Raw genomic sequence first — 57671 nt, forward strand, 5'->3', positions numbered from 1 at the left:
AGGCCGCTCGGATTTCTGCTATTTTTTTGTCTTTTTCTCATTTCATTCCAAAAAAAAGCGGTACCGGACATATCCGGCACCGCTTTTTGTTTCAAGAAGAGCTTTTTAGACAGCCCCTTTTTCGCGATTATTGGAGACACAGATACAGCTTTTTCACGAGCGTTCTTGGATAGCTGAATGGACTCCGCCTGCGTGTTTCAGTTGTTCAACACGTTGAGCAGCAGGAAATTCGTTGCGATTTACTGCACCTTGGCAGCGGGAAACCCCTGCTTTTCCAGCTCACTCCATAAAAAGTGTTCAAGGGAACCGGGCCCTTTTTTCTGCAGTGTTTCGGACTGCTCCCGGGAGAGCGTGATGCGATATTCTGTTCCGCGAATCGAGGAAGCGTATACGTAAAAGCGGTCGTGGAAAAAGGAGGTGCCGGCATCAAAGATAAACTGACAGCCGGCAGCTTTTTGTTTCATTCTGGCGGCCGTTGACTGAAAATAGGTTCCCGGATCGGCGTGGTGACAAAATAGAGCGGAAGCGTAACTCATCATACATCATTCCTCTGCTGATAGATTCAGCATACATTCCCTGTCCGTGCAAATGCACAAAAAACCCCTTCTGTCACGATGAGAGAAGGGGTTCATCCGTTCATTCATCGCTCAGAGCATTACTCTGCTGGCGTTGGCACCTTGCGAGGCAGGTTGCCGTGGAGTCGTAGAGCCAGATCTCTCGTCCACTCAGGATAAATGTATACTGTTAACGGAAGTATAAACGGTTTGCTTGAAAATGTCCAGAAATGCTAAAGCTGCAGCTCTTTTCGTTCTTCCTCACTGAAGACGCGGGAGCGGGTGAAGAAACGCTTTCCTTCCGGACCTTCCAGCGAAAACATGCCCCCGCGTCCATCGACGACGTCGATAATCAGCTGCGTGTGCTTCCAATATTCATACTGATCTCGTGACATATAGAACGGAGAGCCGCCAATCTCGCCGAGGTACACGTCGCTTTCACCAATTCGCAGGTCACCGTCGGGGTAGCACATCGGGGAGCTGCCGTCGCAGCATCCGCCTGACTGGTGAAACATGAGCGGACCGTGGCGCTTTTTCAGCTTCTCAATCAGTTCCAGCGTCTCCTCGGTTGCGGTTACTCGTTCTGTCATCACAGAACACCCTTTCTTTTTTTGGCTTAGAAAAAGCCTTTTGGTTCTTCACTGTAGCTGACCAGCATGTTTTTCGTCTGCTGGTAATGGCTCAGCATCATCAGGTGGTTTTCGCGTCCGATACCCGACTTCTTATATCCGCCGAATGCTGCGTGAGCCGGATAGTCGTGGTAGCAGTTGGTCCACACGCGTCCGGACTGAATCGCGCGTCCGAAGCGGTAGGCCGTGTTAATATTGCGGGACCATACGCCGGCGCCGAGGCCGTAAAGCGTATCGTTTGCGATCGACAGCGCATCCGCCTGATCTTTAAACGAGGTGACGGAAAGCACCGGGCCGAAAATTTCCTCCTGGAAAATACGCATTTTGTTGTGCCCTTCAAAAATAGTCGGCTGCACGTAGTATCCGCCGGAAAGGTCGCCGTCCAGGTGCGCCTGTTCGCCGCCGGCAAGTACCTTGGCACCTTCCTGTTTGCCGATATCGAGGTAAGACAGGATTTTATCGAGCTGCTCCTTCGATGCCTGAGCACCCATCATCGTATCCGTATCAAGCGGGTTGCCGGTCTTGATGCGCTTGACCCGGTCTACAGCTTTTTCCATAAAGCTGTCGTAGATGGACTCTTCGATCAGGGCGCGGGACGGACAGGTACATACTTCGCCCTGATTCAGCGCGAACATTGCAAAGCCTTCAAGTGCTTTTTCAAGGTATCCGTCCTCCTGCTGCATCACATCAGCGAAGAAAAGGTTCGGCGACTTGCCGCCGAGCTCCAGCGTAACGGGAATAATATTTTCTGATGCATACTGCATAATCAGGCGGCCGGTCGTCGTTTCCCCGGTAAAGGCTACTTTATCAATTCGGGAGCTGGACGCGAGCGGCTTTCCGGCTTCCACACCGAAACCGCTGACGATGTTCAACACCCCTGGAGGAAGCAGATCTTCAATCAGCTCGAGCAGCACAAAGATGCTGGACGGCGTCTGCTCAGCAGGTTTCAGGACAACACAGTTACCTGCAGCAAGAGCTGGAGCAAGCTTCCATGTTGCCATTAAAATCGGGAAGTTCCACGGAATAATCTGACCGACGACGCCGACAGGCTCGTGAAAATGATAGGCAATGGTATCATCATCGAGCTGACTGATGCCGCCTTCCTGAGCGCGGATAGCAGACGCAAAATAACGGAAATGGTCAATAGCAAGCGGGATATCGGCAGCAAGCGTCTCGCGGACGGCTTTTCCGTTTTCCCACGTTTCAGCAACAGCCAGCATTTCCAGGTTCGCTTCCATGCGATCTGCAATTTTCAGCAGAATATTTGCTCGTTCGGTCGGCGATGTTGCGCCCCAGGAGGCTTTTGCTTCGTGGCCCGCTTCAATGGCGGCCTCTACATCTTCCTTCGAAGAGCGGGCAAGCTCGGTAAAGACTTCACCGGTTACCGACGTCGTGTTCTCAAAGTACTCACCGTTTTTCGGCGGCACGTACTGTCCTCCAATATAGTTATCGTACCGCTTTTTAAACTGAACCAGACTGCCTTCCGTATTCGGCTTTGCGTAGATCATGTGCACACTCTCCCATTCTTCTCTGTATTTGATGAAGCGAAAAAATGTAAGCGATTACAATATATCATAAATCGTCGAATTTTCAAATAATTTCGTTTCATAAATAATGGCAGTGGGAATATCGAAAGCAAAGCGACTTTTTAAGGGGGGGATCCGGATGAACAAGCTGCCCGAACAGCCCGTATCACTATGGCGGGAGCGGCCTACACAGACATTTCCGGCACTGGAGGAGGATCTCGATACCGAGGTCTGCGTCATTGGCGGAGGTATTGCAGGCGTTTCGACTGCCTTTATGCTTGCGAGACGGGGCTTTCAGGTTGTGCTCGTAGAGGCCGACCGGATGGGTGCTGGCACGACCGGCTGGACGACAGCAAAGATAACGTCCCAGCACGGACTGAAATATGCAGATTTGATTGATCAAGTTGGTGTCGATAATGCCCGCCTATACTACGATGCCAACGAGGATGCGATCAGCTGGATCGAGCGGATGACCCGCAAGCTGAATATTGACTGCAATTTTGAGCGGCAGAACGCATATTTATATGCCGATACGGAAGCGGGAATGACGCAGCTGGAACGGGAGGCGGAAGCGTATTTAAAGCTGGAGCTTGATGGTGGCATGGTGGAAAAAGAAGCCTTTGACGGCACGAAGCGTCGCATGCTGGCCATGTATGACCAGGCCCAGTTTCATCCAGTTTGCTTTCTCGCCAAGCTGCTTCGCTATCTGGAGGTCGAAAACATGCCTGTATTCGAGCAGTCGCGGGCAGTCGATATTAAGCGCGGGAAGCGGCCGCAGGTGCTCATGGAAAACGGCTCCGTCGTGATGGCGGACCATGTGGTGATGGCGACTCACTATCCATTCAAAGACCTGCAGGCATTGTTCGTCGCGAGGCTGCACGTCGAACGGTCCTATTCCGTTGCTTTCCGTCTGAACACAAAAGCGCCGGAAGGGATGTATTTGAATGTGGAAAGCCCGAAGCGCTCCATCCGCCGGGCGTTTGATACAGACGGCAGGGAGCTTCTTCTCATTGGCGGAGAAGGGCATACGAGCGGTCAAAAGGTAAACACGCTGGAGAATTACAAAAAACTCCATCAGTTCGGCCTCGATCACTTTGATACTGCCGCGGTTCCTTATCGCTGGGCCTCTCAGGATGTATTTACACTGGACGGGCTCCCGTATGCGGGACCTGTTAATCCGGGAAAAGATGATGTATTCGTCGCCACCGGCTTTGCAAAGTGGGGCATGACGAACGGCGTTGCTGCCGCGCAGATCATCGCGGACCGGATTACGGAAAAGCGAAACGAATACGCGCCGCTGTATACACCATCCCGCTTCAGGCCGGGAAAAGAAATGAAACATGCGGTTAAGGAAAACATGGATGTTGCCATGGAGTTTGTCCGTGGAAAGCTCGACCGCGGAAAGAGCAAAAAGGTAGAAGACCTCGATTTCAATGAAGGCGCAGTCGTCAATGTAAACGGAAAGCGTGCAGGTGCCTATAAGGATGAGCACGGCCACGTCACAATCGTGGATACAACGTGCACCCACCTCGGCTGTGAGCTCTATTGGAATAACGGGGACCGGTCGTGGGACTGTCCATGCCACGGGTCCAGGTTTAACACAGACGGCGATGTACTCGAAGGCCCGGCGGTGAAGCCGCTTGATCAGATAAAAGAAGAATAGAACAGGAAAGCCGCTTCCGGACAGGTCCGGGAGCGGTATTTTTATTTTTTTTGAGAAAAAGTGATCCAATCCTTTTTTCCTTCCGTTTACTCTTGTGAAAGCAAAACAAAAACGGAGGGATTATTGATGAAAATGATGAAGAAAGCAGCACTGACGTCCTGCGCACTGCTCGTATTTGCACCAACCGTTGCAATGGCTGATGATCACGGAGACCACGATCACGATGACTACAGTCCGACAGTTTCCACGCCGGCGGCTGATCTGCGGGCTGACCTCGATCAGCTTTTCTCCGAGCATTTTGCACTGACAGTTGCATTTATGCAGAAAGCATTTGATGGAGCAGAGGATGCGGCGCAAGCCGGAGCGGCTCTGGATGAAAATACAGCAGAAATCACCGCGACGATCGAATCTGTTTACGGGTCTGAGGGAGCGGATGAATTTAACCGCATCTGGCAGAGCCACATCGACTTTTTCGGTGACATGGTAGCAGCCGAAGCCGAAGGAGACGAAGAAGCACGCGCCCAGGCAGAAGCAGATCTGGATAACTATGTAGACGAATTCTCTGCTTTCCTTGATGCCGCAACAGAAGGCGGTCTGCCGCAGGAAGCTGGTCAAGAAGCGATTTCTGCACACGTTGAAGATGTATCGAGCACGTTTGATTCCTATGTGGACGGCGAATTCATGGAGGCATACGAGAATTTCCGTCACGGCTTCCACCACATGTTTGATATCGGCGTGAACCTTGGCGGCGCTATTTCCGGACAGTTCCCGGAAGACTTTGATAACACAGAGGTGTCCACACCGGCCGCAGACCTTCGTGCACACTTGAACCACCTTCTGTCCGAGCATTTCTTCCTGGCATCCTTCACGATGCAGAAAGGCTTTGATGGTGCAGAAGACTTTGATTTTGTGTCCTGGGCACTGGATGAAAATACAGCGGATCTGACAGAAACAATCGGATCTGTCTATGGAGATGATGGCGTAGAATCCTTCGAACCGATCTGGCAGAGTCACATTGATTTCTTCGGTGACATGACTGTAGCGGCAATTGAAGATGATGCCGATGCACGAACGCAGGCAGAAGCGGATCTGGAAAGCTACGTCGTTGAATTTTCCGCCTTCCTCGATGAAGCAACAGGCATTCCGCAAGAAGCCGGGGAAGAGGAAATCCGTTCCCACGTAGCGGACGTGACGAATACGTTCGATGCGTATACCGCAGGTGAATTTGAGCGCACGTGGAGCGATGAGTTCCGTCACGGTTTCCACCATATGTTTATGCTCGGTGAAGTGCTGGGCGGAGCGATCGTCGACCAGAACCCGGACATGTTCGCTGCAGACAGCATGCCTGAAGAGATGCCGGCAACTGGTCTTGGCGGTACCGCATCCAACACGACCTTTATGTGGGCCATGCTGACAGCCTTCATTGCTGCGGCAGGTGCACTGGTGCTTGGTCGAAAGAAGTGGAGCAGCCAGCAGTAACGGCTGATTATATACGGATCTTCCGGGAGCAAAGCTCCCGGACTGGTCCGATTGACAGCGGAAGGAGAGGCTGACATGAAGCGACTCATGTACTTATTTCTGCTGCCGGCTGCAGCTGCCGCAGCTGCTTTTATGATCGTGGTGCTCATCCAGCCTGTTTTCTCCAGTCCGACTGAGACGCAGGTGCTGTCCGAGCGCAATGAAGCACCGGCTGAGCCAGAGGAAGCAGAAGCCGGAGAATTTGAGGATATGGACGCATTCACGGTCCATCCAAATCAGGAGGAAGCACCGGAGGCTTCAGAAGAAGATACGGGACCTGGGCTCCCTGAAACGCTCTCTATTCCGGCGATTGACGTGGAAGCCGATTTGGAGGAGGTCGGCATACTGGATAACGGGCAGATGGGCGTTCCTGATTCAGCTGAGGGGGTCGGCTGGTTTGAACCGGGTGTGCGTCCCGGAGAACAGGGGAACGCAGTGCTGGCTGGTCACGTAGACAGCCGCGAAGGCCCGGCTGTTTTTTACGGCCTGCATGAGCTGGAAGCAGGAGATACAGTTTATGTAACGGATGAAGAAGGAAGCGATCTGGAGTTTGAAGTGACGAAAACGATCGTTTACGATCGACGTGAGGCTCCGCTTGAGGAAATTTTCGGGCGCAGCGACGGACGGCATCTGAATCTGATTACCTGCACCGGAACCTTTAATCAGGAGTATGGCACACACGATGACCGCCTCGTCGTCTATACGGAACTCATGGAAGACGAAGCTGAGCAGCCGGATCCCCCGGAAAATATTTCGGTCAGCGGCCAGTCTTTCCGCTGGCATGCGGTCGACGATGAGAACGTCGTCGGCTACCGGGTATACAGGGAGCTGGAGGACGGCACTGTGGAGCTTGCTGCCAGCAAAGCAGCCTATGGGCGTAAGAGTTACTCGTCAGAAGACGTAGGCGAGCTGACGCATTACGTCACTGCTGTGACGAAAGATGGTGCAGAATCAGAACCATCAGAGAAAAAATAAACGCGGGCCGGATCCTTTTCATAAAAGGGTCCGGCTTTTTCTGATGCGTTTCGAATCTAAGCTGTATGGTGCCTGAACGAGCCTTGGATTCCTCTCGGTCAGAGACGAATGTTTAAACAGGATGAGAAATGGCAATAGTCTTTTTAACAAGACGTTAAAAGGAGGAAGTTGACTATGGCACTTTTAGAAATCAGCGTAGTACCAGTAGGAACAAGTTCAGAAAGCTTTCAAGACGATGTCGATCGAGCTGTCGCAGTTATTGAGCAGAACGGTCTCAAGTATCAGGTCACACCAACGTCAACGATCGTGGAAGGAGACATCGATAAACTGTTCGATGTTGCCCAGGTGATTCACCTGAACGAAGTGAAAAATAACGCAAAGCGGGTTGTCACGACGATGAAAATCGACGACCGCACGGATAAAGACATGACGCTTGAAGGCCAGGTCAACAAAGTAGACAAATAAACGAAACAAAACAGCTCCAGCCGGGCAGCAAGCCTGGCTGGAGTATTTTATGAAGGAGGTGCAGGCAGTGGAACGAGAGCTGATGGACGAGGCGGCTCAGCTTCAGGACCGTCTTACAGAGATATACCCGGAGCTTCTACTGCCGCAGGCTGTGCCGCTCCTCTGGCTCGGGCCCGTGCGCCCGGTTCTGACAGTTGGCGTGAACCCGTCTCCACGGGATTTTGACAAAGCGAACCGCTTCCCGCAGAAACATACCAACCAGAAGGCTGTCGATTGGGCAAAAACGGAGGCAGAGCAGGCTGTTCGGAAGCTGAACGAGTATTTTCTCTCCGGAAACGTGTACACAAACTGGTTTGGAAAGAAGAACGGCGCAAAGATGGAAGGGTTCATGAATGGAGCAGGATACAGCTACTACGGGGATTCGGCATCGGTCTATCACTTGGACTATGTTCCATTTGCGACAAAGAAGCGGATGGGGGCAACCGGCCTTAAAGAAGCGTTGTTTCAGCTGGAGGAAATACGTGCGTTGTTTCAGAAGCGAATTGACTGGTTGAAGCCCAGTCAGATATGGGTGTTCGGAGCGGATGTGATTCAGGCACTGCCCGGGGTAAATCAGGAAAGGGTGCAGCAAGTATCCGATTATCCAGCTGTATCATTTGGAACTGGGAGCTTGTGCGGTATTTCGGCTGTGTTTGTTTATGCGAAGCCTGGGGAACAATTTCTTGGGCTAGGAAGCGCTGCAGACAGCAATGGCCGTCATCACGGTTCGTATGGATCTCGTTCATCGCTCCGGGAAATTGGCGCTCTTATTTCCCGGGAAATAGAACGTCTAGACTAATCATAGAATGACGGCCTAAATAGTGTGACTGATTCATCAGACTGACAGCGAGCGCTTCATCATACTGCTTGAATGAAGAGAACTAACCTGGCTGCATAGGGTATCCGTCTGACACTGATGCTGGTAAAAGCCTTCATGATTAAGTGTGAGAAATAACGGGAAAGAAAGCATCACGTCACAATCACTGAGGTGAAAGGATGGAAAATCTGTTAGTAGGCTATCATACACCGGATATTGTTCTTCCCGCTGTAACAGGCGACACGTATCAGCTTGAGAAGGATAAAGAAGAGCGACCGGGCTGGAGGCTGATTTATTACTTCCGCGGCTCCTGGTGCCCCGCATGCGAGAAATCACTGAAGGAGCTGAAGGAAAGCCAAAAACAGCTGTCTGATCAGAACGTGTGGATTACGGCTGTATCGAGCGACAGGCTTGAAAAGCTGGAAGGCTTTCAGCATAAGCACAACTATCCGTTCCCGGTCCTCGCAGATGAGAACATGCAAATGCTCCAGGACTATGGTGTTTATAAGCACGACGATGAGAACAGCATGTACAGCGATCACGGAATTCATGGAGAGCCGGCAGTCTTCTTGTTAGATGAAGAAAACAGGCTGCTTTTCGTGCAGCGGCAGAGCGGCCCGTTCGGCCGTATTGACATGGAAGGTCTACAGCAGAATATTGACTATATTTCGGAGCATAAGCAGTAAAAGGAAAGTGAACGGTCTGAGTCAATCCGCTCAGACCGTTATTTATGAATAGTTGTTCGTTATAACGTTCTTTGTGAATAGCTCATAAAACGAACGGCTGTTCAATTTTAAGAGAATTTTCAACAATCTTTTTTCTGAATATTTAGTTGACAGCAGTTACATATGGTGCTAAATTGAACATAAGTTGTTCGTTATTAAGAATTTAGTTGCAAATCGATTTTGTAAAGCGAACGTGTTGGCGCGCGTTTGCATTTATTTTACTTTATTTGTTCTTTAAAACGCACAATAAGGGGCGGTTGGCATGAGTGCACTGGCAGGCGTAATCGGACCAGCTCAGCAGGAATCTGAAAAACAATATATGCTGCACCAGCTGAACCGGTTCGTCTCTGATGCCGTTCACTTTATGCAGGATGAAACAATCTTCATGGCCTGTGCCCATCAGTGGATCACGGAAGAGCAGCCGGGGGAACGTTTGCCGCTCTGGTTCAGAGGACGCTATCTCGTCCTTACAGATGCGCTGATCGACAATCGACGGGAGCTGTTTCACAAATTATCAATTGATGCAGCCGAACAGCGGCAGATAACAGAAGCAGAGCTGTTTGCGCACGCATTTGCAAAGTGGGGTGTAGAGCTGCCGCGGCATCTGCATGGGAGTTTTGCCGGAGCGGTGTGGGATAACCAAGAGAGAAAGCTCACACTGTTCCGGGATTTTTCAGGGACCCGCTCCCTCTATTACGTTCATCAAGGGGACACACTGGCATTCGGAACCACCAAATCGCTTCTACAAGGTAGAGATGGAGTGAGCCGCGATATTAACGACAGCTGGATGGCCCAATTTATCGCGATTCCTTCGATGATTGATGCAGTGGATATGAATATGACCGTCTACAAGGATATTCAGCAGGTTCCACCGTCTTCTGTCCTCACTTTTCAGGGCAGCCGGGTCAACATTTCCCCGTATCAGCTGATCGATCCGGATTATAAGATCAGGCTCTCGTCTGATGCGGCTTATGAAGAGGCATTCCGGGAAATCATGACAGAGGCAGTCACCTCTAAAATGCGTACGAGGAAAAAAGTGGCCTCGCATCTAAGTGGGGGACTGGATTCCGGAACGGTGGCTAGCATCGCCGCCGCCCATACGAACGAACCGCTGCAGACGTACAGCATGGTTCCAGCTGAAGGGTTTGACAACTGGACAGACGTTTATTATCAGCCTGACGAATCGAGGGGAATTAATTTAACCGCTGACTTCAGTGGCAATATCGATTCTAAAAAGCTGTCATTTAACGGCGTTGATCCGTTTGAAAAAATAGCAGAGCATATCGAACTGCTGGAATCGCCATATAAATTTATCGAAAATTTTTTCTGGCTGGAAGGCGTGCAGCGGCAGGCAGCAAAAGAAGGAGCTGCTGTAATGCTCACCGGGGCTCGCGGTAACCATTCGGTCTCATGGGGATCGCATCGTCTGACCTACTATTATTATGAAACGCTGCTGAAGCAGATGAAACTGCTGCAGCTGGATCGTGAAATGCAGGCCTATTGCAGACAGGAGCGTACCGGCAGACGTGTGGTCTATCCGTTTATTTTTAAGAGGCTGTTTAAAACCGAAAAACATCCGGACTTGTTTCCGGACTGGATTCATCCGGATCTCGCCTTCCGTACACATATACATGACAAACTAAGCGACTACGGCGTTCCGCTTGGGGGCTTGCCGAAGCATGAGCTGCGCGACTTTCGGAGGCATTACTACACAGCTGATTATTTTTGGAATAACACAGGAAATGCCAATACCCACCTCTCTCTGTATACCGGAATCAGGGAGATGGATCCGACGAACGATGTTCGCCTGATCCAGTTTTGTCTGTCGATTCCGGAAGAGCAGTACGTTACCGGCGGGCTGGAGCGCTCCTTGATTCGCAGGTCGACAAAAGGGATTCTTCCTGATGCAATCCGTTTCCAGAAAGGACGGGGGATTCAGGGAATCGACACGGTTTGGCGCATGCAGAACAACTGGCAGAAGTGGCGGGAGGAAGTGCAAGCTCTTAAACAGAATAACCGGCTTTTCCGCTATGTTGATCCGGCTGTGTTCATAGAAACAGCAGACAGGATGCCTGAGAAAGCCGAGCCGGCTTACGCCGGAACGGCTGACTTTAAAATAATCAGCAGAAGCATGATCCTGAATCAGTTTCTGCAGCAGGCTGAAAGGAGGTGAGAGTGATGAAAGCATGGAAAACACCAGCAATGGACGTTCTGGATATCCGCATGACAATGAACGGACCAGGTAACGCGAACCCGGACTGTTTTGAAGCATCGGAAGGCCGGCACGAAACACATGACGGACAGTCAAATGCCTCTTGTAACAATCCGCCAGGAGTAGGAAGCTGATCAAACATAATCTTGCTGCGCTGCTCAGGCAGCAGACAGAAGGGGGGAGACGGAAATGGAGCCGGCACTATTTGATTATCATGCCTTCGGGATGAATATACAGAGCGATATTTCGCTGAAGGGGCTGCTTCCAAATCCGTCAGCCTCAGCTGTAGACGTTCACGTCCGTAAAGAGAAGCTGTCCGATAAATGGGGGAGCAGGGCCGGGCAGGATATGTTTATCTATGAGAGAAATGAGATTTTGTTTCAAATCGAGGGAGTGGGTGTTTTTTCGATCCGTTCAGGCCGTGAAATCGGATATGAACGGGCGGAAGGAGCAACAGATGCCTACATCCGGCTGTACGTGATGGGGAGCTGTCTTGGACTGATTCTGATGCAGCGGGAAATACTGCCGATGCACGGAAGCGCATTATATTTGCAGAATATGGGCATTATCATCACCGGCGATTCAGGAGCGGGGAAATCTACCACCGCAGCCGCTTTTATCAAGCAAGGAGCCAGGCTGCTGAGCGATGACGTAATACCGGTGCACTGGAACGAAACAGATCCGCTCATATTTCCTGCTTATCCGCAGCAGAAAATGTGGCTGAATTCACTGGAGCAGTTCGGACAGACGATTGAGGGACTGGAACATGTAGTCGAACGGGAAGAAAAATTCAACATTCCTGTTCAGGAGCATTTTCACAGCAGTCCGGTGCCGATGCAGACGATTGTTGAGCTTGTTCCTGCTGATACGGAAGAGATTACCCTTGTAGAAGTAACAGGTCTGGCAAAGCTGGAACTGCTGTACCGAAATACGTACCGTCAATTTGTCATTGAGCCTGCTGGTTTTTCGTTTTGGCACTTTCGCGCACTATCTGCAGTTGCAGGCCGCATTCCCGTCTATACGCTAAGAAGGCCGGTCAACAGATTTTCTGCAGACGAAGTCGTTGAAGCGGTATTAGACCGGCTGAAAGGGGAGGAAGAATATGATCGAAAAGCAAGTGACCGAGCCGTATATGACACAGGCGGCTGGTAATATCGTCAGCGATATGGGTGATGAAAAAGTCATGTTCAGTGCCGCAAATGGTAAATACTACAACTTTGGGGAAGTCGGCGGACGAATCTGGGAGCTTCTCGCGGAGCCGAATACGGCGAAGTCGATCACGGCACAGCTGATGCGTGAATATGACGTATCAGAAGCAGACTGCCAACAGGAAACAGAAGCATTTTTGCAAAGCCTGCGAAAAGAGGGTCTGATCGTTGTTCAGGACTAGTGGTTTAATCAAGCGCCGATGGCAAAGCTGGCGCAGGATGGATCCGTACGTAAAAAAACTGATGCTCGAAGCGTATCTGGAGCTGGCGCGTGCAAGGTGGCTGAAGTACCGGCAGCATGGCCGCATTCAGGCAAGTCTCGGTACGATTCAGCAGGAGACACCGGTAGAAGACGAGGTAGCCAAAAGAGAGGCAGGAAGCATCGCAGTGGCAATAGAGGTGATGAGCAGGTATGCCTTCTGGGAAAGTGAATGCCTGGTCAAGGCAGGCGCTGCCGTTCAGATGCTGAAGCGGAGAGGAATGCCGGTCACCGTTTATCTCGGCACCGCTCGTAACGACGCAGGAGAATTTGTCGCCCATGCCTGGACGAGAAGCGGTCCCTGGTATATTACAGGTGCAGATGATGTAGCACAGTATACCGTGTTAACGACGTTTGCCGTACCGAAAGCAGAGGAAGGAGCCCGTTCTCATGCAGGAAAAACGAATCCAAGTTGAAACAGAATGGATCACAGCGGCTCTGCGCGGCGAAAAGCCTGCAATGACAGAAGCAGATACGGAAGCCCTGCTGGAAGCCGCGGTCCATCACCGGCTTGTCCCGCAGCTTGCAGCAGTGCTTTCCGGACATGAGGAAGAACGACTGACTGCTGCACTTCAGCCGCTGCGTTTGCAGCATATGTTTTTCGCGCTGCGTCTGGCAGGGGAAACATCCCGGCTGGCGCAGCTTTTTAACCAGCGGGGGGTGGAGCTTTTGATGCTGAAAGGTCCGGCGCTGGCCAGTTTTTTGTATGGAGACACCGGGCAGCGAATGACGAGCGACATCGACATGCTCGTTCCGCCTGAGGCACTTGATATGGCGGCATGCCTGCTCCGGAGCGAAGGTTACGAGGAGAACTGCTACTTTTCGACGGTTCTCCCGGATTGGAAGTGGCGTCATCATCATCGCACGTTTTACCATTCCCATACCGACGTTAAGGTGGAGCTTCACTGGCGGCTTCATCCAGGACCTGGGAAAGAGCCCGCCTTCCGAGAACTTGCAGATAGAAGCCAGACGGAAAAGCTTGGGGGCGTACCAGTGCCGGTGCTCGGAAACGAGGATTTGTTCAGCTTTTTAAGCGTGCACGGCGCAAGACATGGATGGTCGCGGCTGCGCTGGCTGTATGATATTCACCAGCTGATGAAGCGAAAGCTTGATTTCCGCCTCGTGAAACAGGTGATGGGAGATCTGCATCCAATCGGTGCCTCCGCGCTGATTCTTAGCGGTGCCTGCTTTGGCACGGCGCTGCCGGTTCATGAGAAGCGATGGCTGATGGGGAGAAAGGCAACGGTGCTTGCTGAGCAGGCTTTTTATTACATGTACCGGGATATTGAACTGCACGCTGAGCATGTTTCACGTGAAACCGCTTCCTATCATCAAGCATATCAACGAAGTCTGCTGTCATGGCGCAGGAAAATGCTGCTTGCAGCGAGCTTCTTTTATCCATATCCGGAAGATGTCAAACTGCTGCCGCTGCCGGAGCGAATTCACTTTCTTTACGTGCCGATCAGGCCGTTTCTATGGGCGTGGCGGCGATCGAGACGAGCCTCGCCGGCAGAAGGGAGCTGATGGAGCGTGCAGGATTTATTATATTTTTATAAACAGATGCACGACTATGCTGGATGGAAGCTGTACGGCACGATGTTTGTCATGGGGATCATGAGTCTGCTCGACGGGGCGGCCGTGCTGCTGCTAATACCGCTCATCAGCCTGACCGGCGTTATGAGCTTTGAGGGTGGAAGCACGGTAGTGGCGTCGCTTCTCACCTATTTGGAAAGACTGCCGGAGCTGGTAGGGGGTCTGCCAGGGATCCTGATCCTGTATGTGCTGCTCGTCACCACCCAGCAGCTGCTCGCACGGTTTGTGGAAATTCAGCATGCGGGTCTTCAGCACGGGTATTTCCGCTATGTACGAGTTCGAATTTACGAAGCACTTCTGCACGCAGACTGGCGATTTTTTATGAAGCATCGGAATTCCGATCTGCTTCATACGCTGACAGCAGAAACGGCGAAAGCGAGTACAGGAGCACACTCCTTCCTGCAGCTTATGTCCGGACTCGTCTTTACAGGCATTCAAATTGCAGTTGCCTTTTGGCTGGCTCCGTCCATAACGCTTTTCGTCATCGTGTCCGGCGTCATGCTGCTGCTGTTTTCAAGACATTTTGTCAGACGGTCCATGGAGCTTGGCGGACGCAATCTGACGCTTGGTGAAGAATATATGGCTGGCATTACGGATCATATGAACGGGATGAAGGACGTTAAAAGCAATGCGCTGGAACAGTCGCGGTTAACCTGGTTTGAGCGGGTAACGGAGAACATGAAGCAGGAGCAGGTGGAGTTTACAAAAGTAAAAACAAAATCACGCATGTACTATAAACTGGCTTCAACGACTCTGACGGCACTGGTCATTTTTGCGGCGGTCAGTCTCTTTCAGGCACAGACTGCACAGCTGCTTCTCGTTATTGTCATTTTCGCTCGGCTCTGGCCGCGTGTAACGGGTCTGCAGGATGGACTGGAGCAGCTCGGCACGAGGATGCCGTCTTTCCGGGAAGTCAGAAAAGTGACAGAGGAGGCAGAACAGGCACGCGAATGGCCGAAGGGAACAGTGGCTCAGCCGCTTGCTATCGATGAAAGTATTGCGCTCAAGCATGTGTCCTTTTCCTATGAGAGCGGAAAAGCTGCCCTAAAGGATGTGTCTGTCAGAATACCGGCCAGGAGGACAACAGCGGTCGTCGGTAAATCGGGTGCAGGAAAAAGCACGCTGATTGATGTGCTGCTTGGGCTGCACCGCCCGCAGCAGGGAGAGATGTCGATAGACGGACAGCGTGTAACGAATGAAATGATTCCAGGGCTTCGCCAGTCGGTCGGCTATGTACCCCAGGATCCGTTTGTTTTTCACGGTACAGTAGGCGACAACCTTCGGCTCGTAAAGCCGGATGCGACAGTGGAAGAGATGTGGGAAGCGCTCCGCTTTGCCGCGGCCGATGAATTCGTGCAGAAGCTGCCGGACGGACTTGATACGGAGCTTGGCGACCGCGGCGTGCGGCTTTCTGGCGGGGAGAGACAGCGGCTCGTGCTGGCACGGGCGATTCTGCGGCAGACCCCGGTATTGATTCTGGATGAGGCCACGAGCGCACTCGACTCCGACAACGAGCAGAAAATCCAGCAGGCGCTGGAAAACATGCGCGGCCGCATGACGGTGATTGTCATTGCACACCGGCTGTCGACGATCCGGCACGCGGATCAAGTGCTCGTTTTGGAAGGCGGGCGGGTCATTCAGCAGGGAGGCTACCAGACGCTCGCGAGAGAACAGAACGGAGCCTTTCATGAACTGCTGCAAAAGCAGCAGGTATAGCCAAAATCATACGTAACGCCGTTCGCTTTGAAAAAGCGGGTGGTGTTTTTGCTGGTAAGCTGCAAGGTGCTAAAAACCAGTCTGATTCTCATCACGATCGGATAGTGCACCCCCTTTTTATCATGTAAAGTGAAAAAAATCACAAGTCGAAGCCATTACGTTTTTCATGAAAAAACTGAATGAGATAGTGTATAAATTGAGGTTGTTCTTTTAGTGTATAAGCTACTAATAGTCATGCAATTTACAAAGATTTTATCCGTTCAATCGATTTGCATGTTCATGCGTTTTATGCACTTTAAAACGCGCTGAAATGACGTTTGTGTCACAAGTCAGTCACGACTCTGCTGACAATTTTCCGGATTTTGCTTGCACTTTTTGTAAGTCGGGAGTAAGATAATCGATGACTAGTCATTGAGAATGAATCTCATTATCAAAAGTGTGTTTTCCGCGGAAATGCATCAGGGCTGTTCAGGCAGCCTGTCAGGAGGAGCACCATGAAATTGCGTTATGTGATTCTGCTTCTGTGTGCCCTCTCCTTTGCAAGTTTGTTTATCGGCGTCAGTTCCCTGTCGCTTTTCGATCTTGGACAGATGACAGAGGAGCAGAAGCAGATTTTCTGGTCGAGCCGGTTCCCGAGGCTCGTAGCTATTGTAATGGCAGGAGCGGGCATGGCGATTGCCGGGCTCGTTATGCAGCAGCTGACCCAGAACAAGTTCGTATCCCCAACGACGGCGGGCACGATGGACGCGGCCCGTCTAGGTATTCTTGTGTCGATGATCGGCTTTGCAGGGGCCTCGTCGCTCGTCCGTATTTCTGTTGCCGTATCGTTTGCAGTCGCAGGCACCTTTATTTTCATGTTTATTTTGGAGCGGGTCAAAGTAAAGGATAAAATTTTCATTCCGCTCGTCGGTCTTATGTTCGGAAATATTCTCGGCTCGATTACGACATTTTTTGCTTATCGCTATGACCTCATTCAAAACATGTCCGCGTGGCTGCAGGGAAATTTCGCCACAGTGATCAGCGGGCAGTATGAGCTGCTCTGGCTTGTGATTCCAATTGTCGCGTTTACATATCTGTACGCAGACCGCATCACCGTTGCCGGCATGGGAGAATCCTTTGCTAAAAATGTCGGTCTCTCGTACCGGACCGTCGTCAATCTCGGCCTCGTGCTGACGGCAGTGATGACTTCCCTGATTGTTTTGACAGTCGGTATGATTCCCTTTCTTGGCCTGATCGTACCGAACATCGTCTCGATTTTCCGGGGAGACCATATGCGCAAAAACCTGCCGTATACGGCACTGTTTGGAGCTGTTTTTGTTCTCATCTGTGATTTGTTCGGAAGAACGATTATTTATCCGTATGAGATTCCGATCGGACTGACCGTCGGCGTGATCGGCAGCGGGCTCTTCCTTTATCTTCTTTTAAGGAGGCACCGCTATGGACTCTAAGTGGAAATTAATGCTGATAGCGAGCCTGGTAGCGGTTCTCTCTCTCCTCTTCCTGACGATCGGCGCGGACGGAAACTGGGAATATGTGCTGCCGAGAAGGGGACGAATGCTCGCTGCATTCGCATTGACCGGTGCCGCAATCGCCTATTCAACGATCGTGTTTCAGACGATCACGGGCAACCGGATTTTGACTCCGAACATTATCGGACTGGATTCGCTGTACCTGCTGATTCAAACGTTTATTATTTTCGTGTTCGGCTCGCTCAGCTACATTATGGTGCAGGGGAACATCAACTTTCTGCTCTCAACTGCGGCGATGATCGGTTTTTCGTTTCTGTTTTACAAGCTGCTCTTTCAAGGAGAGAAGCGTCAACTCTACTTCCTGCTGCTCGTCGGCTTTGTGCTCGGTACGTTTTTCTCCAGTCTCTCGACGTTTATGCAGGTGCTGATGGATCCAAACGAATTTCAAAACGTTCAAAACCGTATGTTTGCTAGTTTTCAGCGAGTGCAGACGGATCTGCTTCTGCTTACCGGAGCTGCATTTGCTGGTCTGGCGTTCATTGGCTGGCGCTGGCGTGATTATCTCGACGTACTCGCGCTCGGCAAGGATCACGCGGTTAATTTAGGCGTAGCCTATGATCGGATCGTACGGAAGCTTCTCATTCTCGTCGCCGCACTCATTTCCATCGCAACAGCGCTTGTCGGGCCAATTATGTTTCTCGGGCTGCTTGTCGCAAACGTCACCTATGAAATGATGCGTACGCATGAACACCGGTGGCTGCTGCCGGCCGGTATGCTCACGGGAATGGGAGCGCTGATTCTCGGACAAATCGTCGTAGAGCACGTCTTTACGTTCTCCACGACGCTCAGCGTCATTATCAACTTTATCGGCGGAGTTTACTTTCTCTGGCTGATCCTAAAGGAGAGGAAAACATGATCGCAGCGGAGTCACTCATAAAACAGTACGGAGATACACCGGTTGTCGACAACGTGACGGCATCGATTCAGACAGGAACGATGACAACCTTTATCGGGCCGAACGGCGCGGGGAAAAGTACGCTTCTCTCGATGGTCAGCAGACTGCTGAAACGAGACGGCGGCTCTGTCTCGATTGACGGCATGCCGATGGAGGCTTTTGCAGAAAACGAGCTGGCACAAAAGATGTCGATTTTAAAGCAGACGAACGAGATGAATGTGCGCTTGTCTGTCCAGGATCTTGTCTCCTTTGGCCGCTTTCCCTATTCGAAGGGGAGGCTGAATGAGAAGGACCGAAAAGTTGTCTCAGATTCGATCGCGTTTACCGAGCTGGAGGACATGAAGGATAAATACTTGGACCAGCTGAGCGGCGGACAGCGGCAGCGGGCTTTTATCGCCATGATTCTCGCGCAGGATACGGATTATATTTTACTGGACGAGCCGTTAAACAATTTGGATATGCGGCATTCTGTGCAGGTGATGAAAGTACTGCGCTCGCTCGTGGATGAGCTGGGTAAGACAGTGGTGCTTGTCGTGCACGATATTAACTTCGCTTCCTGCTATTCTGACTACATTGTGGCAATGAAGGAAGGCCGCGTGGTAAAGGAAGGCCGCACGTGGGAAGTGATTCACCCGGAGCACTTGAAACGCATTTACGACATGGATTTTCAAGTGCAGGAAATAAACAATCAGAAAATATGCGTCTACTTTTCATAATATAATTGGAGGAATAGATCATGAAAAAACGAACAACCGCCTCTCTTTTTGCCGGAGCACTGCTGCTCGCAGCCTGCACAGGAGAAGGAGACGCAAATCAGACGGACAATGCAGAAGCGGCGGGAGACAACGGCCAGGACGAAGTGAACGCCGATGATGAAGCAAAAAGCATCACCGTAACCCATGAGCTCGGCGAAACAGAAGTACCGGTCAATCCGGAAAGCGTCGTCGTGTTTGATTTCGGCGTGCTGGATACGATGGACGTACTCGGCGAGGAGCCGATTGCTCTGCCCCAAGGAAACGTTCCGTCTTACCTGTCGGACTATGAAAGCGATGCATACGAAAATGCCGGAACGCTGTTTGAGCCGGACTTCGAAGCGATTTATGCGATGGAGCCGGACCTGATTTTAATCGGCGGACGCACGGCAGAAGCGTACGATGAACTCAGTGAGATTGCACCGACCGTGATGATGGGCGTCGATCAGGAAAACTACATCGAATCGTTTGAAGACCAAGTAACGCTTCTCGGCGACATTTTTGCGAAGGAGGACGAAGCAGCTTCAGCGCTTGCGGATGTGCAGGAGCAGCTTGAGGAGCTGCAGCAGACTGACTTTGATGGGAACGGCCTGATGGTGATGACGAGCGAGGGATCACTCAGCGCCTACGGTCCGGGATCCCGTTTCGGTCTTCTGCATAACGAGTTTGAGATTGCACCAGCGGATGAAGGAATTGATGATGCCAGCCACGGGCAGAACGTCTCGTTTGAATATGTGCTGGAAACAAACCCAGATGTCCTGTTTGTACTCGACCGCGGCTCCGTCGTTGGCGGTGAAGAGGAAGACAGCGCAGATGAAGTGCTGAATAACGATATCATTAACCAGACGCAGGCATCTGAAAATGACAGCATTGTCTACTTGAATACGGAGTACTGGTACATTTCCGCAGGCGGACTGACGTCAGTGAGCGGAATGATCGAAGAAGTGCAAAACGCAGTGGAATAATCGCAGCGGGGAGTCTCCAGTCTTGGAGGCTCCTTTTTTTGCATTGTCACGGGGACGAGTCAATCGTTATTGAGAATATATCCGGAAAGCTTCCGGCAGCTCTCTAAATGAATTGGAGGAGGAAAGTTTTCACGGTGGCGGCTGATGTTATTAACCAGCGACTCAAACATTTCATTCTCCACTCTCAACTTATTGACCTGAGGCTGAAACTTATTACGGTTATCAACTTTCGTTCTTGATAGCGAATAGTTTATCAAGCTCGCATGCGAAGTTTTCAATCTCGGCCGTAAAGTTATCATTTCAACGCATCTCTCCGCGTGCAGCGGATTCGAATGCAATACGAAAACAGCCTCTGCCTGATCAAGAAAAAATATCCAAATATAGTTTGTGCTATAATAACCGAGGGAAAATATAGATAACCTACTAGATGAGGAGGAAACATCATGGAACAATGGTTTTCCGCTGACACGTGGCTCGGGGATATTCTTGGCTTTTTCGAGGGTATTATTTGGGGCTATGTGTTAATTTATGTGCTTCTCGGCCTCGGGCTGTACTTAACGATCCGCACGAACTTTGTGCAGTTCCGCATGCTTCCGACAATGGTGCGCGAGCTGTTTAAAGGCACAGATCGGACGGCATTTAAAGAAAAAAAGGGGACGACGCCGTTTCAGGCCTTCGCTATCAGCACAGCGGCCCGGGTAGGAACAGGCAACCTTGCCGGTGTGGCGATCGCGATTTCACTCGGCGGCCCAGGTGCAATTTTTTGGATGTGGATCGTAGCACTCATCGGTGCAGCAACGGGCTTCATCGAAAGCACGCTGGCTCAAATTTATAAAGTAAAGGACAAGGACGGCTTCCGCGGCGGACCTGCCTACTACATGCAGCGAGGTCTCGGCTCCCGCATGATGGGGATTATTTTTGCCGTTCTGATGATTCTCTGCTTTGGACTAATTTTCAATGGCGTGCAGACAAACACGATTTCAGACGCCTTCGCTGGATCCTTCAACGTCGACCCGCTTATCGTTGGAATTGTGATCTCGGCTGCAATGGCCTTTATTATCTTTGGCGGAGTGCGCCGAATCGCCGTCCTTGCTGAGGTCATCGTACCGGTTTTCGCGGTTACATACGTGCTCGCGGCGCTTGTCATCATGATCATTAATTTTGACCAGGTGCCTGGAGTATTTGCCCTGATTTTCCAGAACGCCTTCGGTATCCAGGAGGTTGTCGGCGGGGGACTTGGCGCTGTGATTATGAATGGTATTCAGCGTGGCCTCTTCTCCAACGAGGCTGGTATGGGTAGTGCACCGAACGCCGCTGCTACCGTTTACGTGAATCACCCAGTCAAGCAGGGGCTGGTCCAGTCTCTCGGAGTTCTGGTTGATACGATCATTATCTGCAGCGCGACCGCCTTTATTATCCTCCTTACAGATGTATATACTGTCGGGGATATTGAAGGGATTCAGCTTACGCAGATGGCGCTTGCGGAACATGTCGGTGAAGGGGCCGGTATCTTTGTGGCCATTGCGGTGTTCTTCTTTGCCTTCAGCTCCCTGCTCGGCAACTATTATTACGGCCAGGTGAACGTGGAATTTATCTCAGAAAAGCCGTGGGCGCTGCTTGCCTTCCGCCTTGCTTTTCTGGCGATGATTATTGTCGGAGCGACAGCCGATCTCGAGCTGATCTGGCTCATGGCTGACGTCTTTATGGGCTCTATGGCGCTCGTCAACCTGATCGCAGTGGCGCTGCTTTCCGGCATTGCTGTCAAAGCACTCCGTCACTTCAACAATCAGTCACGGCGCGGACTTGATCCTACCTTCTATGCGGACAGCATTAAAGGATTGAAAAACGTAGAAAGCTGGGATAAGAAGTCGGATAGCCGCAAGTAACAATATAATGAAGGCCGGTTCCTGCGGGAGCCGGTCTTTTTTCAGGCGCCGGTTTTAAAAGCCTGTACGCGGGAATACGTTCAGCGAGGAGGGTGACAATCATGACAAAAAGCACGTCGTTTCTAAAAAAATATTTCCTTTCCCACCGGGAAGTAACGAAAGAACTCACAGAAAAAATCAGTTCAGAGGATTACGCGTATAAGCCGACGGACACATCCATGACGGCACAGGAGCTCGTCACACACATGCTGACGTCATTTCATCAGTTTGCATGCATTGCTGCAGGTGACGAGCCGGAGAAGCTGCACGAGGATACCGAAAAGGCGACACTGCAAGAGCTTGCAGAGCGCTATACCAATGCCTCTGTGAAAAAAATCGAATCGATCAGCGAGGAGCGGCTGGAAGAAACAATTGATCTTTCCGATACGTTCGGCATGAAAGTGCCGGCGTGGCGCCTGATTGAAATCGGCATCGATCACGAAATCAACCATAAGGGTAATTTGTTCGTATACGTCCGAAGTCTCGGCTTTAATGAGCTGCCGATGTTCGTGAAAGCGTAAGCCTTTTATAACAAAGGAAGCACGGAACAGAAGGGAGGCTTCCCTTTGCTCCGTGCTTTTATGTGCTGAAGCAGCTGCTCTGCTACTGCAGAATCGCAAGCAGCACGGTAATCGTGATCACGCTCAGCAGCGTCGTAACCATTGTGACGCTTGATACATAGCGCGGCTGGTTATCAAACTGCACGCAGAACATAACGATGGTCGCAGCAGACGGCATAGCAGCAGAAACGATCAGTACCTTTGCCAGAAGAGGATCCATCGGCATCAGCATCGTCAATCCCCAGGCGATCAGCGGAGAAATCAACAGCCGGACTGTTGTACTGTAGGAGATAGACGGCCAGTCAAACTGACCGATTTGCATATTGGCAAGCTGCATGCCCAGAATAATCATCACAATCGGGATCGCTGCCGCCGCCACAATATCCACTGCCCCCATCAGATTATCCGGCATCGCAAGCGGAGTTGCCTGCATGACCACCGCAAGCAGCAGCGCATACGTGACCGGCATCGTCAAGATACTGCGGACAGCGTAACGTGAGCCGGCATAGCCTTTCGCGGCGTAATAAACGCCGAACACGTTCATAATAATCGACTGCAGCACCATAAAGGAGACTGCGTAAGCAAAGCCTTCCTGGCCGTAGGCAAATAAAATAATCGGCGCACCGTAATTACCGGCGTTCATAAACGCCGTCGATAAAATCCATCCGCTCTCTTTTTTCTCCGAACGCTTGGTTATCTTCGCTACAAGCTTGTTTAAAAGAATCAGCGAGAACAGCAGCGCGAAGGAAAACACAACCATATACACATACTGCCGGTCCAGCTCGGCTTCATAAAATGTTTGAAAAACTAGCGCCGGCGTTGCTACATACAGTGCGACGACCGAAACTGGCTTAATATCGACCTTTTTCCATTTTTGTATGGCAAAGCCCGCTGCAAAAATAAGCAGCACAGGCAGAACCACCTGAATAAAAATTGTCATGAACAGCCCTTCTTTCCACCATTTCCACTCTTTAGTTTACGCCTCCATGCCTGTCATTTCATCCGAATGAATACAATTTTGTGAATTTCCCGTAATATACGGTACACTGAAAAACAAACAATTGGAGCGGAGGGCCTGTTTATGAAAGAGATCGTATCACTATCAAATGTGACCGTACAGCGCGGTGGCAATATACTCGTAAAGGATGTCTCCTGGCAGATTCAGCGCGGCGAGCACTGGGGGCTCCTCGGTCGGAATGGCTGCGGCAAGACGACGCTGTTAAAAGTGCTGTCCGGTTCAATGTGGCCGAAAGCAGGAAGCGGGCCGGTTGATATTCTCGGAAACCGCTACGGAAGGGCCTACATGCCGGACGTGAAAAAATCGATCGGCTGGGTCAGTCAGGCGCTTGAGCGGCAGTATCAAAACTACCCGCATGCAGACGGTCTGGAAATCGTGCTCAGCGGCCTGCACGCCTCGATCGGTCTGTATGAGCCGGTCACGCAGCAGGAAATGGACCGCGCCTATCAGCTGCTGGAGCAATTTGGAGCTGGTCATCTGGCAGAAACACCGCAGCAGCACTTTTCGCAGGGCGAGCTGAAAAAAGTGCTGCTGGCGCGGGCCTGGATGGCGGAGCCGGCGCTGTTAATTCTGGATGAACCTTGCTCCGGGCTGGATCTTGCGGCACGGGAAGAGCTCCTCAGCCGGCTTGAGCAAAGCTTGCAGCAGGGAGGACCAACGCTCATTTATGTCACGCACCATATGGAAGAGCTGATTGCACCGATCACGCATGCGGCGCTGATGAAAGATGGATCGTTTATCAGTCAGGGAGAGAAAGAAACGGTGCTGAATGAGAAGGAGGCGTCCGCTGCGTTTGACGTCCCGGTTTCGGTTTCATGGGAGCACGGCAGGCCGTGGGTGAAAGTGAAGCCATTACTATAGTAGAAACAGGACTGTTCCCATGCTGGAAACAGTCCTGTTTCTCTAAACATATCCTATTCAATGTTGCGAGCGACATATTTCGTTTCAAGGTATTCCTCGATGCCTTCCACACCGCCTTCGCGTCCGTAGCCGGATTCCTTTAACCCGCCGAACGGTGCCTGAGCTGCGGAAGGAACACCGTCGTTCCAGCCGACAACGCCAAATTCCAGTGCTTCCGTGACGCGCGTGCCGGTAGCCGCGTCCTCTGTGAAGACATAAGAAGCCAGTCCGTAAGGGGTATTGTTGGCGAGCTCAATTGCCTCAGCTTCCGTTTTAAACGACTGAATTGGCGCTACCGGCCCGAATGTTTCCTCCTGCATGATGAGCATATCAGAGGTGACGCCGGTAAGGACGGTCGGCTGATAGAAATAGGCGCCGTTTTCCGCCGTGCCGGTTCCGCCAGCCGCGGCTTCTGCTCCGTGCTCGATCGCATTTTGCACGTGCTTGTCTATTTTTTCGTAGCCGTCTTCGTCGATGACGGCGCCGATGTCGTTTTCTTCCTTCATGCCGTCGCCGGCCTTCATGCTTTTTACTTTTTCAACGAAGCGTTCCGTAAAGGCATCCAGTATTCCTTCCTGGACGTAAAACCGGTTGGCAGCGATACAGGACTGTCCTCCGTTCCGGAATTTGGCTATAGCGGCTTCCTTTACTGCTTTATCCAGGTCTGCGTCATCAAACACTAGGAGCGGAGCATGTCCTCCAAGCTCAAGCGAAAGCTTCTTCACTTGAGCAGCGCTCTGTTCAATCAGCATTTTTCCGACCTCTGTTGAACCAGTAAAGGAGACCTTGCGCACCCGGCTGTCTTCCATAAAGACGGAGGTAATATCAGAGGCGCTGCCGGTAAGCAGGTTTACGACACCTTCAGGAATGCCTGCTTCTTCGCAAAGCTCGATGATCTTCATCGCAGTCAGCGGTGTTGCTGTAGCGGGCTTAATAATAAACGTACAGCCGGCAGCAAGCGCTGGGGCGAGCTTTCTCGTAATCATGGCAGCCGGGAAATTCCACGGCGTAATGGCAGCTGTGACGCCGATCGGCTGCTTGAGCACGTCAATCCGGTGTCCGGCATGCTTGCCGGGAACTTTCCTGCCGTACACACGCTTTGCTTCGTCCGCGAACCAGTCGAGAAAAGAAGCGGCGTAAACGACTTCTGCCTTAGAGTCGGCGAGCGTTTTGCCGTTCTCGAGCGTCATGAGTTCGGCGATTTCATCCTTCTGCTCCATCATAAGCCGGTATACTTCGCGCAAATATACGGCTCGCTCCTGTGCCGACGTCTGTTTCCAGTCACTGAGGGCGTCAGACGCAGCGTCGACCGCTGACTCCGCCTCCTTTTTACCCGCTTTTGGAACCGTACTGATCAGGGCGCCTGTTCCGGGATTGGTGACGTTAATCTGCTCCAGCGAGCTTCCGGTCCAGGATCCGTTTACATATAGTTCATTTTTCATCGCTATCCCTCCTAAGTAAAAATGTTCCTTTTCCATGATGGACTGAAACATATTTCTGCTAAATACGGAGCAGCATCCAAAAAGAAGGTTTCGAATGAAATCAAAAGAGGTATAAAGCAACACCTGTATGTTATTTTAAGGTGACGGATTGTTTTCCGGAAATTTACTGCCAACCTGCGTTTAGCACCTATTTTTATGACCAGATAGTGAGTAAATTCCGAACATTCAAATGAAAGCGTATTCAAAATGACAGACAGCTGTTTTGTATAAAACATGATTATTCACCCTCTAAGCCCCTTTAATTACAATAAATGACATTTTAGCTGAATCACTCCTCATTCACCGGATCTTTCTCCTTGACTTTTAAATATGAAGAAACACGATCATTTTGGATGAAAAGCTTATAATGACAGCGTTTTCAGTCAGAAAATCTGCGAAAGCTACGGAACACGAAAGTCCTTGCCTCACAAGGGATTGCAAACGGTTGTAGTCAGAAAATAGCGACAAAGTGTTAATTAATGCCTTTGTAAATTCGAAAAAAGATGGTATTATTCAATGATATGAAAGAAAAGTTCACCAATTTCTGAATTTTTCTGCTGCGCACACCGGTTTGTTCCATTTATTGGAGTGTACACCGATGTGTATAAAAATGTGAACGAACGATTAAATATAACGTATCGGCGTCGTATCTTTTCGTTCGTGCATATTTGTATCTTTAAGGAGGGACGTTATCATGATGAATCACGGATATCCTACTGCTCAGGGGCTTTATGATCCCAGAGAGGAACACGAAGCCTGCGGGATTGGGATGATTGCGAATATTAACGGTACGAAATCCCATGATATCGTTCAAAATGCGATCACCATTCTCTGTAACCTCGAGCACCGCGGAGGACAGTCAGCGGATGTCAGCTCCGGTGACGGCGCCGGTATTTTGACTCAGATTCCGCATCGGTTTTTCCAGAAGCAGTTCCATAAGGAAGATATTGCGGTTCCGGAAGAAGGCAAGTACGGAATCGGCATGATTTTCTTTCCTCAGGAACAAAAGGAACGAAAGGAATCTCGACGCATTTTCGAGCGTATTATTGAAGAAGAAGGCCAGCGGGTACTCGGCTGGCGCACGGTTCCCGTAAACGATTCGTTCGTTGGGGATGAAGCCAAAAAAACCGAGCCGTTCATCCGCCAGGTGATCGTTGCTCCATCAGAAGATCTGGAAGATCAGGATGCATTCGAGCGTAAGCTGTATGTCATCCGTAAACGCACAGAAATTGAAATTGCAAAAACGCTGAAAAGCCAGGACTTCTACATTTGCAGTTTGTCTACGCGTACGATCATCTATAAGGGAATGCTAATTCCGGAACAGCTCGATTCATTTTATATCGATCTGAACCACCCGGATTTCAAATCAGCGGTCGCATTCGTCCATTCCCGTTTCAGTACGAATACCTTCCCGAGCTGGAAGCGTGCTCACCCGAACCGGTACACGATTCATAACGGAGAATTCAACACCATCCGCGGTAATATGAACTGGATGAAAGCAAGAGAGAAGATGTGCCAGTCCAAGTACTTCACTGATGAAGAGCTGGACAGCCTGCTGCCGGTTATTGATAAAAACGGCTCTGACTCTTCCATGTTCGATAACGCTTTTGAATTTCTGCATCTCTCCGGACGATCCCTCGCACACACTGCGATGATGATGATTCCTGAACCTTGGGCCAACGATGATTCCATTAAACCGGAAAAGCGTGACTTCTATGAGTACCATAGTACGCTCATGGAGCCATGGGACGGTCCTGCCGCCATCGGCTTTACAGACGGACGCCACGTCGGTACCATTTTGGACCGGAACGGACTGCGTCCAGCTCGTTACTATGTAACGAAAAGCGGCATGCTCGTGCTCGGTTCTGAAGTAGGGGCTCTGGATATTTTTGCAGATGACATTCTGGTGAAAGAGCGTCTTCACCCGGGACGTATGCTGCTGCTTGATCTGGAAGAGGGAAAAATCATTCCGGATGAAGAGATTAAAATGAACATTGCAAAAGAAAAGCCCTACCGCGACTGGATTAACAACAACATGATCGATCTGGATGATATTCCAAAGGTCAGCGAGTCTGAGCTGCCGGATGACTCTGCGGATCTCGTGGATAAGCAGCTTGCGTTTGGCTACACCAATGAAGAAATGCACAAAATTCTAAAGCCGCTCGTAGCAGACAAAAAAGATCCGGTCGGTTCTATGGGGTACGATTCTCCGCTTGCGGTGCTGTCAAAGAAGCCGCAGCTGTTGTTTAACTACTTTAAACAGCTGTTTGCCCAAGTCACAAACCCGGCAATCGATGCGATTCGGGAAGAAATCGTCACCCAGGTCAGCACGACGATCGGAGCAGAAGGCAGTCTCGTGAATCCGAAGCCGGAGAGCTGCCGTCACATTCGTCTGAATAAACCGGTGCTGAGCAATGAGCAGCTGGAAACACTTCGTCAGCAGGAGCTGAAAGGCTTTAAATCATGCACGCTGCCGATTCTCTTTGATGTGGCCTCCGGAAAAGAAGGATTGGAGCCTGCACTCGAGGATCTGTTCAAGCAGGCTGATCGAGCTGTGGAAGACGGCTGTGTACTGCTCATTTTATCGGACCGCGAACTGAGCAAAGATAAAGCAGCGATCCCATCTCTGCTTGCCGTTTCCGCGCTGCATCACCACCTGATCCGTCAAGGCAACCGAACGAAGGTAAGCCTCCTGCTCGAATCAGCAGAAGTGCGCGAGGTGCATCACGTGGCGACCCTGCTTGGCTACGGCGCAGAGGCCATTAACCCGTACCTGGCACTCGCTTCTCTTGCAGATCTGCGTGAACGCGGGGAAATCGACAAAGCGTATACAACGCATGAAATTACCTATCAGTATATTGATTCTGTGACAGACGGTGTCGTAAAAGTCATGTCGAAGATGGGGATTTCCACGATCCAGAGTTACCGTGGTGCTCAAATCTTTGAATCTGTCGGGATCGCAAAAGACGTCATCGACCGTCACTTTACGCGGACAGCTGCCAAGCTCGACGGTATCGGGCTTGACGTGATTGCCGAAGAAGTGCTGAAACGGCACGTGCCGGCCTTCGAGGAAATCCGCGGCGGAAGCAAGAAGCTCGAAGCTGGGGACGAATTCCAGTACCGTCAAAACGGGGAAGATCATCAGTACAATCCGAAAACCATTCATATGCTGCAGCACTCTACCCGTACGGGTGACTACGAAGCATTTAAAGAATATTCGAAGCTTATTACGGATGAGAAAAATAACCTGCAGTCGCTGCGCGGCTTAATTGCCTTTAAGGATCGCCAGTCCGTTCCGCTTGAAGAGGTAGAATCCGTTGAATCAATCTGCAAGCGATTCAAGACGGGTGCCATGTCACTCGGTGCCATCAGTGCAGAAGCACACGAAGCGCTTGCCATTGCGATGAACCGCATCGGCGGAAGCAGCAACAGCGGGGAAGGCGGCGAATATCCGGAGCGTTTCACGCCGGATGAGAACGGTGATTCCCGCCGCAGCTCGATTAAACAGGTCGCGTCCGGACGATTCGGCGTGAAGAGCCATTACCTCGTCAACGCGGATGAAATTCAAATTAAAGTTGCCCAAGGAGCGAAGCCTGGTGAAGGCGGACATCTGCCTGGCAAGAAGGTGTACCCGTGGATTGCCGAAGTACGCGGATCGACGCCTGGGGTAGAGCTTATTTCACCGCCGCCTCACCACGATATTTATTCGATTGAGGACCTGGCAGAGCTGATTCATAACCTGAAAAACGCAAACCCGCGCGCTCGTATTTCCGTTAAGCTTGTATCCGCAGGCGGAGTTGGAACGATCGCAGCAGGTGTGGCAAAAGGCCGCGCTGATCTCGTTCTGATCAGCGGTTATGACGGCGGTACCGGTGCTGCACCGCGTACGAGCCTGAAGCACGCCGGTCTGCCGTGGGAAATCGGCCTGGCTGAAACGCACCAGACGCTGCTCCTGAACGGACTGCGTGACCGGATTGTTGTCGAAACGGACGGCAAGATGATGACCGGCCGTGATGTTGTTGTCGCAACGCTTCTTGGAGCAGAAGAATACGGATTCTCCACAGCACCGCTTGTCGTGCTCGGCTGTATCATGATGCGCGTCTGCCATCTCGATACGTGCCCGGTCGGCGTTGCCACCCAGAACCCGGAGCTGCGTAAAAAGTTCATGGGATCTGCAGAAGCCGTTGAAAACTTCATGCGCTTTGTCGCAGAAGAAACGAGAGAATTGATGGCAGAGCTCGGTTTCCGTACCATCAATGAAATGGTCGGACGCACCGACGTGCTGGAAGTCAATAAAGAAGTGGACCACTGGAAAGGCAAGTACCTGAACTTGGAGGCGCTCCTTTATCAGCCGGAAGTAAAAGCCGGCCAGACCGTTTACGCGAGCCGCAAGCAGGATCATGCACTGGAAAAATCGCTTGATCATCAAGAGCTGCTTCCGTTCTGTGAAGAAGCCCTTGAGAACGGTACACCTGTAAAAGGAACTGCTGCAGTACGAAACATTCACCGCGTAGTTGGTACGATTCTCGGCAGTGAAGTGTCACGACGCTATGGCCTCGAAGGTCTGCCGGAAGACACGATCCGCCTCACGTTCAAAGGCTCAGCCGGCCAAAGCTTTGGTGCGTTCGTGCCGCACGGTATGACGCTGAAGCTCGTCGGTGATGCAAACGACTTTATCGGCAAGGGACTATCAGGCGGTAAAATCATCGCCCGTCCATCCCGTAAATCGCCATTCAAGTGGGAAGAAAACATCATCGTCGGAAACGTCGCCTTTTATGGCGCCTCCGGAGGCGAAGCATACATCAGCGGTATCGCTGGTGAACGCTTCTGCGTCCGAAACAGCGGCGTAAAAGCCGTGGTCGAAGGTGTCGGAGACCACGGATGTGAGTATATGACAGGCGGGAAGGTCGTCATCCTTGGGGAAACAGGCCGAAACTTTGCAGCCGGTATGTCAGGCGGCGTCGCGTATATTCTCGACGAAGCAGGCGATTTTGATGCGAAGTGCAACGCTGAACTCGTTGATCTGGAAAGCCTGAACGATAAAGAGGAGATCGCCGAACTCAAAGCGATGATCGAACGCCACGTTGACTACACGCTCAGCCGAAAAGGCCAGCGAATCTTAAATAACTGGGAGCACTTCGAAGCGAAATTCGTCAAAGTCATCCCGCAGGACTACCGTGCTATCCAGGAGCGAATCTCGCACCACCTCGCTCAAGGCATGAGCCAGTATGACGCCGAAATGGCCGCGTTCGAAGACAGCAAAAAACCAAAAGTCGCAGCGAAATAGAAAAGCGGAGCGTCCCGCTTAGGGGCGCTGCGAATGGACTGACACTCACGAGATAAAGAAGACACTGCCGAAAGGCAGATGTCGCCTTATCGTAAGAGAGCAGAGGGAAATCGCCCAGCCCCTGGGACGCGAAGCTGGACAAAAAGAAAAGCGGAGCCTGGCGTTCTGAGGTGAAGCCAGTGGACTGCGCCCTGCGAGATAAAGGAATCACTGCCGAGAGGCAGATGATGACTTATCGTAAGGAGGGCAAGGGAAGTGGCCAAGCCTCAGCCAGGCGGAGCTGTTTGATTCGTTAGCTTGCAGACAGATAAATGATGGAAACACGGAGCAGCAAAGCTGCTGATACCCAAAAGAAATGGATTGAAGGAGGGTACTGTGATGGGAAAAGCGACAGGATTTATGGAGTATACTCGCCAGACGATACCCGAGCGTAACCCTTCTGAACGAACGAAGGACTGGGATGAATATACGCTCCCGATGTCGGATGAAGAGGCTAAGAAGCAGGGCGCCCGCTGCATGGACTGCGGTGTGCCGACGTGCCACACCGGTATGGAGCTGAACGGGGTAACAACAGGCTGTCCTGTGTACCACCTGATTCCGGAATGGAACGACCTCGTATACCGCGGCCAGTGGAAAGAAGCACTGGATAAAGAGCACGAAATGAACAATTTCCCGGAATTCACTGGGTTTGCCTGCCCGGCGCCTTGTGAAGGAGCCTGCGTGCTTGGCATAAATGAACCGCCGGTAGCTATCCGCTCTGTGGAAAAGTCGATCATTGAAAAGGGCTTCGCAGAAGGATGGGTGCAGCCGAACCCGCCAAAGCAGCGCACTGGCAAGCGTGTTGCTGTGGTCGGTTCAGGACCTGCAGGACTCGCTGCTGCCGATCAGCTCAATAAAGCTGGTCACAGCGTTTCCGTATTTGAGCGCGCAGACCGCCTCGGCGGACTGCTCACGTACGGCATTCCGGAAATGAAGCTTCCGTATGCGATCGTTCAGCGTCGTATCGATATTCTGGAAGCGGAAGGCATCGAATTCTTTACGAACACAGAAGTTGGCAAAGACGTAACGTCCGAGCAGCTGAAGAGCGATTTCGACGCAACGATTCTCTGCGGAGGCGCAACGGTGCACCGGGACGTTCCTGCGGAGAACAATGATCTGAAGGGCATCCACTATGCAATGGACTTTCTGCATGCCAATACAAAGAGCCTGCTTGATTCCAAGCTGGAAGATGGCAGCTACATTTCCGCTAAGGACAAAAATGTGCTTGTTATCGGGGGAGGGGATACAGGAACCGACTGTATCGCTACTTCTCTTCGTCATGAATGTAAGAGCCTTGTCCAGTTCGATATTTACGATAAAAAAGCGCCGGCCCGCGACATGATGATCAATCCGTGGCCCCAGTATCCGATCATTCACCGTATTGAGTACGGTCAGAAGGAAGCGGAGGCTGTATTTGGTGACGATCCGCGTGCTTACGCCGTCATGACAAAGAAATTTGTCGGAGATGATGAAGGCCATGTGAAGGAAGTGCACACGGTGAACGTTTCGCTTCGCTATGACGAAGAAGGCAAAAAAATCCGTGAAGAGATTCCAGGCACTGAAAAAGTATGGCCGGTAGATCTCGTACTCGTAGCCATCGGCTTTAAAGGACCGGAACAAGGTCTGATTGAACAACTGAATGTAGAGACAAAAACAAATTCAACGGTACGTGCCCAGTACGATGACTACCGTACAAATGTGGAAGGCGTATTTGCAGCCGGAGACATGAGACGCGGTCAGAGTCTGATTGTGTGGGCGATCAACGAAGGACGCGGTGCAGCCCGCGAATGCGACCGTTTCCTCATGGGGGAAACAAAGCTTCCGTGATGATTCTTTACCGCAGGACAGCCTCGTCCTGCGGTGTTTTTTTGTTTGAGGTTTGCTCTTCCCCTTCTAAGGTAATAGGTATAAGGAGAACAATAAAGGGAGGAGGAAGCACAATGGCAGACGATGAAAGAGGAGCCGGCTCCGTGTTTATTAAGTACGCGTTCATCACGATTATTGTCATCATTATTTTATTCTTTATCGTGAACTTCCTGCTGCCAATGATTGGCGGCGGCGGTGGTGAAGGCGAAAACAATGGAATTAACGTAAACATTGACGTCAATGACGACTTGGACCCAAATGGAGAATAGATAGTAAAACGTGCTGGAATCGTACATGATCCCAGCACGTTTTTGTGCGTTTAACAGGCAGCACGTCGTACGCTCCGGTTTGCTGCTGTATTATGCTTCTGACCCAGTAAGCGCAGTAGGGAAGGCATTCTTCGTCCAAGACGTACTCCTTTGTAAGCGGAATTACGTTTGTACAATCCTTATTCATGCTATCATAATACTATATACATCATGATTGTTCAGGCTGGTCATCCCACGGTTTTAAGTCGGTTAAAATGGCAGCCAGCTTGCGGCTTTGTTCCCGGCTCTTTTTCCGTACGGAGATACGCTCTGGCGCGGTGTCGAATAAATACTTCTCTTCTTCCGACTCTGGAACGACCGGGGGCACGGGAGCAGTCTTGCCTTTGTCATCGAGAGCGACAAACGTTAAAAAGCTGGTTGCAGCAAGCCGGCGTTCGCCGGTCAGCAAGTCCTCTGCAATCACCTTCACGAACACTTCCATCGAGCTTCTCCCCGTGGAGGAAACGTGCGATTCCAGACAGACAGAATCGGTCTGGCGAATCGGGTGGAGGAAGTCAACGGAATCCGTAGACGCCGTTACGCATTCCGTCCGGCAGTGGCGAGCTGCGGAAATGGAGGCGACATCATCAATATCACGCATCAGCTTGCCGCCAAAAAGCGTATCGTGGTTGTTTGTATCCTGCGGAAACACGCGCCCCGTTTTAATGACCTTAGAGGCCCGGCATGTCTTTTCTTTCATGAATGATCACTCCTGCTAAAAGGTATGCCTGATTATATCACGTTCGTACATAAGGAGAGAGAAAAATGAACAAACGCACGATTCGAGGAGCGGTTGACGGCGAAACGCGCTGCAGTCATTACCATGGACCGACAGATATCATCGCGCTGAAGTGCTATTGCTGCCGGGAGTATTTCCCTTGCCACGCCTGTCACGAGGAGCAGACGGGTAAAGCTTTCACCCCGTGGCCAAAGGGATATGAGCAGGAGAAGGCAGTGCTTTGCGGAAGCTGCAAACAGGAGCTCACAATTGGTGACTATCGGAAAAGCGGAAGCCGTTGTCCGGAATGCGGAGCAAGCTTCAATCCAGGATGCCGCTTGCATGCGCACCTTTATTTTTCAGAAGCATAGGAGGAACGAATTCGATGAAAAAATGGACTAGTTTAGGAGCACTGCTGTTTCTCACTGCCTGCGGAGCGGGAGAAGAGGCGGCAGATGCGGATGATCTTTCTGAGCAGGACTGGGAGGAGATTACTGCCGCAGCCGAGGGGGCTGAGATCGGCATCTATATGTGGGGCGGTGATGAAGGCGTGAATGCGTACATCGATGACGTTGTGGCCCCCGCGCTTGAAGAATCATACGATATCACGCTGGCACGCTACCCGATGGAGGCGCCGGAATTTTTATCCCGGCTTCGGACCGAACGGGAAGCCGGCAGCATGGATGGCAGTGCAGATATTCTCTGGATCAATGGAGAAAACTTCCGCATCGCCAAAGAGAACGACCTGCTTTACGGCTCGTTTGCGGAACTGCTGCCGAACATGGAAGCTTACGTCAATGACGACGCGCCATATGTGGAAACAGATATGGGTATTCCGGTGGAAGGCATGCAGGTGCCTTGGGGGAACGTCCAGTACGCCTTTCAGTTCCGCGGTGACGCAGATCCTCCTGAGACGATGGAGGGGCTCCTCAGCTGGGCGGAAGAGAACCCAGGGGCCTTCACCTATCCGAATGTCTCAAACGATACCGGAGCGGGTTTTGTGCGTCACGTGATGCATCATGTTGCTGACGATGCGGAAGATTTGGAAACGTTTGATGAAGAATGGCTGGAGGAAAAAGGGGAGGAGGTCTGGCACATCCTGCGCGAGCTGCAGCCGCACTTATGGAGGGAAGGCCGGACTTATCCGGAAACGCTGGAGCAGCAGGATCAGCTGTTCAGCAGCGGAGAAGTGGACGTGACGCTTGGCTTCAACGAGTACCGGGCGGAAAGCTTGGTCGATCAGGGAACGTTTCCGGAAGACACACAAACTGTCGGATTGGAATCCGGATCAATCGCCAGCACCCACTATTTGAGCATGCCATTTAATACGACAGAGCCGGAAGCGGCTTTAACGGCGATCAATTATTTACTGTCCCCGGAAGCGCAGACAGCGAAGCTCGATCCGGAGCGGTGGGGAGAGGGGCATATCCTCGACCTCGATGCTCTGTCCGAGGAAGAAAACGAGGCGATTGAATCGTTGTCCGGTGAAGAGATCGTTCCTCAGGAGACGATTCTGCCGGAGCTGGATGCACGGTACGTTGACTGGATTCAGCAGAACTGGGAGCAGGAAGTTGTCCAGCAGCGTTAAAGGCTGGCTGCTGGCGCTGCCGGTGCTGTTGTTTATGGCCGTGTTCGCTGCGCAGGGGCTGTACCGGGCTTGGCTGGAAAGCATGCAGACGGAAACCTCGTTCAGCGCCTATGCGGAGCTGCTGACAGGTCGAAGCTTCTGGTCGTCCTTTGGCATCAGCGTGTACGTTTCCTTTTTGTCAGCCGCGCTCTCTATTGTGATCGGACTCTGGCTGGTGCGATTGCTTCACCGTCATTTTATACGCGATGACTGGAAGCTTGCCGTCTGGTTTCCAATGCTTATTCCTCATTTTGCAGCAGCTTATTTGACCGTGCTGTTTTTTTCTCCGGGAGGCTGGTTTGCCTCTTTAACGGCTTCAGCAGGATTAGGTGGATTTCCGATTCTCGTCAATGACCCGCTTTATATTGGCGTGATCCTGACCTACCTGTGGAAAGAAATTCCGTTTGTCGTATTGATGCTGCTGCCGGTCTATCAGGAGCTTGACTGGCGCATGGAGGAAGCGGCCAAAAGCCTTGGAGCCGGTGCATGGACGCGCTTTAAAACCGTTGAGCTTCCTTGGTGCGGGCCGGTACTGCTTGAAGTATGGCTGATTTTGTTCGTCTTTATGCTTGGAGCATATGAAATTCCAGCGCTTCTTGGTGTCACATACCCATCTATGCTCCCGGTGCTTGCATTTGAGTGGTTTTACCAGGCCGGCTGGAGCCAGCGTCCGCTGGCTCAGGCCATGATGGTTGTGCTGACGCTGCTCTCCGCCTTTACTGCCTTTCTGCTGTTGTTTATCATTCAGCGGTCCCGGCGGCGCTGGCTGCGAGGAGGGATGCGTACATGAACAAGAGCCGGAAAACGCTGCTCGCTGCTTTGCTGTTGCTGCTGTTTGTTGCGCCAGTGTTGTTTTTATTCGTGCGCAGCATTGCCTTCGGCTGGCGATTCCCGGACATAGTCCCGTCTGCATTCTCGATGCGGGGCTGGGAGGCTGTCTGGTCGGATCCACAGCTGATACAGGCGCTGGGTTCGACGATGGCTATCGGGACAGCGGTCGTTCTGCTTAATTACCTGCTGGCGCTGCCTGCAGCATACGCGCTCAGTCACTATGAACCTCGCGGGAAAGCAGTGATGGAAACGATTATCATGCTGCCAATTTTTGTACCGGTTCTGGCGGTCGCCATGGGGCTGCATCTGTTTATGATCCGTATTGGGGCGGCCGACAGCTGGATCGGCGTCGTGCTGATTCACATGCTTCCGACACTCCCGTACGCGGTGCGGATTTTAAAGTCAGGATTTGACCGGCTGCAGACCGATTGGATGTGGCAGGGGCGGACGCTTGGAATGAGCCCGGTGCGGACATTTTTCAGCCTGATGCTCCCGATGATGCTGCCAAGCCTGCGCAGCTGCGGTATTCTCGTTTTCGTCATTTCTCTCAGCCAGTACGTGCTGACGGCGATCATCGGCGGAGGACGAGTTACGACCTTGCCCATCTTATATTTTCCGTTTTTCAGCAGTGCGGATGAAGCAGTAACAGCAGCGTTTACGATGCTGTTTGCCATACTGCCGATCGCATTTCTTCTTCTGCTGGAAGCGGCGTTGTATGCGTATACGAAATGGAGCAAGACGGTTTAAGGAGGAAAAGCATGCTGGAAATCATTGACGCAGAAAAACAGTACGGGAAACACACCGTTTTCAGCGGTGTCTCTCTTTTTGCAGCTGCAGGAGAAACAGCCTGTATCGTCGGACCATCCGGCTGCGGCAAAACAACGCTGCTGCGGGCTGCGGCAGGTCTCGTGCAGCTAACAAAAGGCAGCGTCATCCTGGACGGCACAGATATCACCAGCTGGAAAGCCGAACAGCGGCCCGTCGTACTGTTATTCCAGGAAGCGCTGCTCTTCCCGCAGCTCACCGTGCTGCAAAACATTGCCTATGGGTTGAAGTATGGACGACGGAAGCTCGGGCGAGACGAACGGCTGAAGGAAAGCCGGCGTATGCTGCAGAAAATAGAGATGAATCAGTGGGAAAACGCCTACCCGGTCGAACTCTCCGGCGGTCAAAAGCAGCGCGTGGCTCTGGCGCGGGCACTTGTGTTAAAGCCTAAGCTGCTGCTGCTTGATGAGCCTTTTTCGAGTCTTGACGCATCGCTTCGACAGTCGCTGCGGACGTGGGTGCGCGGATTTTTGCGTGAAGAGGGCGTGACCTCTCTTTTCGTTACTCACGACAAGGAGGAGGCTGTCATGATGAGCGACCGGCTGATCGTCATGAAGGACGGCGCCGTGCAGCAGCAGGGCTCGCCTGAAGCAGTCTATCATCATCCGGAAAACCGCGCGGCGGCGGATGTCATTGGGGACGGGTTATACGACAAACGCTTCATTCCTGCATCCTCAATCAGCGTAGAAGCAGCAGGATCGTACAGCGGCATCGTGGAGCATCCGCTCTTTATGCACGGCTACCGCTTTTACCGTATCGCAGTGCCAGCACTAAAGCAGACGGTCGTTGTTCGAAGTGATACGATGTATCAAGAGGGGGACGAGGTGAAGCTGTCCGTTAAGGAAGAGAAGGAGAATGGTGCGCTGTGATTGATACGAAGGCAAGATACATCGTGCAGCCAGTGATTGAAAAAACAGCAGGAGTCGCGCTGCGGACCGGTCTCTCTGCCAATCAAATGACGGTGCTCGGTTTTCTCACAGGAATAGCAGCCGCCGGAGCAGTATTTGCAGGCTGGTATGTCACCGGCTTTCTGCTGCTCTGGTTTTCCGGGTTTTTAGACGCCGTTGACGGCACGATGGCCCGGAAAACGATCAGTACAAAATTCGGCACGGTGCTCGACGTCAGCTTTGACCGGCTCGTCGAGGCAGGTATCATTCTTGCCCTCGCGTTCCGCTATCCGGATCTGATGTGGGCGATGCTGCTGCTCATGGCATCTATTTTATATACGGTCACCATCTTTCTCACCGTGGGTGCCGTTGCTGATAAGAAAACAGAGAAATCCTTTTACTATCAGCCTGCGCTTGCGGAACGGACAGAAGGCTTTATTTTGCTGTCGCTAATGATTTTATTCACGGAGTATCTGCTGTTTTTCACACTGCTGTTTCTCGCTGTCGAGCTGATCACAGCCTTTCAGCGACTGTATATGGCGAAAAAACTGCTGCAGGAGGAGGAAGAATCATGAGTTTGCTGTACGTCACCGCGAACCCTAAAGATACACACGAATCATACGGTCTTCGGCTCGGAGAAGCGTTTCTTTCCGCCTATCAGGACACCTATCCGGAAGCTCACATAGAGCGTCTCGATCTGTTTGCGGACTCGCCGCCGCCGCTGACTGGCGACAAGCTGGACGCGTGGGAGCGAAAGACAACCCGCCCGGTGACAAGTCCGTGGGTTGATCAATTTTTGCGTTTTGATCAAGTCGTGTTCGTTACTCCGCTCTGGAATATGGGGCTGCCTTCTCCTGTAAAAGCATACATCGATCAGCTGATCCTGCCGGATAAAACGTTCCGCTTTGGGGAGCGTGGCATGGAGGGGCTGCTCGGCCACGTCAGGATACTGCACCTTCAGTCGCGCGGCGGGGTCTATTCGCACGGCAAGCTCCAGGCGTTTGAGCACGGCGACTCCTATTTACGGACTATCTTCGGCCTGACCGGAGTGAAGCAGTATGATCACATTCACGTCGAAGGCACCAGTACGTATCCTGACGAAGCTGAAACGCGCCTGAAAAAAGCAGTAAAGGAGGCAGAAGCCCTTGCGCGGACCTTTCACGGATGACGCGTGAAATGGAAAACGGGCGAATGCATCATTAGGCTTTCCTGCAAACTGTATTTTCGGAAAAGCTGCACAAGCCCGCGCAAATGTAACTCTGCCTCGGGTGCAAGGCGCCTTAACGGCGGACAAAAGGAACCCACCGGCAAGCAAAAGTAACTTACGGAACTTAACAGATCGCTATAACGAATAAAGTGACACAAGGACCATGAGACGCAACACAAAGCCGGTGTAAGTTAACAATTCACTGGGCACAGCATATGAAAAACCCTCTGGCAAGTAATAAGCCAGAGGGTTCTTTCGGTACTTATCTTAATAATTCGGCTGCATTTCACCGGATTCGATTTCCTCAATGTAGTGGCAGGCGGCGCGGTGGCCGTCTTTCATCAGGTCATCGTTTGTTCGGAGCTCAGGATCATCCGTTACACACTTATCGGTCGCAAATGGGCAGCGTGTATGGAACCGGCAGCCGCTTGGCGGATCAATCGGAGAAGGAACGTCACCCTTCAGAATGATCTGCTCTTTCCGCTTTGTCGGATCCGGAACCGGAATCGCGGACAAAAGCGTTCGCGTATACGGGTGCTTCGGGTTGTCGAACAGCGATTTCTTGTCTGCAATCTCAACGATTTTCCCGAGGTACATCACGAGTACGCGGTCGGAAATATGACGGACGACACCAAGGTCGTGCGAAATGAAGAGATACGTCAGATCGAGATCCCGCTGCAGCTTCTTCAGCAGGTTCAATACCTGTGCCTGAATCGATACGTCGAGTGCCGACACCGACTCGTCACAGATGATCATTTTCGGGTCTACGGAAAGCGCACGGGCGATCCCGATACGCTGACGCTGACCGCCGCTGAATTCGTGCGGGAAGCGGTCAATCTGGTGCTCACCGAGACCGACCGTCTTCATCAGCTCTTTAATTCGCTCTTCACGGTCTTTTTTCGGAGCGACGTTTTGAATCTCCATCGCCTCATTCAGAATCTGACGTACCGTCTGGCGAGGGTTAATCGATGCGTAAGGATCCTGGAAGATAATCTGCAGGTCCTTTCGCATATCGCGCATTTCCTTCTTGCTGAGAGAGACGAGATCCTTTCCGTTAAATTCCACGGTACCGGAAGTTGGGTTATCCAATCGCAGAATTGCGCGTCCTGTCGTCGATTTACCGCAACCTGATTCGCCAACAATGCTGAGCGTTTCACCAGCATTCACTTCAAAGCTGATATCGTCGACAGCTTTCACGTCGTTTACTTTGCGGCCAAAAATACCGCCTTTGATCGGAAAGTACTGCTTAAGATTTTGTACTTTCAGGATCTGCTGTGGAGTAGTCATCTCGTACGTTCACCTCCGGTCCGTCCCACTGGTCTGTATGAATCCAGCAGCGTACTTGGTTTCCGTCTTCAAGCTCTTCAAGGTCCGGCAGTCGTTCATGGCACATATCACGGGCAAACGGGCACCGTGGTGCGAAGCGGCAGCCTTCCGGAAGCTCATCCGGACGTGGAACCATGCCGCGGATCACTTCAAGCTCGTCCTGATCGATGTCGTGACGTGGCAGCGACTTCAGCAGGCCGACCGTATATGGATGCTTTGGCTTGGAGAAAAGTGTTTCCACGTCTGCATATTCAATGATTTTACCTGCATACATAACGGCAACGTAATCGCACGTTTCCGCCACAACACCGAGGTCGTGTGTGATCAGCATCATTGACATGCCGAGGTCCTTCTGCAAGTTATTGATCAGGCGCAAAATCTGTGCCTGAATCGTCACGTCAAGAGCCGTTGTCGGCTCATCGGCAATCAGCAGCTCTGGATCACACGCGAGGGCAATCGCTATCATCGCGCGCTGGCGCATACCGCCGGAGAGCTCGTGCGGGTAAGCTTTCACCCGGGCCTTCGGAGAAGGAATACCAACGAGTTCCAGCATATCAACTGCTTTATTCAGAGCTTCCTTTTTGGACATGCCGCGGTGAATCTGATAAGCTTCCGCAATTTGGTCGCCGACGGTGTAGACCGGGTTCAGAGACGTCATTGGCTCCTGAAAGATCATCGAGATTTTATTCCCGCGGATCTGGCGCATTTCTGCTTCACTTTTCTCAAGCAGGTCCTCGCCGTGGAAGTAAATATGACCGCCCTTGATTTTACCCGGGTCTTCAATCAAACGCATGATAGAAAGGGACGTGATGCTTTTTCCTGAACCGGATTCGCCCACAATTCCGAGCGTTTTTCCGGCCGGGACGTCAAAGTGTACACCGTCTACGGCCTTGATTTCCCCTTTATGGGTAAAGAAGGACGTCTGGAGGTCGTCCACTTTAATAATGGATGGTTTTTGTTCCAACGTTTTTCCCACCTTTCAATGTCGGAATATCGGTTAATCCAGCTCGATCCGCTTGTTGAGGAGTCGATAGGAAATATCTACAAGGAAGTTAACGAACACAAACAACAGAGCAAGAATCAGTACAGCCCCCTGAACGATCGGGAAATCACGCTGAGATATAGCTTCCACGACGAGACGTCCGAGCCCATTGATGGCAAACACGGTTTCTGTTAGTACGGCGCCGCCGAGAAGGGTACCGAACTGAAGACCAACTACCGTGACAACCGGGATCATTGCATTGCGCAATGCGTGCTTGTAAATGACATAACGCTCCTTTACCCCCTTAGCGCGGGCGGTGCGGATGTAATCCTGATGAATAACTTCCAGCATACTGGAGCGCATCATTCGGGCGATAATCGCGGCCCCGGCAGTCCCTAGGGTGATGACAGGCAGAATAATCGCCTGCGGAGAGCCCCATCCGGAAACTGGCATCCATTCAATGTTCAAGGCTAAGTACTGAATCAGCATAAGACCAAGCCAGAAGTTCGGCATAGACAGACCGAACAAGGCAAAGACCATGATAAACATGTCAGAAAAAGAATTACGTCTTGTCGCCGAAATAACGCCGGCGATGATACCGATAAACACGCTGACAATCGTACTGTAAAGGGCAAGTTCTACGGTAATCCAGAAACGGACGCCGATTTCATCACTGACAGCACGTCCGCTGCGGATCGAGTTGCCGAGATCACCTTGTACAGCATTTCCGACAAACGTGCCGTACTGTACATAAAGCGGATCATTCAGGCCGAGACGGTCACGCATTTGTTCAATCTGTGTTTCGCTCGCACGCTCCCCAGCCATAATCTGAGCCGGGTCCCCCGGAATGAGGTGCATCATCAGAAAAACGATGATCGTCACCCCGAACATAACCGGAATGGTTTGAAGCAGGCGGCGTATCGTATATTTAATCAAAGTGTTTCACCTCGCTTGCGTTATTTTATGCTTTCAGTTTCGGATCCAGTGCGTCACGGACTCCGTCACCAAACAGGTTGAAGGCAAGAACGACCAGGACGATGGCAATACCAGGGAAGAGGGCAATATGCGGATGCTCCCACATATAGTTTCTTCCAGCAGACAGCATCGCTCCCCATTCCGGTGTCGGAGGCTGAGCTCCAAGACCAAGGAAGGAAAGACCGCTTGCTGTCAAGACCGCAGTCGCGATAAACAAGGTTGCCTGAACGATGATCGGCGACATAATGTTCGGCAGAATGTGCCGGAAAATGATCCGGAAATCTGACGCGCCGAGTGCACGCACCGCATCGACATATTCCAGCTGGCGCACAGCGAGCGTAGAACCACGTACGATTCGGGCAAATACAGGTACAGAAAAAATGGAAATGGCAATAATAACGTTATTAATGCTCGGTCCGAGAACAGCTACGATACCAAGAGCAAGCAGGATACCAGGAAAAGCAAGGAGCACATCCATCGTACGCATGATGATCGCGTCAATTGCTTTTCCGTAGTAGCCGGAGACGATACCGAGTGCGACCCCGAACACCATTCCGATCGCTACTGAAAGGAATCCTATGTATAATGTGATCGACATTCCATGAATAATACGGGTGAAGATGTCACGTCCGTGATGGTCCGTGCCAAACCAGTGTTCAGAAGACGGACCTTGAAGCCGTGCCTGTACATTCGGCATGTTCGGATCCAGACTCGTCAGCATCGGTCCGACAAAGGCAGTAATAATGAAGAAAAGAATCAAGATACCGCCGGCCATCGCCAAATAGTTCTGACGAAGCTTACGCCAGGCCGTTTTGAAGTTTTCCAAATATGGATTGATCCGCTTCGGATCCTTTGGGGCATGTCTGACAGTTGTCTCAGCCATAACGAAACCTCTCTTTCACAAAATATATTTGATTTTGACAAATGTAACCGCTTAATTGCCATTATCCTCCTATTATAATAGGACACTGAATAAACGATACGAAAAAATTATATCATTAACACACTTTTACACAAGGGATAATCCCAAAAAAGACAGATATTTTTACAATATAGTTTTGTATGTAAATTAAATCTGGCATATGTTGTAAAAAAGCTTGTAAGAAAGGTTAACAAGCAAGTGATTTATTGCACAAAGCTTGTATTCCTTTAACGCGGTGATGAAGTTATATTGCAGTAATAATTGCTCAATATATTATTTTCAGAAAAAAAGAACTTGTTTTTTTATGAACCGTATTGTAAATTAAAGTGGAGCAAGAATGTAAAAATATGAGATACCATTAAGGGGGAACGATCATGCTAAAAAGCAAGACGCTGAAAGCAGCGCTCATCACGACTGCTGCTGCCATGACATTCGCGGCGTGTGCCAGCGAGCCGGATAACAACGGCGGCGGGGACAACAACGCTGCACCGGACAACGGGGCAGAAGAGAACAACAACGAAGAAGCAGCCGACAATAACGACGGCGAAGAAGCAGCTGACGGAGAAGGCGAAGCGACGGATGAGGATCTCGATCCGAATAACCTCGTTATCGCACAGATTTCCGACATCGTTGCACTTGATCCTCAAGGATCCAACGACGTACCTTCCAGTAACGTGCAGCACAACCTCTACGAAACACTTGTAGCACAGTCTGAAGAAGGCGAAATCGAGCCGCTTCTTGCTGAAGAGTGGGAAGATGTAGAAGAAGACGTATGGCAGTTCACGCTCCGTGAAGGCGTGACGTTCCACGATGGTTCTGATTTTACAGCTGACGACGTTGTCGCTACTTTTGAGCGGATCCAGGACCCGGATGTTGCATCCGAGCGTGCGTTCCTCTTTGAAATGGTTGAAGAAGTTGTCGCGGTAGATGATTATACAGTAGAATTTCACACGGAGTTTCCTTTCGCTCCACTGCCGGCACACCTGGCTCATACTGGCGGAAGCATCATCAGTGAAGAAGCGATTGAAGCAGACTATGAGCAGGCAGAAGATGGCGGACAGCCGGGCGACTACCTGAACGAAAATCCTTCCGGAACTGGTTTCTTCCAGTTTGAAGAGTGGAACCCGGGCTCTGAAGTAGTGCTCAGTCGCAATGACGACTACTGGGGTGACCCTGCAGGTGTTGACCAGGTAACATTTAAGGTAACTCCTGAGCCGCAGACTCAGATTGGTGAGCTTGAAACTGGTGCAGCCAGCATCATCTATCCTGTACGTCCGGATGACCGCAACCGTGTAGACGGAACAGACGGTATCAGCGTATACGAGCAGGAAAGCTTAAGCCTTGCATACATCGGCTTCAACATGCAGCAGGAGCCGCTTGATGACCAGCAGGTGCGTCAGGCACTGACAATGGCGATCAACAAGGACGACATCATTGAAGGTGCAACTGGCGGGACTGCAAACCCGGCCGTTGGTCCGATCAACGATCTCGTATTCGGTTTCTCTGATGAAGTAGAAGAGCTTAGCTATGATCCAGAGCGCGCGCAGGAGCTGCTTGAAGAAGCTGGCTACGGCGACGGCATGGACATCACGCTCTGGACGAACGACAGCGAAGAGCGTATCCAGATTGCAGAACTCGTTCAGGCGCAGCTCTCCGTGATCGGCGTTAACGCTGAGATCGAAGTACTTGAGTGGGGCGCATACCTCGACAGCACAGCTGAAGGTGAGCACGACATGTTCATCCTCGGTTGGGTAACAGTAACAGCGGATGCCGACTACGGTATGTACGCACTGTTCCACTCCAGCCAGCACGGTGCAGCAGGTAACCGTTCCTTCATGGACAACGAAGAGCTTGACCAGCTGCTTGACGATGCACGTACAGAAACAGATGAAGCTACTCGTGAAGACCTTTACGAGCAGGCGATGGAAATTCTCGTAGAAGAAGCTCCAATGCTATATCTGTATCACTCTGACTACCTCGTCGGTCTTCGTGACGAAGTACAAGGCTTCTGGAAGCATCCAAACGGCCTTTACCAGCTACACGAAGTAACAATCGAAGAATAGAACATTTTCTATCCCCGGAGCCAGCCTCCGGGGATTTTCTTATTCGTGCTGAAAAGCCTGCTTTACCTGTTGAAGCAGGAGTTCGGATTTAGTATACTTACGTTATGTCTTTTCAAAGAGGACATTTGTACATTTAAAAGAAACAAAGAAGGGGACAGGCATATGGTAAAGGTAGCAAAATTCGGCGGAAGCTCGCTGGCTGACGCCGGGCAGTTTGAAAAAGCAGCGACCATTATCCGTGCGGACAGCGAACGCAGGCTGATCGTCGTTTCCGCACCCGGAAAACGGCATGGAGAAGACATCAAGACAACCGATCTGCTTGTCACCCTGGCAGCTGACGTACTGGAGGATGGCCCTGTTGAGGAAAGTCTTCAGGCAGTGAAAGAACGCTATGAATCGATCGTCCGCGGACTTGGCCTGTCGGGAAATCCGGCAGCCGAAACAGAGCAGCAGCTGCGGAAGCTGATTGACGAATACAAAACCGATCCGCCACGGCTCATGGATGCGCTGATGGCAAGTGGTGAAAATGAGAACGCCAAGCTCATGGCTGCCTATTTGCGGTCGTTAGGAGAAACAGCCCGGTACGTATCACCTGAGGAAGCAGGTATGGTTGTGACAGACGAACCGGCAAACGCCCGCATCCTGCCTGAAGCGTACGAGCGGCTGAAGAAGCTGCGCGAAGAGGAAGGCATTCTTGTGATTCCTGGATTTTTCGGAGTGTCCAAAGCGGGGCATATCGTGACGTTTCCGCGCGGCGGTTCTGATATCAGCGGCTCGATCATCGCTGCTGGTGTCGAAGCGTCCCTCTATGAGAATTTCACAGATGTGGATTCCGTTTACTCGGTCAACCCGTCGCTCGTTGAAAACCCGAAAGAAATGAAGCAGCTGACGTACCGGGAAATGCGGGAGCTTGCGTATGCCGGATTTTCGGTGTTCCACGATGAAGCGCTGCTGCCGGTGGTAGCAAAGAAAGTGCCGGTCGCCATCAAAAATACGAATCACCCGGACGCGCCGGGAACACGCATCACTGCTGAGCGGGAACGGGAAGGTCTGCCGGTGATCGGCATTGCAAGCGACAGCGGGTTTGTGACGATTAACCTGACGAAATATTTGATGAACCGGGAAGTCGGCTTTGGCCGGAACCTGCTGAACATTTTAGCTGAAGAAGGTATTTCCTTTGAGCATACGCCGTCCGGAATCGACAATATGTCCATTATCGTTCGGGAAGAATATTTGAACGATGCGGCTGAGAAGCGGATCCTCGAGCGGATTCGCGAAGAGCTCGATGTGGAGGAGGTGCATGTCGAGCGGAACCTTGCCATGGTCATGGTCGTCGGAGAAGGCATGGCAAGCACGGTCGGTGTCGCATCTAAGGCGACGACGGCCCTCTCAGAAGCGGGCGTGAACATTAAGATGATCAACCAAGGATCCTCTGAGGTGAGCATGATGTTTGGCGTAAATGCAGAAGATGCCGATTTAGCCGTCAAAAGCTTGTATAAGGCATGCTTTGAAAAAGAACCGGTATAACGTGAAAAAAGGCGCCGCTGTCAGGAAGCGGCGCCTCTTTTTATGGGTGAAGACGCACGGTGTTACTCTTTTTTTACATAGACAGAAACACTCCCGCCGTCTACAGGAAAGTCTGCATTGCCTTCTTCATCAATTTCAATATCATCTTCTACGCTGCCGGTCAGATCATGCCATATTTCACCGGCTCGGTGTTCGCCGACGTTCATCGTTTTCGACCCCGGCTCTCCGTTCGTCATAATGACCGCACAGCCGGAGTCGGGATGGTCCTCTGAACCGAGCCGGACCCAGCCGATGGTGCTGTGATGATCGAAATAGTCGATCTGCTCGCCGTAGCTGTACTGGTTACGGGCGTGCAGGAGCGGATCCAGCATCTCCTTTTTACCGTCGATCGGTTCATCGCCGTCAATCCCGTAGTAGTCGCCGTAAAAGACGCACGGATAGCCGTCTTCGCGCAGTAAAATAAGAGCATAGGCCATCGGCTTGAACCAGTCATCGACCCAGGATTCGAGCGATTCGCCCGGCTGTGAGTCATGATTGTCGACGAACGTCACGACGTTCGCTTCATGCTTTTCCACGAGTGACCCTTCAAAAATGGTCCGCAGATCAAAGTCTTCACCTTTTTCTGAAGCCTCGTGAAACCGGTAGTGCAGACCAACATCAAATAAGTCGATGCTGTAGTCGACGTACTCCAAAAACTCTTCTTTCGCTTCCGCGTCCGGATTCCAAAATTCGCCGACAAAGTAAAAGCCGCCGCCCTGTTCTTCCCGTACCTGCCAGATGAAGTCAGAGATAAAGTTGTGATTAATATGCTTGATCGCATCGAGTCGGAAGCCGTCGACGCCTGTTTCAGCGGCAAACCATTTTGCCCAGTTCAACGTCTCTTCCACAACTTCCGGATGATTGTAGTCAATGTTTGCGAACATGAGATAATCGTAGTTGCCGAATTCATCATCGACGTGATCGTTCCATTCCTTCCCATCGCCAAGAATCCGGAAGACAGCATCCTTTTCTTCCGCTTGATCGTAGTCCGTTCCATTAAAGTGGTAGTAGTGCCAGATGAAGTCAGAGTGTTCGCCGTCCCGTCCGGGAAACGTGAACTTGGTCCAGCCTTCGATGTCATAGGGATCGCTTATTACGTCGGTGCGATTGTCCGGGTCAACTTCCACGACTTCAAACGTTTCCGTTTCATCTGCGCCGGCTTTATGGTTCATCACAATATCGGCGTAAACCATCACATCATGATCGTGACAGGCATGAATCGCTTCCAGCAGCTCTTCCTTCGTGCCGTACTTTGTGCGGACCGTCCCTTTTTGATCAAACTCTCCGAGATCATAAAGGTCATACACGCCATAGCCATTGTCATCCTGGGAGATTGCCTTTGTTACTGGTGGAATCCAGACAGCATTAATGCCAACACCCTGAAGCTCTTCCACGTGCTCCTTCAGACGCTGCCAGTGCTTGCCGTCGTTCGGTACGTGCCATTCAAAAAATTGCATCATTGTATAGTTAGATGGTATTTGTCCCATAAAATTCCTCCTGTAAGTGATGTGGATATGCTCTTATACCCGTTACAGGCAGAATGAAACAGGACCTTCGATTACCGAAACAACCCCTTATACAAAAAAGACGCCCCGGCACGCGGCCGGAGCGAGACGATCAATTCCATTCGAACGGTGTCTGCTGGTAAACGTAGTAGTTGAGCCAGTTGGAAAACAGCAGGTGCGCATGAGAGCGCCAGCGGTTCATCGGCGCTTCGGATGGATCATTGTTCGGAAAATAATGAGCAGGAATCTGCACGCTCAGTCCGCGGTCGAGATCGCGCTCATACTCTTCTTTCAACGTGACCGTATCATATTCGAGATGGCCGGTTGCCATGACGTGACGTCCGTCCTTCGACATTAACAGAAACGGCCCTGCTTCCTTCGACGAAGCGAGCAGAAGCAGGTCATCATGCTCCAGCGTCGAATCGACGGCAATATTCGTGTAGCGTGAGTGCGGGGCGATAAACTCATCGTCAAAGCCGCGCAGCAGCTCGATCTGCTTCACGGCCGGATCAATCCGGTGCCGGAAGATGCCGGAACACTTCTGTTCAAGCGGCACCTTTTGAATACCATACAGATGATAGAGGGCCGCCTGCGCCCCCCAGCAGATGTGTAAGCTCGACGTCACGTTCTGCTCCGCCCAGTCCATGATCTCCGTGATTTCCTTCCAATAAATCACGTCTTCAAAGGAAAGATGCTCAATCGGGGCACCGGTGATAATCATGCCGTCAAACTTGTGCTCGCGAATGCTGTCAAAGTCCTTGTAAAACTCCTCCAGATGCGAGTGGCTGACATTTTTCGGCTGATAGGTCACCGTGCGCAAAAACGTAATGTTTACCTGAAGCGGCGAGTTTCCGAGCAGCCTGAGCAGGTGGGCTTCTGTTTTTTCTTTTTCCGGCATGAGGTTCAAAATCACGATGTTAAGCGGACGAATGTCCTGCATTGTCGCGCGCTCATCTTCCATGACGAAAATATTTTCGCCTTCCAGTACATCCTTGGCCGGAAGGTTTTTCGGGACATTAATCGGCACTGCGGTTCCACCCTCTCCTGCTGACGCAAAAATCTGATAACTTCTATTATAACAACTGGCAGGAAATCTACAATGATTTTATCCGGAAGCCGCGCACATGTAAACGCTTAACTGCACGAAGTTGTCTGTAAACCGCTGTACGACGGTGTTTAGTTGGCTTATAATGGACGGAGCATCCATATCCAGAGAGGGGACAGAAGACGATGGCCGATCGAAAACTGCTTTTTTTTGACATAGACGGAACACTTGTAGATGAGGAGAAAAAACTGCCGGATTCCACAATCGCAGCGATTCAGGAGCTGCAGGACGCCGGACACTATACAGCGATCGCGACGGGGCGGGCACCATTTATGTTCAGCCGGCTGCGAGAGAAGCTTTCCATCAGCTCCTTTGTCAGCTTTAACGGCTCATACGTGGAATTTGAAGGCGAAACGATTCACGAAAATCCGCTAAAGTATGAGGAGCTGAAGCGCCTTACGGCGATGGCAGAAACGAATGACCATCCACTCGTGTACTTGGATCATCGCGACATGAAAGCAAACGTCCCGCACCACCCGCACATTGAAGAGAGCATCGGATCGCTCAAGTTTGATCATCCGGAATTTGACGATACGTACTTGAACAGCCGGCCGATCTACCAAACGCTGCTGTTCTGCACCGATGGAGAAGAGAAGCCGTACGAACAGGAATTCAACGACTTTGATTTTATCCGTTGGCATGAAGTCTCCACAGACATCATCCCGTCCGGCGGCTCCAAAGCGATTGGAATTGAGGCCATGATGAACCGTCTTGGTGCAACCAGAGACGATGTATACGTATTCGGAGACGGACCGAATGACATTGAAATGCTTTCTTTTACAAAAAACAGTGTTGCCATGGGTAACTCTGTGCCGGAAGCACTGAAGGCTGCTTCCCACGTAACCGGTCACGTAGGCGAGGACGGACTTGCAGACGCCCTGCGCCAGTTTGGATTAATCAAGTAGCCTCGGGTGGAAGAAGCCGGGTGATTACGCTATAATGAACAGTGCCGTCTCCCCCTTTCAGGCAGACGGCACATTCGATGACCCTGTAGCTCAGCAGGATAGAGCAGCCGCCTCCTAAGCGGCAGGTCGGAGGTTCGAATCCTCTCAGGGTCGCCATACATAATAACGCTGAAACCCTTGATAGACAAGGGTTTTTTTATGTTTTTCATTGGAATGTATGTTCGAAGAAGGTGATTAACAGCAGTGTTTGGGAGCGAATTTTCTTTCCTTACAGATTCCCTTCAATACATTCATTAAACTGGTCTGAATAGTTGTTTTCCGATATACGATGGCGAATGAAATAGACACGAAGTTTAACTAAAAGTCTCTGTATGTATAACTCACGTTTTAAAGAGGTATCCTTCCACTTGAAATACACGAACGTACGTTCTTTTTAACGAGAAAAGAAAAGCCTCGAAAGGCTTCACTTTTTAAAACTCAACTTCAATGTCTACATCTTCTCCAATATCTTCCCAATCCTCATTAGTAGGGGAGCTCCATGTGATTCGAACGCTTTCAACATCTTCCGCTGCAGAGTTTTCTAATACGAAGAAGAAGGTACCATTGTGAGAAGTTCCTGACATCATGTCACCATCGATATGATCGGAGAGCCACATATCTGATTCAAGCTGCTCTCCAGTACTCGTAGCGATCGTTGCTTGAGAAACGTAGAAAGTGATATCTTCATCTGCAGTGTTTTCGACAGTAAGATCCATTTGGATCATTTCAAGCTCTTCCGTTTCCAGCATGTCAGCCATTTGCTGAGACAGTTCACCAGACTGCGCATTTACTTGTTCAATATCAATGACAACGGGCCCAGTTTCAATTGTATCAATATCATCTTGTCTTGCATGAAGGGTAAACGTCCCACCTTCATTTTCAATCGTTTCCCCAACTTCTGTTTCCCAACCGTCTTCTGCAATTTCATCTGCAGCGTCTTCTTCGTTTCCGTTCATTTCTTCATCAGCTTCAGCATTTTCTTCGTTCTCTTCTTCTAACTCTTCGTTCTCGTTATCTTGCTCATTATTGTCCTCATGCACATCGTCATTATTCATATCGTTCTCATTGTTATTCAAAGCTGCATTAGCTTCGTTCTCATTTGCGTTACCATTATTCTCAGCATCCCCGCATGCTGTGAGTAGAAGAGCAACACCAATCGTAGTTGTAAAAACTGCTTTCCTCAAAAAGACAACCCCTTTTAGTAATAAAATAATATAACCCTACTACATTATGGGAGTAAGTGAGTAAAAAAGAAAGGGTTATTTACTATTGTTTCGTTTGTTCCGTGCACTATTTCATATGAAACGCGTTTCGTCTCCTGGATAGCATTTAATCATTCAAATCGATTAACTACTTTTGCTTCTGGTCGAACTGTCTTTTGTGAAAGATTGGGAAGAACAAGTGTTTAGAAATGTGCAGATTTTCACGGCCGAATTATTTGCTCAATATTTCACAAATTAGACACAAGGTTTATGCTCAGTAATTCACAAGTGTGTGCTATAGTATACCTATAGAAAGGTTGCTCACTAATTCACAAACTAACATCCGGTCATCCCAGCGCGCAGAGCCGGAAGCACTTTGTTCCGTCCATCATGGACAAGAAACGTGAGCAGCTTTTCTTCCAAACCAAACTTATAACAATCTTAGGAGGAATTAATCATGTTTATGGACTTCTTACGGAACAATCGAATTGCTGCTGGTATTCTCACGTTTCTCCGCCTATATCTAGGTTGGGCCTGGTTGACTGCAGGGTGGGGCAAGGTAGTTGGAGGATTTGATGCTTCCGGCTATCTGCAGGGCGTTGTAGCCAATGCTGATGTTGCCGCACAATATCCTACCTACCACGCCTTTATTGAACATATAGCATTGCCGAATGCCGGCCTCTTCAGCTTTATGGTCGCCTGGGGTGAACTGCTTGTCGGATTGGGACTGATCCTCGGTGTGTTCACTACTGCTGCTGCGTTCTTTGGAATCGTGATGAACTTCGCATTCCTGTTCGCTGGAACGATCTCTACGAATCCTTTGCTCGTCCTGGTTACCATCTTCATTCTCGCTGCGGGTGCCAACGCAGGCCGCTTCGGCGGGGACCGCTGGGTGATTCCTTACCTGCGCACCCACCTACTGGGCCGCGACTGGATCCAGAAGCGGATGCCGCAGAGCCGCCGTCCAAAAGCCGCATAGTGAAAGAGAACCGGGAGCAACTGAAGCTTCCGGTTTTTCCATGCGTGCTGCCTTGTGAAAATGTGTATGTTTCGTCTTAAACGCATGCAGCGAGGCAGAAAGGAGGTGCAGTATTTTTCTCCATGTAGCCAACTGTCTGTAATGTCGGATCGCTTCCGGGAGCTGGAAGCTTCCTGATGACTGGAATTCTCTGATGAAAGTTTTTATTTGGGGGCGGAAACGTTTCATTTCAGCCTTCCAACTTTTCATTCTCCGTCCTCAACTTATCATTTCCGGACTGTATCTTATTACGGTTATCACCCTCTGTTCGCGATAGCGAAAATTTAATCATTTGCATGCCTGACGTTTTCACGTTCGCATCGGAACTTATCATTTTGCACCGATATCTCGTCCGACCCCCTCATACACATTAAAAGCCCGAGGCCGCAACGCGCGGCTTCGGGCTTTTCGTCACGTTCTATCGTCGAACTGCTTCGCGGCAGGGGATCGCCTCCACGAAGGAGCCTCCTGCGTCGACTTCGACTTGTTCCACTGCCTGCTCCTGATAGTGGGAACGGAGCTGGAGCAGCACTTCTTTGCCTTTTCCTTTTGGGATAAAAAACAAAATGATCGGACCGGCGCCGCTCAGCGTCGCACCGTATACCGGAAGCTCGTCGATCAGCGTTTCGGCCCGCTGCCATTCCGGAATGGAAGGGAGGCGGTACGGCCGGTGAAACAGGTCGTTTTTCATCATTTTGCCGGCGAGCTCCCAGTTGTTCTGCATAATGGCAGCGGTCAGCACGTTCGCCGCGCTGCTGGCGTTGACGGCTGCCTTATAGGAAAAGCCTTCTGGAAGCGTATCGCGCGATTCCTTCGTGCTGAGTTCATACGACGGGATGACCGCGACGAGATCAATGTCCGGCACGCCGGCGTGCACAAGGTATGTGTCCTCTTCGTACTGGCTGCCGATGACGAGCCCGCCGTAAATGGAGGGAACGACGTTATCCGGATGTCCTTCATACAGGCTTGACCAGTGCGCTTTGTCTTCGCGCGTCAGCTGCAGATCGCAGAGCACATCCGCAAGCTCAATGCCGGCTACGATGGCCGTGGCGCTGCTTCCAAACCCGCGGGAAAGAGGGATGTCGCTCTCCATTTTGACGCGGGCGGCGGGAAGGGCGACGTCATACTTTTCTGCGATCCATTCGGCGATGATATAAATCAGGTTTTCTTTTCCGGCGGGAATGCCCTCAAGATGAGGAGAGTCCGCTTCGAATACCCATTCGTCAGCCGGCTCTGCATACAGCGTCAAGTAGCGGTTCAGCGCCATGCCGATGGAGTCAAAGCCGGGACCCAGGTTGGCGGTGCTTGCCGGAACGCGGATTTTCCACTGCTGATTCATGACTGCTTCACCCTTCCAAGCATATGATCAAAGACGACCTGCTCATCATTTGGCAGCTTGACAGGCTGCACAGGAGCGGTATCGATCGCCGTATTCGGATCCTTCAGTCCGTTTCCAGTCAGTACAGAAACGACGCGGGAGCCCTTTTTGATTTCGCCGGATTCGATCTGTTTGATCAGGCCGGCTACAGAAGCGGCAGAAGCCGGCTCGGCGAACACGCCTTCTTCGCGCGCGAGCAGCTTGTAGGCTGCGACGATTTCATCGTCTGTGACAAAGTCAATCGCGCCGCCGGAAGCTGATGCAGCGTTTACTGCCTTATCCCAGCTTGCCGGGTTGCCGATCCGGATCGCGGTTGCGAGTGTTTCCGGCTGATCGATGACTTTGTTTTGCACGATCGCCGCTGACCCTTCTGCTTCGAAGCCGCGCATTTGCGGGAGTCCTGTTCCTCGCGCTTTGTGATACTCTTCAAACCCTTTCCAGTAGGCCGTGATGTTGCCGGCGTTGCCGACGGGAATCGTCAGGACGTCCGGCGCGCTGCCGAGTGCGTCCACCACTTCAAAGGCGGCCGTTTTCTGTCCTTCAATCCGGTACGGGTTCACCGAGTTTACAAGCGTGATCGGCGTCTGTTTTTCCAAGTTGCGCACCATCTGCAGCGCATTGTCGAAGTTTCCTTCGATGCTGACGATTTCAGCCCCGTAGACGACCGCCTGCGCGAGCTTGCCCATGGCAATTTTCCCGTCCGGAATGACGATCAGGCAGCGCATTTTTGCCTGAGCCGCATAAGCGGCAGCGGCAGCTGACGTGTTTCCGGTAGAAGCGCACATGATCGCTTCGCTTCCAGATTCCTTCGCTTTGGCAACAGCCATGACCATGCCGCGGTCTTTGAATGAGCCGGTCGGGTTGGCACCGTCGTATTTCACGTACAATTCTACGCCGAGCTTCTCAGAAAGATGCTTCATCGGCAGCAGCGGTGTATTGCCCTCCTGCAGCGAAAGCATTGGTGTATCTTCAGTTACTGGCAGATATTCCTTATATTCTTCTAATAGTCCGCGCCACAGCATTATGACATGTCTCCTTCCGTACGGTAGCTGCTCTTAATCTCGACGACAACATCCTCGTCCTGAAGGCGCTCCAGTACTTCCTCATAATCTTTTTTCGTTACTTCATGAGTGACTACAATGATTTCCGCCAGGCGGCCTTCGTTCAGCGGTACCTGCAGGATCTTTTCCAAGCTGACGTTATGCTCGTCGAAAATGCGGGTCAATGCTGCAAACGTGCCGCGCTTGTCTTTTGCGTGAATCCGCAGGAAGTACTTCGAACGGATTTCTTCATCGGTTTTCAGCTGCTTCTCAAACTGAGGAATGACAGCAGAGTTGCCGGTGACCCCGAGCCGCTTGTTTTTCAATACTTCCACTAAGTCGGAAACGACAGCGGTAGCCGTCGGCAGCTTGCCGGCGCCGGGACCGTAAAACATCGTTTCCCCGACCGCTTCCCCGTAGACGTAAACGGCGTTAAACTCGTCATCGACAGACGCAAGCGGATGCTCATGCGGAACGAGCGTCGGCTGCACGCTCACCTCCACTTTATCGCCGTCACGGACAGCAATCCCGATCAGCTTCATCGTATAGCCGAGCTGCTTGCTGTACTGCAGATCCTGGCTCGTCACCCTGCTGATGCCCGAAACCGACACATCATCCAGATCAAGGTTCATGGAAAAGCCGAGCGTGCCGAGAATCGCAATCTTTCTCGCAGCGTCAAGTCCCTCCACATCAGCGGTCGGATCCGCTTCTGCGTAGCCGAGCGCCTGTGCTTCTTTTAACACGTCTTCATAGAGACGTCCTTCTTTCGTCATCTGGGTCAAAATATAGTTTGTCGTACCGTTGACGATCCCCATCATCTTCGTGATCCGGTCGGAGGCCAGCCCCTCCACGATCGTGCGCAGAATCGGAATGCCGCCGGCGACGCTTGCCTCATAAAATAAATCGCATTTTTGCTCGTTTGCTGTTTTCAGCAGCTCGCTGCCGTGTACAGCCATCACATCTTTATTGGCTGTAACAACATGCTTGCCGTGCTCCAGCGCTTTTTTCATATAGTCGCGTGCCTGCTCCATGCCGCCCATCACTTCTACGACCACATCAATGTCCTCATCGAGAAGAATATCATCTGCATTCGTCGTAAGCTCTGTATGTGCAGCGGCCGGGCCGCGGTCCTTGTCCAGACTTGATACGAGCACTTTCTTTACTTTTACCGGTGCTCCGATCTGGTGAGCTAATTTATCCTGATGCTGCTCAATAATTTCAAGTACTCCGGTTCCTACCGTGCCGAAGCCAAGTAGTCCTACATTCATCTGTTGTGCCATCCCCGCTCACTCCTGATTGTCTCTATTTACGGTACAAATGTTTTCGTATAAAGGACATTATATAGAGGATAATGCGTAATAACAACCACTTGGACGCAAATAAACGAGGTATTTTTATGATAGCGTTTTCACTATCAGGGCGTTTGTTTTTTAGTCAATCCATAGACGTGATAATATGGAAGCAGATTGGAGAGGAGGATGTGCAGAATGAATCATACCATTCACCGTCACCACCATCATTTTGTCTGGGACCGGTCGCTTGAACCGGTATATGAGGCAGAGCCGGGTGAGGAAATCGGCTTTGAAGTAACGGACTCGTCTGCCGGTCAGCTGTCCAAAACGTCTACCGCGCAGGACGTGGCGAAATTGGATTTTGACAAAGTAAACCCCGTAAACGGACCCGTTTACGTCAAGGGAGCCAAACCGGGCGATACGCTGGAAGTGGAAATTCTCGGTTTTGGTCCGCAAAGCTGGGGCTGGACGGGCGTCATTCCTGGATTCGGACTGCTGAGCGAGCATTTTCAGGAGGCTGCTTTAAAAATCTGGGACCTGGAACAGGGGAAAGCGGAATTCCTTCACGGGATCGAGATTCCAATCGCACCGTTTCCAGGCACGATCGGCACGGCTCTCGCTGAACAAGGAGCACACAGCGTTGTACCGCCGCGTCAAAACGGAGGCAACATGGACATCCGTCACTTAACGCGGGGAACCAAGCTGTACCTGCCGGTGTGGGTGGAGGGAGCGATGTTTTCCGTAGGAGACACGCATGCTGCCCAGGGAGACGGGGAAGTATGCGGCACAGCGATTGAGGCGCCGATGGACATCGAGCTGAAGTTTCAGCTGCAT

General features: G+C 51.3%; 51 protein-coding genes, 1 tRNA gene and 1 riboswitch (1 of these 53 running past the window's edge). Of the genes, 36 read left to right on the forward strand and 16 right to left on the reverse strand.

The features are described from left to right. Positions 1-239: 239 nt before the first annotated feature. From ACSZLD_RS10525 to adh, 3 genes are all read right to left on the reverse strand, one after another. Positions 240-536 (reverse strand): hypothetical protein, encoded by a 297-nt coding sequence (locus ACSZLD_RS10525; RefSeq protein WP_444685135.1) that lies wholly within the window; start codon positions 534-536, stop codon positions 240-242. A 101-nt stretch (positions 537-637) separates the two neighbouring features. Then, positions 638-737: riboswitch (SAM riboswitch) on the reverse strand. Between the two features lie 50 nt (positions 738-787). Then, complete coding sequence (locus ACSZLD_RS10530; RefSeq protein ID WP_377909005.1) at positions 788-1144, reverse strand: DUF779 domain-containing protein; 357 nt, start codon at positions 1142-1144, stop codon at positions 788-790. A 26-nt stretch (positions 1145-1170) separates the two neighbouring features. Continuing rightward, a complete protein-coding gene (gene adh, locus ACSZLD_RS10535) occupies positions 1171-2691 on the reverse strand; it encodes an aldehyde dehydrogenase (protein ID WP_377909006.1) in 1521 nt (506 codons plus the stop codon). Between the two features lie 157 nt (positions 2692-2848). Between adh and ACSZLD_RS10540 the strand changes: the two genes are divergently transcribed. From ACSZLD_RS10540 to ACSZLD_RS10630, 19 genes are all read left to right on the forward strand, one after another. Further along, on the forward strand, positions 2849-4372 hold the full coding sequence (locus tag ACSZLD_RS10540) for an FAD-dependent oxidoreductase (protein WP_444685136.1): 1524 nt from the start codon (positions 2849-2851) through the stop codon (positions 4370-4372). 126 nt (positions 4373-4498) lie between these two features. Next, positions 4499-5851, forward strand: a complete 1353-nt coding sequence (locus ACSZLD_RS10545; protein WP_444685137.1) for a copper amine oxidase — start codon at positions 4499-4501, stop codon at positions 5849-5851. 75 nt (positions 5852-5926) lie between these two features. Further along, complete coding sequence (locus tag ACSZLD_RS10550; RefSeq protein WP_444685138.1) at positions 5927-6865, forward strand: class F sortase; 939 nt, start codon at positions 5927-5929, stop codon at positions 6863-6865. 174 nt (positions 6866-7039) lie between these two features. Next, positions 7040-7330 (forward strand): MTH1187 family thiamine-binding protein, encoded by a 291-nt coding sequence (locus ACSZLD_RS10555; protein ID WP_444685139.1) that lies wholly within the window; start codon positions 7040-7042, stop codon positions 7328-7330. A gap of 67 nt (positions 7331-7397) precedes the next feature. Beyond that, positions 7398-8168 (forward strand): hypothetical protein, encoded by a 771-nt coding sequence (locus ACSZLD_RS10560; RefSeq protein ID WP_444685140.1) that lies wholly within the window; start codon positions 7398-7400, stop codon positions 8166-8168. A 197-nt stretch (positions 8169-8365) separates the two neighbouring features. Further along, positions 8366-8872 carry a peroxiredoxin family protein gene (locus ACSZLD_RS10565; RefSeq protein ID WP_377909011.1) on the forward strand — a complete coding sequence of 169 codons (507 nt, stop codon included), beginning with the start codon at positions 8366-8368 and terminating at the stop codon, positions 8870-8872. 301 nt (positions 8873-9173) lie between these two features. Beyond that, positions 9174-11084, forward strand: coding sequence for an asparagine synthase-related protein (locus tag ACSZLD_RS10570; protein WP_444685141.1), 1911 nt, complete (start codon positions 9174-9176; stop codon positions 11082-11084). A gap of 5 nt (positions 11085-11089) precedes the next feature. Beyond that, entirely contained in the window at positions 11090-11257 is a 168-nt protein-coding gene (locus ACSZLD_RS10575) for a paeninodin family lasso peptide (protein ID WP_377909013.1), read from the forward strand. Positions 11258-11312: 55 nt separating this feature from the next. After that, positions 11313-12275, forward strand: coding sequence for an aldolase (locus tag ACSZLD_RS10580; protein WP_444685142.1), 963 nt, complete (start codon positions 11313-11315; stop codon positions 12273-12275). Beyond that, the gene (locus ACSZLD_RS10585) at positions 12226-12513 is read left to right on the forward strand and encodes a lasso peptide biosynthesis PqqD family chaperone (protein WP_377909015.1); all 288 of its coding nucleotides are present in this window, start codon (positions 12226-12228) and stop codon (positions 12511-12513) included. Before ACSZLD_RS10580 ends, ACSZLD_RS10585 begins: the two co-directional genes overlap by 50 nt. A 37-nt stretch (positions 12514-12550) precedes the next feature. Beyond that, a complete protein-coding gene (locus ACSZLD_RS10590; RefSeq protein ID WP_377909016.1) occupies positions 12551-13006 on the forward strand; it encodes a lasso peptide biosynthesis B2 protein in 456 nt (151 codons plus the stop codon). Continuing rightward, positions 12981-14114 carry a nucleotidyltransferase domain-containing protein gene (locus ACSZLD_RS10595; protein WP_444685143.1) on the forward strand — a complete coding sequence of 378 codons (1134 nt, stop codon included), beginning with the start codon at positions 12981-12983 and terminating at the stop codon, positions 14112-14114. Before ACSZLD_RS10590 ends, ACSZLD_RS10595 begins: the two co-directional genes overlap by 26 nt. 6 nt (positions 14115-14120) lie before the next feature. Continuing rightward, positions 14121-15899: an ABC transporter ATP-binding protein gene (locus tag ACSZLD_RS10600; protein ID WP_444685144.1), complete on the forward strand. Its 1779-nt coding sequence runs from the start codon at positions 14121-14123 to the stop codon at positions 15897-15899. A gap of 494 nt (positions 15900-16393) precedes the next feature. Further along, on the forward strand, positions 16394-17347 hold the full coding sequence (locus tag ACSZLD_RS10605) for an ABC transporter permease (RefSeq protein WP_377909019.1): 954 nt from the start codon (positions 16394-16396) through the stop codon (positions 17345-17347). Continuing rightward, positions 17337-18284 (forward strand): iron chelate uptake ABC transporter family permease subunit, encoded by a 948-nt coding sequence (locus ACSZLD_RS10610; RefSeq protein ID WP_444685145.1) that lies wholly within the window; start codon positions 17337-17339, stop codon positions 18282-18284. The genes ACSZLD_RS10605 and ACSZLD_RS10610 overlap by 11 nt, the downstream gene beginning before the upstream one ends. After that, the gene (locus ACSZLD_RS10615; RefSeq protein ID WP_444685146.1) at positions 18281-19039 is read left to right on the forward strand and encodes an iron ABC transporter ATP-binding protein; all 759 of its coding nucleotides are present in this window, start codon (positions 18281-18283) and stop codon (positions 19037-19039) included. The genes ACSZLD_RS10610 and ACSZLD_RS10615 overlap by 4 nt, the downstream gene beginning before the upstream one ends. 20 nt (positions 19040-19059) lie before the next feature. Then, positions 19060-20040: a siderophore ABC transporter substrate-binding protein gene (locus ACSZLD_RS10620; RefSeq protein ID WP_444685147.1), complete on the forward strand. Its 981-nt coding sequence runs from the start codon at positions 19060-19062 to the stop codon at positions 20038-20040. Between the two features lie 443 nt (positions 20041-20483). Beyond that, positions 20484-21926: an alanine/glycine:cation symporter family protein gene (locus ACSZLD_RS10625; RefSeq protein ID WP_444685148.1), complete on the forward strand. Its 1443-nt coding sequence runs from the start codon at positions 20484-20486 to the stop codon at positions 21924-21926. Between the two features lie 101 nt (positions 21927-22027). Continuing rightward, positions 22028-22486 (forward strand): DinB family protein, encoded by a 459-nt coding sequence (locus ACSZLD_RS10630; protein ID WP_377909024.1) that lies wholly within the window; start codon positions 22028-22030, stop codon positions 22484-22486. Between the two features lie 82 nt (positions 22487-22568). On the opposite strand, the gene ACSZLD_RS10635 is transcribed toward ACSZLD_RS10630, so the two are convergent. After that, complete coding sequence (locus ACSZLD_RS10635; protein ID WP_377909025.1) at positions 22569-23465, reverse strand: AEC family transporter; 897 nt, start codon at positions 23463-23465, stop codon at positions 22569-22571. A 141-nt stretch (positions 23466-23606) separates the two neighbouring features. Between ACSZLD_RS10635 and ACSZLD_RS10640 the strand changes: the two genes are divergently transcribed. After that, positions 23607-24404, forward strand: a complete 798-nt coding sequence (locus ACSZLD_RS10640; protein ID WP_444685149.1) for an ABC transporter ATP-binding protein — start codon at positions 23607-23609, stop codon at positions 24402-24404. A 53-nt stretch (positions 24405-24457) separates the two neighbouring features. Here the strand turns inward: ACSZLD_RS10640 and ACSZLD_RS10645 are convergent, their stop codons facing one another. Next, a complete protein-coding gene (locus ACSZLD_RS10645; RefSeq protein ID WP_444685150.1) occupies positions 24458-25885 on the reverse strand; it encodes an NAD-dependent succinate-semialdehyde dehydrogenase in 1428 nt (475 codons plus the stop codon). A gap of 733 nt (positions 25886-26618) precedes the next feature. Between ACSZLD_RS10645 and gltB the strand changes: the two genes are divergently transcribed. The 3 genes from gltB (at position 26619) to ACSZLD_RS10660 (ending at position 33385) form a co-directional block, all read left to right on the forward strand. Then, positions 26619-31211 (forward strand): glutamate synthase large subunit, encoded by a 4593-nt coding sequence (gene gltB, locus ACSZLD_RS10650; protein WP_444685151.1) that lies wholly within the window; start codon positions 26619-26621, stop codon positions 31209-31211. 378 nt (positions 31212-31589) lie between these two features. Then, positions 31590-33077, forward strand: coding sequence for a glutamate synthase subunit beta (locus ACSZLD_RS10655; RefSeq protein ID WP_377909029.1), 1488 nt, complete (start codon positions 31590-31592; stop codon positions 33075-33077). A 113-nt stretch (positions 33078-33190) separates the two neighbouring features. Continuing rightward, complete coding sequence (locus ACSZLD_RS10660; RefSeq protein WP_377909030.1) at positions 33191-33385, forward strand: hypothetical protein; 195 nt, start codon at positions 33191-33193, stop codon at positions 33383-33385. Positions 33386-33593: 208 nt separating this feature from the next. Here the strand turns inward: ACSZLD_RS10660 and ACSZLD_RS10665 are convergent, their stop codons facing one another. Continuing rightward, positions 33594-34124, reverse strand: coding sequence for an acyl-CoA thioesterase (locus ACSZLD_RS10665; protein WP_444685152.1), 531 nt, complete (start codon positions 34122-34124; stop codon positions 33594-33596). Positions 34125-34189: 65 nt separating this feature from the next. Here ACSZLD_RS10665 and ACSZLD_RS10670 point away from each other — a divergent pair, with 65 nt between their 5' ends. Genes ACSZLD_RS10670 through ACSZLD_RS10700 form a run of 7 tightly spaced genes read left to right on the forward strand, consistent with a single transcriptional unit; the run spans position 34190 to position 39480 of the window. Beyond that, positions 34190-34513 carry a CHY zinc finger protein gene (locus tag ACSZLD_RS10670; protein WP_444685153.1) on the forward strand — a complete coding sequence of 108 codons (324 nt, stop codon included), beginning with the start codon at positions 34190-34192 and terminating at the stop codon, positions 34511-34513. 14 nt (positions 34514-34527) lie between these two features. Then, positions 34528-35730, forward strand: a complete 1203-nt coding sequence (locus ACSZLD_RS10675; RefSeq protein WP_444685154.1) for an ABC transporter substrate-binding protein — start codon at positions 34528-34530, stop codon at positions 35728-35730. Further along, on the forward strand, positions 35714-36559 hold the full coding sequence (locus ACSZLD_RS10680; RefSeq protein ID WP_377909034.1) for an ABC transporter permease: 846 nt from the start codon (positions 35714-35716) through the stop codon (positions 36557-36559). The genes ACSZLD_RS10675 and ACSZLD_RS10680 overlap by 17 nt, the downstream gene beginning before the upstream one ends. Then, positions 36556-37347, forward strand: a complete 792-nt coding sequence (locus tag ACSZLD_RS10685) for an ABC transporter permease (RefSeq protein ID WP_377909035.1) — start codon at positions 36556-36558, stop codon at positions 37345-37347. Before ACSZLD_RS10680 ends, ACSZLD_RS10685 begins: the two co-directional genes overlap by 4 nt. Positions 37348-37358: 11 nt before the next feature. Beyond that, positions 37359-38294, forward strand: a complete 936-nt coding sequence (locus ACSZLD_RS10690; RefSeq protein ID WP_444685155.1) for an ABC transporter ATP-binding protein — start codon at positions 37359-37361, stop codon at positions 38292-38294. Next, entirely contained in the window at positions 38291-38887 is a 597-nt protein-coding gene (locus ACSZLD_RS10695; protein ID WP_444685156.1) for a CDP-alcohol phosphatidyltransferase family protein, read from the forward strand. Before ACSZLD_RS10690 ends, ACSZLD_RS10695 begins: the two co-directional genes overlap by 4 nt. Further along, on the forward strand, positions 38884-39480 hold the full coding sequence (locus ACSZLD_RS10700; protein ID WP_444685157.1) for an FMN-dependent NADH-azoreductase: 597 nt from the start codon (positions 38884-38886) through the stop codon (positions 39478-39480). Before ACSZLD_RS10695 ends, ACSZLD_RS10700 begins: the two co-directional genes overlap by 4 nt. A 306-nt stretch (positions 39481-39786) precedes the next feature. Here ACSZLD_RS10700 and ACSZLD_RS10705 read toward each other — a convergent pair whose 3' ends face one another. The 4 genes from ACSZLD_RS10705 to ACSZLD_RS10720 are packed head-to-tail and all read right to left on the reverse strand — an operon-like array spanning position 39787 to position 43685. Continuing rightward, complete coding sequence (locus ACSZLD_RS10705) at positions 39787-40806, reverse strand: ABC transporter ATP-binding protein (RefSeq protein ID WP_377909039.1); 1020 nt, start codon at positions 40804-40806, stop codon at positions 39787-39789. After that, complete coding sequence (locus ACSZLD_RS10710) at positions 40766-41809, reverse strand: ABC transporter ATP-binding protein (RefSeq protein WP_444685158.1); 1044 nt, start codon at positions 41807-41809, stop codon at positions 40766-40768. The genes ACSZLD_RS10705 and ACSZLD_RS10710 overlap by 41 nt, the downstream gene beginning before the upstream one ends. Before the next feature lie 33 nt (positions 41810-41842). Then, a complete protein-coding gene (gene nikB / locus ACSZLD_RS10715; protein ID WP_444685159.1) occupies positions 41843-42763 on the reverse strand; it encodes a nickel ABC transporter permease in 921 nt (306 codons plus the stop codon). A gap of 25 nt (positions 42764-42788) precedes the next feature. Continuing rightward, a complete protein-coding gene (locus ACSZLD_RS10720) occupies positions 42789-43685 on the reverse strand; it encodes an ABC transporter permease (RefSeq protein WP_444685160.1) in 897 nt (298 codons plus the stop codon). A gap of 413 nt (positions 43686-44098) precedes the next feature. On the opposite strand from ACSZLD_RS10720, the gene ACSZLD_RS10725 reads away from it, so the two are divergent. After that, entirely contained in the window at positions 44099-45787 is a 1689-nt protein-coding gene (locus tag ACSZLD_RS10725; RefSeq protein WP_444685161.1) for a glutathione ABC transporter substrate-binding protein, read from the forward strand. Positions 45788-45949: 162 nt separating this feature from the next. Next, positions 45950-47314 (forward strand): aspartate kinase, encoded by a 1365-nt coding sequence (locus ACSZLD_RS10730; protein WP_444685162.1) that lies wholly within the window; start codon positions 45950-45952, stop codon positions 47312-47314. Between the two features lie 62 nt (positions 47315-47376). Here the strand turns inward: ACSZLD_RS10730 and ACSZLD_RS10735 are convergent, their stop codons facing one another. After that, positions 47377-48831, reverse strand: coding sequence for an alpha-amylase (locus ACSZLD_RS10735; RefSeq protein ID WP_444685235.1), 1455 nt, complete (start codon positions 48829-48831; stop codon positions 47377-47379). 139 nt (positions 48832-48970) lie between these two features. Further along, positions 48971-49885 (reverse strand): homoserine O-acetyltransferase MetA, encoded by a 915-nt coding sequence (metA, locus tag ACSZLD_RS10740; protein WP_377909045.1) that lies wholly within the window; start codon positions 49883-49885, stop codon positions 48971-48973. Positions 49886-50088: 203 nt separating this feature from the next. Between metA and ACSZLD_RS10745 the strand changes: the two genes are divergently transcribed. Both ACSZLD_RS10745 and ACSZLD_RS10750 read left to right on the forward strand, forming a co-directional pair. Further along, on the forward strand, positions 50089-50868 hold the full coding sequence (locus ACSZLD_RS10745; RefSeq protein WP_444685163.1) for a Cof-type HAD-IIB family hydrolase: 780 nt from the start codon (positions 50089-50091) through the stop codon (positions 50866-50868). A 79-nt stretch (positions 50869-50947) separates the two neighbouring features. Continuing rightward, a tRNA-Arg gene (locus ACSZLD_RS10750) sits at positions 50948-51024 on the forward strand. Between the two features lie 314 nt (positions 51025-51338). Here the strand turns inward: ACSZLD_RS10750 and ACSZLD_RS10755 are convergent. Continuing rightward, positions 51339-52091 (reverse strand): hypothetical protein, encoded by a 753-nt coding sequence (locus ACSZLD_RS10755; protein WP_444685164.1) that lies wholly within the window; start codon positions 52089-52091, stop codon positions 51339-51341. A 475-nt stretch (positions 52092-52566) separates the two neighbouring features. Between ACSZLD_RS10755 and ACSZLD_RS10760 the strand changes: the two genes are divergently transcribed. Beyond that, a complete protein-coding gene (locus ACSZLD_RS10760) occupies positions 52567-53088 on the forward strand; it encodes a DoxX family membrane protein (protein WP_377909048.1) in 522 nt (173 codons plus the stop codon). A 457-nt stretch (positions 53089-53545) separates the two neighbouring features. On the opposite strand, the gene thrB is transcribed toward ACSZLD_RS10760, so the two are convergent. The 3 genes from thrB to ACSZLD_RS10775 are packed head-to-tail and all read right to left on the reverse strand — an operon-like array spanning position 53546 to position 56825. Continuing rightward, complete coding sequence (thrB, locus tag ACSZLD_RS10765) at positions 53546-54466, reverse strand: homoserine kinase (RefSeq protein WP_377909049.1); 921 nt, start codon at positions 54464-54466, stop codon at positions 53546-53548. Beyond that, positions 54463-55527 (reverse strand): threonine synthase, encoded by a 1065-nt coding sequence (gene thrC, locus ACSZLD_RS10770; protein WP_377909050.1) that lies wholly within the window; start codon positions 55525-55527, stop codon positions 54463-54465. Before thrC ends, thrB begins: the two co-directional genes overlap by 4 nt. After that, positions 55527-56825: a homoserine dehydrogenase gene (locus tag ACSZLD_RS10775; RefSeq protein ID WP_444685165.1), complete on the reverse strand. Its 1299-nt coding sequence runs from the start codon at positions 56823-56825 to the stop codon at positions 55527-55529. Before ACSZLD_RS10775 ends, thrC begins: the two co-directional genes overlap by 1 nt. A gap of 207 nt (positions 56826-57032) precedes the next feature. Here ACSZLD_RS10775 and ACSZLD_RS10780 point away from each other — a divergent pair, with 207 nt between their 5' ends. Beyond that, on the forward strand, positions 57033-57671 hold the 5' portion of the coding sequence (locus ACSZLD_RS10780; protein ID WP_444685166.1) for an acetamidase/formamidase family protein. Its footprint extends 285 nt past the window's final position; only the first 639 of its 924 coding nucleotides appear in the window; its start codon is at positions 57033-57035; its stop codon lies off the right edge, out of view.

Source organism: Alkalicoccus luteus (assembly GCF_052061695.1).
Taxonomy (GTDB): Bacteria; Bacillota; Bacilli; order Bacillales; family Salisediminibacteriaceae; genus Alkalicoccus; species Alkalicoccus luteus.

What these genes read in the sequence shown, in the direction of transcription:
- ACSZLD_RS10620 (WP_444685147.1), top strand. Translation starts at nt 19,060, where the DNA reads ATGAAAAAACGAACAACCGCCTCTCTTTTTGCCGGAGCACTGCTGCTC.
- ACSZLD_RS10700 (WP_444685157.1), top strand. Translation starts at nt 38,884, where the DNA reads ATGAGTTTGCTGTACGTCACCGCGAACCCTAAAGATACACACGAATCA.
- ACSZLD_RS10720 (WP_444685160.1), bottom strand. Translation starts at nt 43,685, where the DNA reads ATGGCTGAGACAACTGTCAGACATGCCCCAAAGGATCCGAAGCGGATC.
- ACSZLD_RS10570 (WP_444685141.1), top strand. Translation starts at nt 9,174, where the DNA reads ATGAGTGCACTGGCAGGCGTAATCGGACCAGCTCAGCAGGAATCTGAA.
- ACSZLD_RS10660 (WP_377909030.1), top strand. Translation starts at nt 33,191, where the DNA reads ATGGCAGACGATGAAAGAGGAGCCGGCTCCGTGTTTATTAAGTACGCG.
- ACSZLD_RS10670 (WP_444685153.1), top strand. Translation starts at nt 34,190, where the DNA reads ATGAACAAACGCACGATTCGAGGAGCGGTTGACGGCGAAACGCGCTGC.
- ACSZLD_RS10610 (WP_444685145.1), top strand. Translation starts at nt 17,337, where the DNA reads ATGGACTCTAAGTGGAAATTAATGCTGATAGCGAGCCTGGTAGCGGTT.
- adh (WP_377909006.1), bottom strand. Translation starts at nt 2,691, where the DNA reads ATGATCTACGCAAAGCCGAATACGGAAGGCAGTCTGGTTCAGTTTAAA.
- gltB (WP_444685151.1), top strand. Translation starts at nt 26,619, where the DNA reads ATGATGAATCACGGATATCCTACTGCTCAGGGGCTTTATGATCCCAGA.
- ACSZLD_RS10675 (WP_444685154.1), top strand. Translation starts at nt 34,528, where the DNA reads ATGAAAAAATGGACTAGTTTAGGAGCACTGCTGTTTCTCACTGCCTGC.
- ACSZLD_RS10725 (WP_444685161.1), top strand. Translation starts at nt 44,099, where the DNA reads ATGCTAAAAAGCAAGACGCTGAAAGCAGCGCTCATCACGACTGCTGCT.
- ACSZLD_RS10555 (WP_444685139.1), top strand. Translation starts at nt 7,040, where the DNA reads ATGGCACTTTTAGAAATCAGCGTAGTACCAGTAGGAACAAGTTCAGAA.
- ACSZLD_RS10640 (WP_444685149.1), top strand. Translation starts at nt 23,607, where the DNA reads ATGAAAGAGATCGTATCACTATCAAATGTGACCGTACAGCGCGGTGGC.
- ACSZLD_RS10605 (WP_377909019.1), top strand. Translation starts at nt 16,394, where the DNA reads ATGAAATTGCGTTATGTGATTCTGCTTCTGTGTGCCCTCTCCTTTGCA.
- ACSZLD_RS10575 (WP_377909013.1), top strand. Translation starts at nt 11,090, where the DNA reads ATGAAAGCATGGAAAACACCAGCAATGGACGTTCTGGATATCCGCATG.
- ACSZLD_RS10615 (WP_444685146.1), top strand. Translation starts at nt 18,281, where the DNA reads ATGATCGCAGCGGAGTCACTCATAAAACAGTACGGAGATACACCGGTT.
- ACSZLD_RS10760 (WP_377909048.1), top strand. Translation starts at nt 52,567, where the DNA reads ATGTTTATGGACTTCTTACGGAACAATCGAATTGCTGCTGGTATTCTC.
- ACSZLD_RS10585 (WP_377909015.1), top strand. Translation starts at nt 12,226, where the DNA reads ATGATCGAAAAGCAAGTGACCGAGCCGTATATGACACAGGCGGCTGGT.
- thrC (WP_377909050.1), bottom strand. Translation starts at nt 55,527, where the DNA reads ATGCTGTGGCGCGGACTATTAGAAGAATATAAGGAATATCTGCCAGTA.
- ACSZLD_RS10525 (WP_444685135.1), bottom strand. Translation starts at nt 536, where the DNA reads ATGAGTTACGCTTCCGCTCTATTTTGTCACCACGCCGATCCGGGAACC.
- ACSZLD_RS10630 (WP_377909024.1), top strand. Translation starts at nt 22,028, where the DNA reads ATGACAAAAAGCACGTCGTTTCTAAAAAAATATTTCCTTTCCCACCGG.
- ACSZLD_RS10705 (WP_377909039.1), bottom strand. Translation starts at nt 40,806, where the DNA reads ATGACTACTCCACAGCAGATCCTGAAAGTACAAAATCTTAAGCAGTAC.
- ACSZLD_RS10625 (WP_444685148.1), top strand. Translation starts at nt 20,484, where the DNA reads ATGGAACAATGGTTTTCCGCTGACACGTGGCTCGGGGATATTCTTGGC.
- ACSZLD_RS10775 (WP_444685165.1), bottom strand. Translation starts at nt 56,825, where the DNA reads ATGGCACAACAGATGAATGTAGGACTACTTGGCTTCGGCACGGTAGGA.
- ACSZLD_RS10565 (WP_377909011.1), top strand. Translation starts at nt 8,366, where the DNA reads ATGGAAAATCTGTTAGTAGGCTATCATACACCGGATATTGTTCTTCCC.
- ACSZLD_RS10595 (WP_444685143.1), top strand. Translation starts at nt 12,981, where the DNA reads ATGCAGGAAAAACGAATCCAAGTTGAAACAGAATGGATCACAGCGGCT.
- ACSZLD_RS10550 (WP_444685138.1), top strand. Translation starts at nt 5,927, where the DNA reads ATGAAGCGACTCATGTACTTATTTCTGCTGCCGGCTGCAGCTGCCGCA.
- ACSZLD_RS10545 (WP_444685137.1), top strand. Translation starts at nt 4,499, where the DNA reads ATGAAAATGATGAAGAAAGCAGCACTGACGTCCTGCGCACTGCTCGTA.
- ACSZLD_RS10730 (WP_444685162.1), top strand. Translation starts at nt 45,950, where the DNA reads ATGGTAAAGGTAGCAAAATTCGGCGGAAGCTCGCTGGCTGACGCCGGG.
- ACSZLD_RS10665 (WP_444685152.1), bottom strand. Translation starts at nt 34,124, where the DNA reads ATGAAAGAAAAGACATGCCGGGCCTCTAAGGTCATTAAAACGGGGCGC.
- ACSZLD_RS10685 (WP_377909035.1), top strand. Translation starts at nt 36,556, where the DNA reads ATGAACAAGAGCCGGAAAACGCTGCTCGCTGCTTTGCTGTTGCTGCTG.
- ACSZLD_RS10690 (WP_444685155.1), top strand. Translation starts at nt 37,359, where the DNA reads ATGCTGGAAATCATTGACGCAGAAAAACAGTACGGGAAACACACCGTT.
- ACSZLD_RS10635 (WP_377909025.1), bottom strand. Translation starts at nt 23,465, where the DNA reads ATGACAATTTTTATTCAGGTGGTTCTGCCTGTGCTGCTTATTTTTGCA.
- ACSZLD_RS10645 (WP_444685150.1), bottom strand. Translation starts at nt 25,885, where the DNA reads ATGAAAAATGAACTATATGTAAACGGATCCTGGACCGGAAGCTCGCTG.
- ACSZLD_RS10590 (WP_377909016.1), top strand. Translation starts at nt 12,551, where the DNA reads ATGGATCCGTACGTAAAAAAACTGATGCTCGAAGCGTATCTGGAGCTG.
- ACSZLD_RS10580 (WP_444685142.1), top strand. Translation starts at nt 11,313, where the DNA reads ATGGAGCCGGCACTATTTGATTATCATGCCTTCGGGATGAATATACAG.
- ACSZLD_RS10745 (WP_444685163.1), top strand. Translation starts at nt 50,089, where the DNA reads ATGGCCGATCGAAAACTGCTTTTTTTTGACATAGACGGAACACTTGTA.
- thrB (WP_377909049.1), bottom strand. Translation starts at nt 54,466, where the DNA reads ATGAATCAGCAGTGGAAAATCCGCGTTCCGGCAAGCACCGCCAACCTG.
- ACSZLD_RS10530 (WP_377909005.1), bottom strand. Translation starts at nt 1,144, where the DNA reads ATGACAGAACGAGTAACCGCAACCGAGGAGACGCTGGAACTGATTGAG.
- ACSZLD_RS10655 (WP_377909029.1), top strand. Translation starts at nt 31,590, where the DNA reads ATGGGAAAAGCGACAGGATTTATGGAGTATACTCGCCAGACGATACCC.
- ACSZLD_RS10540 (WP_444685136.1), top strand. Translation starts at nt 2,849, where the DNA reads ATGAACAAGCTGCCCGAACAGCCCGTATCACTATGGCGGGAGCGGCCT.